This is a genomic window from uncultured Brachyspira sp. (assembly GCF_910588665.1).
Lineage (GTDB): Bacteria > Spirochaetota > Brachyspiria > Brachyspirales > Brachyspiraceae > Brachyspira.
Genome location: NZ_CAJUPR010000003.1, coordinates 139,542 through 197,212 on the forward strand (window position 1 = coordinate 139,542; position 57,671 = coordinate 197,212).

Sequence of the window (57,671 nt, forward strand, 5' to 3'; positions counted from 1 at the left end):
GAGATTGTACCTGCAGCCGAACCTCCTGTTTGTAAGATTATCAATTATGGCAAGTATAAATTTGATATTCAAAAGAAGAGTAAAGAAGCTAAGAAAAAGCAGAAATCTGTACAGCTTAAAGAAATTAAGATGCGCCCTCAAATAAGCATACATGATTATAATTTTAAAATGAAGCATATTCGGGAGTTCTTAGATGATGGTAATAAGGTTAAAATTACTATAATGTTTAGGGGCAGGGAAATGGCGCATACTGAATTTGGTTATGACCTCATCAATAAAATTATACAGGATTTGGAGAATGAAGCTGCTACGGAAAAACCTGCTAAATTGGAAGGTAAGAATCTGTCTGCAGTTCTTAATCCGATTAAAGTAAAAAAGACTGCTTCCGATTCTGAAAATGAAGTTTCAGATAGTTCAAAGCAGCAGTAGTTTTTATTAAAAACGCCTGATAAATTTGCATATAATAAAAATATAGGCACTTTATCGGTATGATATTCAGCCCACTAACTATATGTACTTATCATACATATAGATTGAGCATACAGTAAATATAATTTTTAAAGGATATTAGTTTATGAAACAAAAATTAAAAACAAAAAGCGGTGCAAAAAAGCGTTTTAGATTTTCTAAAACTGGTAAGGTAAAATTTGCTCATGCATTCGGCAGTCATAAATTTTTAAATAAAAGACCTGATACTAAAAGAAAGTATCGCAAAGCCAGAATTGCCGATGACACTAATATGGCTGAAATGCCTAGATTAATGCCTTACAGCAGATAATATAAGGAGATTAAAATGAGAGCAGTCAGCGGAACAGTAAGAAAGAATAAAGTAAAAAAAATATTAAAGATGGCTAAAGGCTACTATGGTTCTCATAGTAAGCAGATGAAACAGGCTAAAGAAGCCGTAATAAGAGGCTTAAAATATGCTTATCGTGACAGAAGACAGAAAAAAAGAATGATGAGAAGATTATGGACTTTGCGTATTAATGCAGCCTGCAGACCTTTGGGCATATCCTACAGTAAGTTCATTAACGGACTTAAAAAGGCTAATGTTATAATTGACAGAAAAGCTTTATCCAATTTGGCTATAGATGATTATAAAGCATTTGAAGCTGTTGTAGAGGTAGCTAAAAAATCGCTTGCTTAAATCAGACTGAAAAATATTTACTTATGTATAAAATTACCGTTAGTATTCTAACGGTTTTTTATTTTTAAATAACTATTCTTTACTATATATAAAAAATACTAAAGTTAATTTTTAAGCAGACGATAATATATTCAAGTTGATTGGACTACCCCCCAATAACTATATTTGTAATAAGCCGCTTTGTTCATCCCACAAAAGCGGTTTATTTTTTAACTAATTCTTTAATATTATAATTGCCGTTTTAAAAAATTAAAAAAATCTGCATATTAATATTTTATCAGCAATAATAAAAAATAATGATTTTTCATAAAAAATTATAGGGTTATTTAATATATGTTTGCAAAATTGCAATTTATGTATTAAAATATAAAAATATTAATTTTTTAAAGAGGTTTTTTTATGGCATCATTTATGGATAATTTAAGAGAAAAGTCTAAGTCTAATCCTAAAACTATTATATTAGCTGAAGGCTATGATGAAAGACATGTAAAAGCTGCTGTTATACTAAAAAAAGATCAGCTGGTTAAAGGCGTTATATTAGTTGGAGATACTTCTAAGATAGAGGCGTTGGCAAAAGAAAATTCATTGGAATTAGACGGTAATTTTGCTAAGATATTCGATCCTGCTAAAAATTCAAAAACAGAAGATTATATTGAAATGCTTTTTAAAGCGAGAGAAAAAAAAGGTATGACTAAAGATCAGGCTAAAGATCTGATTACAAATAATTCTGTATATACGGGTGCTGCTATGCTTGCCGCCAATGATGCTGATGGTATGGTAGGAGGAGCTGTATATGCTACAGGCGAAATGCTTAGAGCTGCTTTATTTTTAATAGGTCTTAAAAAAGGAATTAAAACTCTGTCTTCTACATTTTTTATTGAAAGCCCTGATAAGTTTTTATTTACAAATGGAATAGCTTGTTTTGCCGACAGTGCCGTTATACCAGATCCTACGCCTGAACAATTAGCTGATATTGCAGAATCTACTGCTGAATCCTATAAAAATATGACAGGATTTGAGCCTAAAGTTGCTTTGCTTTCCTTCTCTACTAAAGGTTCTGCTAAACATGGACTTGTTGATAAGGTTATAGAAGCTAAAAAAATATTGGATTTGCGTAATGTAAGTTTTGTTTATGATGGCGAAATGCAGCTTGATGCCGCTATAATGGAAAAAGTAGCCCTTCAAAAGGCTCCTGGTTCTCCTATAAAAGGCGATGCTAATGTATTGATATTCCCTGATTTAAATACTGGTAATATAGGATATAAAATAGCTCAAAGGGTTGGCAAATGTACTGCTATAGGTCCTATGCTTCAGGGTATAGCTAAGCCTGCCAATGATCTTTCAAGAGGATGTTCTGCTCAGGATATAGCCGATTTAGCTGTATTAACCTCTTTACAAGCTTAATATTATTTTATAGTGATTATTTAAAAGCTGTTAATAAATTAATTAACAGCTTTTATTTTGCAAATTAATAAATTTTTTATTTATGGATATTTAATATATTTTCAATTAAAATAAATTGTTTACAATCAAGCAATTAATTTTCTGTGTATTATTCAATATAAAACTGTTAACATATTGATTCATTTTATATTATTACATGTATAATTATAATACATAATATGTTGTATTTTGCGTATAAAAATAATACAATTGATTATGTTATTATTAATATGTATATTCTTATATCTGTAAATAATATATATTTATACTACATATAATACATATTTTGTTTTCTTAAATACAAATAATATTTTTATATTTGGCATATTTTTTGCATATATAAATGTATGTCAGTCTTATTATAGACATAAAAATATCCGTTGTTAAGGAGATTAAATGGAAGAAGAAATAAGGGAAGCGTCTGAGAATACTTATAAAGAGGAGAATATTTCAGAAGAATCAGACATAAGCGAAAATAAAGAAGATAACAGCACTTTGGAAGATGAAACCGTATCTTTGAAAAAAAGAATAGAAGAACTTGAAAATGAAGCCTCCGATATGAAAAATAAATATATGTATGCTATGGCTGAGGCTGAGAATGTTAGAAAGAGAGCGGCTAAAGAAAAAACGGATACAATAAGAAGAGCAAATAAAGAGCTGTTATTATCTCTTTTAAACTTTATGGATAATTTTGAGAGAGCGCTTAAAGCGGGAGAAAAAGAGGAAAATATACAAAGTTCAGAATATTATAAGGGCATAGAGTTAATACATAAGCAGTTTATAGATTTTATGCATGATAACGGAGTTTCTGAAATAGAGTCTTTAGGAGAAGAATTTGATCCTAATATTCATGAGGCATTAACTATGATAGAAGTTAATGATATTGATAAGGAGCAGGTTGTTGAAGTTTATGCTAAAGGGTATAAATTAAACGATGAACTTTTAAGAACAGCTAAGGTAGTGGTCGGTAAGCCTCCGGCTGCTTCTAAAGAATAAATTAATTTAGGAGATTTTTATGGCACATATTCAACTTTTTAGAGCTTATTACAATCCGAAGGCAGATAAACAGGAAAGCGTACAGCATATAAACAGCGTATTGCAGGATTTAACAGATGCAATAAATAATCATATTAAAGACAAAGAGGTAATTAATGTAGACCTTACCACTTCGCATTTGGGTAACGGTCATACTGAATATGTTGTTAGTGTTCTCACAAAAGACTAACGGCATATATATGATAAAAAATAATTAATAAAAAAGGAGATATCATAATGAGTAAAATAATTGGAATAGATTTAGGTACAACAAATTCATGTGTATCGGTAATGGAAGGCGGAAAACCTGTTGTAATAACAAACAGCGAGGGAAATAGAACAACTCCTTCCGTAGTAGCTTTTACAAATAAAGGCGAGGTATTAGTAGGTCAGCCTGCTAAAAACCAAATGGTAACCAATCCTGAAAATACAATATTCTCTATTAAACGCTTTATGGGAAATACTTATGCGGAAGTTACCGAAGAGCGTTCAAGAATGCCTTATACAGTTATAGAGGACGGAGGAAAAGTAAAAATTAAAACTTTGGATGGAAATTTTACTCCTCAGGAAATAAGCGCCAGAATACTTCAGAAAATGAAGCAGACAGCGGAAGAGTATTTAGGAGAAACCGTAACTGATGCTATCGTTACAGTTCCTGCGTACTTTAATGACAGTCAAAGACAGTCCACTAAGGATGCAGGACGAATTGCGGGGCTTAATGTATTGAGAATAATAAATGAACCTACTGCAGCCGCTTTGGCTTATGGCATGGAAAAAAAGAAAGATGAAAAAATAGCCGTTTACGACTTAGGCGGCGGTACCTTCGACATATCAATACTTGAATTAGCTGACGGAGTATTTGAGGTAAAAAGTACAAACGGAGACACTCATTTGGGCGGCGATGATTTTGACCAAGTTATTATTGATTGGCTTATAGATGAGTTCAAAAAAGATACAGGCATTGATTTGAATAATGATAAAATGGCTTTGCAGAGATTAAAGGAAGCTGCGGAGAAGGCTAAAAAAGAAGTTTCAAGCTCATTGCAGACAGATATTAATTTGCCTTATCTTACTGCGGATGCATCTGGTCCTAAGCACTTGAATGTGTCTTTATCAAGAGCTAAATTTGAGGATTTGGTAAGAGATTTAGTAGAAAAAACACGCATACCATGCGAAAAGGCATTGAAAGATGCTGGACTTTCCACAAGCGATATAGATGAGGTTATACTTGTAGGTGGATCTACAAGAATACCTTTAGTACAGGAAACTGTTAAAAATATATTCGGAAAAGAGCCGAATAGAAGCGTAAATCCTGATGAAGCTGTGGCAATGGGAGCTGCAGTACAGGGTGGTATCATTAAAGGTGATGTTAAAGATGTTCTTCTTCTTGATGTTACTCCGCTTTCTTTAGGTATTGAAACAGAAGGTCAGGTAATGACAGTTCTTATTAACAGAAACACCACTATACCTACAAATAAAAAACAGGTATTTTCTACAGCTATGGATAATCAGTCTTCTGTAACTATCAGAGTATTGCAAGGTGAGAGAAAAATGGCTAATGATAACAGAGAGCTTGGAAGATTCGATTTGGTAGGAATACCTCCTGCTCCAAGGGGAATACCTCAGATTGAAGTTTCATTTGATATTGATGCCAACGGCATAGTACATGTTACTGCTAAAGATTTGGGTACAGGCAAAGAGCAGAAAATAACTATAGCTTCTTCAAGCGGACTCAGCGAGGAAGAAATAAACAGAATGGTTCAGGACGCCGAAAAACATGCGGAAGAAGATAAAAAGAAAAAAGAAGAAGTTGAATCTAAAAACAATGCAGATCATATGATTTATCAGACAGAAAAGCTGTTAAAAGAAAACGGCGATAAACTTCCTGATTCCGATAAATCTGAGATAGAATCAAAAATGAATGCATTGAAATCTGCGGTAGAATCCAACAATACCGACAGTATTAAAAGAGCTACCGATGATTTGCAAAATGCATGGAGCAAAGCTTCTGAAGTATTGTATAAGCAGGCAGGACAAACACAGCAGCAGGAGCCTGAAAAAAAAGATGAAGGTGTAGTTGATGCCGATTACGAAGTAGTTGATGATAATAATAACAAATGATAAAAAGTAAAAGTTGAATATATAAAGTCGGGTGATTGGAAGTTAATTTTTGAAACCGTTGATTTTCAATCACCTATATTTTTATATTATAATATATTTGTAAATTATAATGTTTCTAAAAATATTTTTTTGTGTTATAATATTTGTCAATAAAATAGGGCAGAAAAGTGAACAATAGTTTTACAGCTTTTATAAAAAGAAAAAATGAATCTATGCATAGAACTGAAACTTTGTATATAGCCTCTATTTTGGCTATAATAGGCGGTTTTGCAGATTCGCATACTTATATTACAAGAGACGGAATATTTGCTTATGCTCAGACAGGCAATATTATATTTTTTGCTATGAGTTTAGCAGGCGGGCATTTTTTTAATGCTGTATATTATTTAATACCTATTTTAATTTTTGTTGCAGGTATATGCTTCGCTCTGTATATAAAGAAAATTTTAAATAAAAAAAATATAATTGAATTTGAATATGCTGTTATATTAATAAATTCTGTTATATTTTTTATTGTAGGATTATTGCCTGAATCATTTCCCAATGCCGCTGCTTCCGGCATAATGTCATTTATGTCGGCTGTTTTTATGATAACATTCAATAAAGTTGAGGGACTTTCATATATTACAAATATGTGCACAGGCAATTTGAGAAGTATTTCCGAGAATTTATTTAAATTTTTATTTAGTAAAGATAAATCGGGATTAAAAAATGCAATGATATATTTTACAATTCTTTTTTCTTTTACTTTAGGAGTTGTTTTAGGCGCTTTTTTTACTAATATATTCGGAATTAGATCTATATGGATTACTTCTGTTTTATTATTGATAGTTGAGAGTCTGATGTTTTTTGATAAATAAAATTATATTATAATTTTGAGGATATTTTTATGTATAAGGATTATTATAAAATACTTAATGTTAATATATTTTCCAGTAATGAAAAAATAAAAAAATCTTACAGAGAATTAGCAATGATATATCATCCTGACAGAAATTCTGATAATAATTTGGAGTATAGCCGTATATTTACAGATATAAACGAAGCTTATGAGGTTTTATCAAACAAAGAAAAGCGTATAGAATATAATATTCAGTATTTGATGAGTAATAAATATTTAATCGGAAGTTTGGCTGCAGCCGGGATTGGATTAGGCTTAATATTAGGTAAAAAAAGAAAATAATTTTATTAATAATAAATAATTTTCACATAAATTTTATGTAAGGATATAATAAATGGCAGAAAAAAGAGATTATTATGAAGTATTAGGAGTGGCAAAAACTGCTGCTAATGATGAAATAAAAAAAGCATATAGAAAACTTGCTATGCAGTATCACCCTGATAGAAATCCGGGTAATAAAGAGGCTGAGGAAAAGTTTAAAGAGGCGACGGAAGCTTATGAAATATTATCTGATGAAAAGAAGCGTTCTCAATATGATCAATTCGGCTTTCAGGGTGTTCATAGTGATTTTGCAGATGCTTACGGCAGAGGCGGTTTTGATTTTTCTTCAATGTTTGGAGGTTCTGGAGGGTTTGGCGATTTAGATGATATATTCAGCTCTTTTTTCGGAGGTTTCGGAAGAAATTCAAGATCTCAAAGACGGGGCAATGATATAAGGCATGACATTACTCTCTCTTTAGAAGATGCCGTATTCGGAAAGAAAATGGAAATTAAGCTTGATAAAAATGATATATGCGATGCATGCAATGGAACGGGAGCTGAACCAGGCACTAAAATGCAGACTTGTCCTACATGCGGCGGAAGCGGAGAGGTAAGAATGGCGCAGGGTTTTTTCAGTGTAAGAAAAACCTGTAGCAAATGTAATGGAAGCGGCTCTATAGTTACAACTCCTTGTAAAAAATGCAGAGGTGCAGGTACAGTTAAAAAATCTAAAACTATATCGGTTAATATTCCTAATGGTATTGAAGATAATACCCAGCTTAGAGTAAGCGGAGAGGGTGAGGCTATAGGTGGCGGTGTTGCAGGCGATTTGTATTTGTATATACATGTATCTCCGCATCAGTATTTTATAAGAGAGGGTATGAATTTAATAACCGAAGTAGGAATTAATATTGTTCAGGCTGCTCTTGGAGCAGATATTTATATAAAAACTTTAGATAAGAAGAAGGTAAAAATAAAAATACCTGCAGGAACTAACAGCGGTCAGGTATTCAAATTGAAAGGAAGCGGAGCTACTCATATTAGCAGGTCTGGAAGAGGGGATTTATTTGTAATAGTAAATATAGATGTTTCTTCTAAAATATCTTCCGAAGAAAAGAAATTATTTGCGGAACTTAAAAAAGTTATGCCGAATAATGATGAGCCTGTTTTAAGAAAGCCTAATAAAACTAATATGTAATATTGTTATAAAAGGGGATTTTTTATCTCCTTTTTTAATTATTATTAAAATTATTTATTAATTCTAATATTTCATTTGTATTTTGCATCTCATCAATAGAAGGCATAAAAGGTTGATATGATTTTTTATTTTCAGACATATTTTTTATCTTTGATATTAATGATATAGGATTTTGAGAATCATATATTAATGCATTTTTATTGTCATATGCTATTTCTGCAGACGGGCTTTTAGCATCTATTATAGGCAGTGTTTTATAATGCCATGCCGCTATCAATTGAGTATAAAAAGAATCTTTTATATTATGTATTATCATGGCATTTGCAGTTTTAATAATATTTGCTATATTTAAATTATTATCTTCTTCATCTATAAACTCTGCATATTCTTTTAAATCTAATTTGCTTATATTATCTTTTAAGTCCTTATCATATCCTATAATTTTTAATTTATATATATTAACGCTTTCTTTTAAATACTCTGCATAAGCTGCCGTGCATTTAAAAATGCTGTCTTCTTTATTGTAGAATATTACTATTGAATTATTTTTTTCATACGAATTATTATCTATGAATATATACGGAGAGAAGTACGGCTGTATAACTTTTATATTTTTTATATCTTTATGCAGGTATAATAATCTGTCTCTTATATTATTACTTGCGCATATTATTATATCAATATCTGAAACACTTTCATAATTCAGTTTTATTAATCTTTTATTTATTATATCGGTTTTATTATCTTTTTTTTCTTTAAAATACAAATAATTTTTAAAATTCAGCATATACCATACTATTATTGGTATTTTATTTAATCCTTTCTTAATTAAAATATTTCTGCTCATTGATGCTATTATATTCATAGGAAAATCTATAGCTATGATTGCATACGCATTTTCGGATATATCCGCTATATTTTCTGCAGATTTTTTAAAAAATAATTTTGATAAATGTTTTTTTGTTATATAAGCTGGAAAATTATTAGGAAACGATTTGGAAAATACCGTTATTCTTATGCTAGATTTATAGAAATATTCTATAATATTAAGCATAAATTGATTGGATTTATCTTTTAAATCTCCCGCATTATATATTAGTATGATAATTTCTTTCATTTTTTATCCGTTTAATTAAAATATAGCAAATCTCATTCCGATATTAGATAACGGTAAATAAGGACTTGTTATGAAATTAAATAAAATTTTATCTATAATCTTTACTTTATATATTTCGGCATATTCCAAAGATATTTTACAATATCATACAGTAATGAACGATAGAAATATTAATATTAAATTAGACAGCATATCGGTCAATACCAATAAAGTTGTTTTAGATGCCGACAGACAATTGTATTTAAATAGCAGTTTAAGTAAAGTTAAAAAGTTTATAGATGACGGATATTTTTTTGAAGCTATTAATTTATGTAATTCTTTAGAAAACAGCTATGCAGACTGCTATGAAATATATTATCTTAGAGGGCTTTCATATTTTAGAAGAGCCGATGTTTATTATGCTTCTTTAGATTTTAAAAGGCTTTTATCTTTATATATAGATGAGAAAGATTATGATACGGTTTACAGTTTAATATTTGAATTTTTTAATACTATTAATGAATATGAAGAAACTCTAAAAGCATGCATTAGCGCATATAATACTACAAATAATCCTTATTGGCTGTTTTTAGCTGGCAGCTGTGCTTTGAAAAACGGGGATATTAAAAGTGCAGATTATTATTTTAATGCCTGCTCAAAATCAAATATTTCTTATGCTAATGAAGGTTTAGGAGATATTCATATATTAAATAAAGAATACGATTCTGCCTTAAATAATTACAGAAATACAAAATATTCTAATCCTGAAGAAATAATCAGAGTTCAGAGTAAAATAAGCAATGCTGAAGTGAAAAGAGAAATATATAAATGGAATCAAAGCTTAATATCTGAGAATTATGTCAATGCACTTAATATACTTAATAATATTTCTTCTTATGCTTTAGATTTTCCTGAAATTACCGTTGCATTAGCTAAGACATATTATTCTATGGAAAACTATAATGATGCTAAAGATATATTAACAAAATTAATTTTATCGGTTAAAGATTTTGATGAGGCTTATGCCATATTAGCTCAAATATATTTGTATGAGAATAATGAAGCAGAGGCTATAAAAATACTGGAAAGCGGATTGGAATATTCATATAATAAGCCTAGATTATACGAAACATTTGCATCTATGCTTTATAATCAAGGCTACAGCTATTATCCAGATAGAATAATTTCTCAGATTATTAATTTTTATAATATATCCGATGAAAATAAAATAGATTATAGTATGAGTCTGATAAGAAAGAAAAAATATAATGAGGCTTCTGATATTTTAAAAGAAGTTGAATTATATACAGATACTGCAGATAAATTATTGAAAATTATAGAATATAAAAAAATATTGGATAAAGCTGAGGAATTAAGGCTTAAAAACTATTATGTGGCTTTAATGCAGTTTCTTTCGCTTTACAGATTTGAAGGACATGAAGAACAGATTAGAATAGGTTATATTGCCGAAGCTTATAATAATTTGGGCTCCATTGATAAGGCTATAGATATACTTAAAGAAGCTTTTAATGCAAATATTATAAGCGTTAATAATGTACTTTTGCTTAGAAAATTATTGAGTATAAGAGCGTCGGATAATGACACATCATACTATCAGAAGCAAAGAGATGCAGTAGATATAAGAGCTACAGAGTATTGGGAGGAAGAATTAAAGCTTAATTTGAATCTGGTAACGGATAGAATATTTGAGTTTATTAAGTTTAATCAATTTGATGAAGCTCTAGCCTATATATCCGATTTGAGAAATAAAAATTATGATGTAGCCTATATAAAGCAGATAGAATCGATTACTTACGGATTTTATGCCGAATATTTGTATGAAAATAAAAAATATGAAGAAGCCTATAAAACGGCATGTTTAGCTATTAGAAGAAATAGAAGCAATTATGACGCTGTTGCAATAAAAAATGAAATGGATATTGATTCATATTTAAGCTTTATCATACAGTATGATAATACAGACGCTTATGTCAGTTTATCTTCTATTATGAAAGAAGTTCTAAGGATTTCTCCCGCTTATATAGAAAACAGAATAAAATTAGCTGAGGCATATATAAGAGAATACAATATTGAAGGCTTTAATATAATCAATAAAATAGCGGAGTATATAAATGTTAATGGCGGAAGAGATTTATTATTGGGAAGAGAATATAATAAAGCATATTTGTATGATTATTCTTTATTATGTTATGAAAGGGCTTCTCAGTATCTTAAAGTAAATCCTATATATATAGCCGAAAGCTCCGTTAATATAGAAAATTATAATCCTTTATCTGAAGATATTTTAAAACTGTATGAAGAGAATATTAATAATCCTGATGGGCTTTATGCTGTTTCAAAACTTTATGCAAAAATGTCTGATTACAGAGAGGCTTTAAATATTATCAACAGAGCTTTATCGCTTGACGGAGAAAATATTAATTATCTTTATCAAAGAGCTTATATCAATGAACTTATGGGCGATACAAAAACTGCTTTATATGATTATGAGAATATAGTAAAAATGAACAAAAATTATGCCGCAGCTAATTACAGAGCCGCAATAGTTTCTTTGGATAATTTAAAAAATGATGTTAATGCTGAAACTTATGCTTTAAATTATCTTGCATTGATTCCAGACGATTACAGCGGTTATGAGCTTTTAGGAAGAATATATAAAAATAGAGCTGAAAAGTATATAGATAAAAATACTATTAAGCTTCTTAAAGAATCTTTAAATAGTTATCAGACTGCATTAAATAAAGCGGTATGGGGCAGAGATAAAAATGCAAGATACAGAATACAGAGAGAAATTGATTATATACAGAATAAAATTAATATTAAAGCATATTAAGTCTCTTTTCTATAGATATTCCGTATACTCTGTCATCATTATCTTTTACAGATGCTTCAATGCAGTTATATACAAATTTAGCGGCTTTTTCCAGAGCATTTTGAGTGCTGCAGCCTTTTAATATATATCCGAGCAATGAAGAAGAAAATGCATCTCCTGTACCTGGTATGCTTATATTTATTTTAGGATTGTATACTGTTATTATATTTTTATTTTGCCAGCATAAGCACCCGACATTATTTTCTCTAGAAACACTTGTAACTATTACTGTATCAGGTCCCATTTTTGAAATCTTTTCTGCCATATCTTTAACTTCATCTTCATTGTACTGAATAGATGGATCTTTATCTAAAAGAACAGCCAATTCGGTTATATTAGGAGTTATTATATCTGCATATTTTATTATATCTCTCATAGAGTTTACATTGCTGTCAGACATAGAAGGATATAATTTTCCATTGTCTCCTAATATAGGATCTATTAAAACAATATCAATATTAAAATGTTTTATTATATCTTTAACTATATTAGGCTGTTTTCCTAAGGCTATCCACCCTGCATAAAATGCATCAAAATGAGGATTTCTTAATTTTAATTCCTCTATAATTTTTTCAAGTTCATCTGTTAAATCGAAAGCGCAAAAAGATTCAAAAGCGGTATGATTTGAAAGTATAACGCTTACAAGAGGCGAAACCTTTATTCCAAGATAAGATAATATAGGAATATTTACAGTTAAAGAGGCTTTTCCGTATGAACATAAATCGTTTAGAAGAAGAACATTAAAATCTGTTTTGCTATTCATTTTCATAATTATTTAAATATAATAAGAGATTCATTATCAGCTAATACCTTATATCCTGAAATCTGAGCAAAATATGCAAATTCTTCTATGGTTATGTCGTATCTTCTGTCTATTTCTTCTTTTGTTACTTTCATTTTTCTATGTCCTCTTATAAAAGAATCTAATTCGAATCCGCCTGTTCCAAATCTCCGTTCAATTTCTCTTTGAAACGGATTTTTTCTGCCTCTTCTCATAAATTTCTCCGAAGTAATATTTACTCTGTATATCATTATTTATAACATATTATTACTTTTTTTTCAATTGGAAATTTTCTAAAAATTGTTTAAGATGATAATAGTATTGCAAGTTTTTTGTTATTGCTAATAATTTTTTTTGTATTATAATTAACAGGCTTTTTTATAAAGTATATAGGCATATCAAAATTGCAAAGCTTTTGCGTTCTTTAAGAAAAAAATGAAAAAAGGAATAAAACAATGAAAAAAATATTAGCTGTTTTAATTTTAATATCTTTTAATTTATATTCTCTAACTGAAAATGAAGCAAGCTTTATAGAAGCTTCAAAGAATGGAGATACTAAAAAAGTAAAAGAGCTCTTGTCTTTAGGAGCTGACATTAATATTCAAAATAATTACAGCAATACTGCTTTAATATATGCTGCAAGGGAAGGTCATACTGAAACAGTAAAGGAATTAATAAAAGCAGGGGCAGATATTAATATTCAAAGTAATGGCGACCGGACTGCTTTAATATTTGCTGCATGGGAAGGTCATACTGAAACAGTAAAGGAATTAATAAAGGCAGGAGCGGATATTAATATTCAAGATTATAACGGCTGGACTGCTTTAATGTTGGCAGCACGGTATGATTATATTGAAACAGTAAAGGAATTAATAAAGGCAGGAGCGGATATTAATATTCAAGATAATGACGGCCTTACTGTTTTAATGATGGCTGTAATTAATGGTCTTACTGAAATAGTGAAGGAATTAATAAAGGCAGGAGCAGATATTAATATTCAAGATAATGACGGCCTTACTGTTTTAATGTATGCTGCATATAAAGGTCATACTGAAACAGTAAAGGAATTAATAAAGGCAGGAGCGGATATTAATATTCAAAGTAATTACGGCTTTACTGCTTTAGATTATGCAGAAGAAATGAATGATTATGATATTATAAAGCTTTTGCGTTCTTTTAAGAAAAAAATGAAAAAGGAATAAAACAATGAAAAAAATATTAGCTGTTTTAATTTTAGTATCTTTTAATTTATATTCTCTGACACAAAATGAAGAAAACTTTCTAACAGCTTCAGAGAATGGAAATACTAAAAAAGTAAAAGAGCTCTTAGCTTTAGAAGTTAATATTAATATTCAAGATGATGGCGGCTGGACTGCTTTAATATATGCTGCATTTAGGGGTCATACTGAAACAGTAAAGGAATTAATAACAGCAGGAGCAGATATTAATATTCAAGATAATGACGGCTATACTGCTTTAATGTATGCGGCAAAGGAAGGTCATACTGAAACAGTAAAGGAATTAATAAAGGCAGGAGCAAATCTTAATATTCAAAGTAATGGCGGCTTTACTGCTTTAGATTATGCGGAAGGACGCGGATATAATGAAATTGCAAAGCTTTTGCGTTTTTATAAGAAATAATTATATAGTTAATCAAAATTATGAATGAATATGATATAAAAGATACAATTGTGGCTCTTTCTACTCCTTATTCAAAAAGCGCATTGGCATTAATAAGAATGTCAGGAAGCAGATCATTGGAGATAGCATCAAAAATATGTTTTTATGCCTTAAATGAAAATAAAAATATAAAAAAATTTGAGCATAGAAAAAGCTATTATGCCTTGATAAAAGATGAAAAAAATATTCCAATAGATGAACTTGTGGTTCTTTCTTCGCTTTCTCCTAATTCTTTTACTTCTGAGGATACTATAGAGTTCATTTCTCATGGAAGCATAGTTGTAATAGATTCTTTAATTAATCTTATAATAAGAAATGGAGCGAGAGCCGCATCTAAGGGCGAGTTTACATACAGAGCTTATATAAACGGAAAAATCTCAATAAGCGAGGCTGAAGCTATACATGATCTTATTGATTCCAATAATAAGCTTATGGCTGAAGCCAGCATATATAAAATGAGAGGAAGGCTTACAAGAGAAATAGATAAGCTTAGAGACAGTATTAAAAGCGCTTTAATGCTTGTATACGGAGAATTGGATTTTCCTGAAGACGATACCGAAATTTTTTCTTATGATAAGTTAATAGAAAATTTTGAGAATATAAAAAAGGATATAGAAAATATTTTATGCAATTCAAAAAGAGTTGAGAATCTTATAAACGGTATAAAGGTTGCTATACTAGGCAGAGTTAATGCTGGTAAAAGCAGCATATTTAATATGATATTAGGCAGAGAAAGAGCCATTGTTTCGGATACCGCAGGAACCACAAGAGATTTTTTAAGCGAGAATGTTTATATAGAAAATATACCTTTTTATTTAATGGATACTGCGGGCTTTCATAAAGAGGCTTATAATAATGTGGAGCTTGAAGGAATAGAGAGGGCTAAAAAATGCGCTTATGAAGCAAATATTATACTTGCAGTTTTTGACGGAAGCTGCAATGTAAATGAAGATGATATTAATTTAATAAAGTTTTTGGAAACTCTGAAAAATAAAAATATAATATTTATTTTAAATAAGAGCGATACCGAAAAGAAATTTGATTATAATATAGATTCAAAAAATATTATAAATATAAGCTCAAAAAACAGATTAGGAAAAGATAAATTAATAGAAGCTTTAAAAAATTATGTATCGGATTCTGATATAAATATTTTCAATAAAGAAAGTTATGTAAATAACAGAGAAAGAGGATATTTGGAAAGGGCAATTAAGCAGACTGATGTATGCATAGAAAAATTAAAGTTATCATTTTCATTAGATGAAGTTGCAGAAGAGATAAATGTATTAAATAATATACTTGGAAATGTAAGCGGTAAAATAGATGCTGAAGAGATAATAAATGAAATATTTGCAAACTTCTGCATAGGAAAATAATTTTAAAAATTATATTAAATAAATTATACCGATAAATAATTATATGCCGATATTAAAAACTTTTCTTAAATTAACTAAATTAAAAAAACAGCTGTTATATTATATAATCTTCTGCAATTTTTCTAAGTCTTTTATTTCCAAGTACATGAAAATGTCTTAGCTTTCTTAATGTCTCGCTTGAAAATGTGTTTAGAGGCATATAAACTATTTCAACCGAACTTTCTTTTGCAAATTCTTTTAATATATTTGAAGGAGGAGTTGGAGCAGCATAACCTAAATATTTATCAACGGAATATATTATTGCCGTGTAAAGAAGAAGATCTGCATAATTTCTGACAATGCCTTCTTTTTTTAAATCGTAAAACATGCTCCATACATCATGCGGAGCCTGAGGCGGCATTAAAGAAGCATATCCCCCAAAATAGCATTTTGATATTCCAGGTCCTACAAGCGTATTTCCGGGTTCGGTGGAATAAAGTATTAAATCGCTGTCGTCATGCGCTTCGCTGTACCAAACTATATTCCAATCATAATCTTCATCATTATCTTCATCAAAAATTACAACAATATGCCCTATATTTCCTTTTATTTTAGGAATCTCTTTTACATATATTTCATTTTTATAATAGTTTCTTATAGTTTCGCGCATATCTATACCGTCTTTTATGCTTACTGTGAAAGGCTCAATTTTAGCTTTGTCCTCAGTAAGTATATTTCTTATTTTATCTCTGAGTATGTTCATATGCTTTTCCATAAGTATATCTTCAGGTATATGCGAAAGCAGATTATTTCTCTTGTTCCAAACATCTTTCCATTCGCCTTCATATTTTTCTCTGGGACGAGTTGTTACATGAACTTTTTTAAAAGATGTTTTCCATACATTATCATATTTATAAAGCTTAATTTTTTTATCTTTAAGCATTCCTTCCATTCCGTTAGTGCTGGGGTCTCTGTTTAACTTTATAGTAGGGTAGTTTTCGTCTTCTTCATTATAGAAGGGATAATATTCCAAACCTTCCATCACTTCTAAAGCATAATCATTATTTATCATGCATTTGGCTGCGGTAAGCATATCTATATAATCAGGTATAATATAATTATCAAGAAGACATAAATTCCTTAAATATTTCATCATATTTTTCTGCTGAAGCATTGATATAGGAAGCTTATATCTTAATTTAGCTTCTCTGAATATTGTTTCTATTATATTTATTTTATCAAAGCTTTCCAATTCCCCTTTTATATACAGTTCATGCATATAAGTTGTAAAAGGAAACTCTCCAAGCATTTTATTTAGAGATTCTTTATGTACATTATATATTTTAGGTTCAGAATATTTATATTTTTCATCATCTTCTGATAATTTTTTATTTATAATATCTTCTTTTAATTTTTCATCATCTAGTTTTTTTAATATTGAAATTATATTTTCCAAATGGGACATCCCTATAACAAGAAGTATTTTATTATATTTTTTAGAGAGTTTATGCAGATTTTCAGCCATATATATTTCCCTCTCTTCATCTGTTTTGTCTTTATGGAATATATATTTAGATTTAATTTCCGCATAAAATTTCTCAAGTCCTATATTTTTCATAATATAATCATCTGGCATAAGATAATGAGAATTGGAATTGATTGAGGTAATATCTTTATCTATAGGGAAGAAAGGTATCTCTTCATCAATTGCAATACGAATAGCTTCTATTATAGAATCGCATGGATCTATTGGTATATAAACGGCTTCATTTTCAATTTCTCTTATTATTAAACTTATATATGGAAGTCTGCTTACAGCTTCTCTTAAAGAATCTGCAAAATCGGCAGGCTGCTCAATAGCCAGTACATCGGGTTTAAACTCTTCAAAGGCTTCTCTTACCGCTAAGGAAAAATATACTCTTGAATGTATGGAAGGAATTGCCAATATGTTTTTATATCTTATAATGTCTGAGTTTATATCTTTTATAATGTTTTTTTTCATTTTATATTTCTCTAATAATTAAGAAACGAATCTATTATATTATCTAATTCATTTGAATCTTCTAAATAATGTGAGCATATATTGCATATTTCTGTAGGAGTTTTATTTATTATAAATAAGTCTGTTTGAAAAGAATAGCATGAAGCACCCGGCAGTTTACCGCTTACAGCACATACTTTCATACTTATAACATTTTCAGGCTTCTTATACCAAGTGGGCTTAACTTCTTTAAGAGCCTCCACCATATATTTACCCCATATAGGAGCTGCAATTCTTCCGCCTACCTGATTATTTCCTAAAGAATATTTGAATGAATCAAAACCAATCCATATTCCTGTTGCAAGTTCAGGAGTATATCCGACAAACCAAGCATCTTTCCAGTCATTTGAAGTGCCTGTTTTTCCCGCTCCTCTTCTGGTGAATTTTGCTTCATACATAGCGCTTGTGGCTGTGCCTCCTCTTAATACTCCAGTCAGTATATCGCTTATCAGGTAAGCAGCCTCTTTGCTTACAACCTGTTTGGGACCTCCTCTTAAATTAATTTTTTTATTCAGTTCATCTTCAAAATTATCTATAACTATTCCGTATCTGTCGGTAACATATCTTATAAGTATGGGATTAACCTCTTTTCCCTCATTTGCAAATTCGGCAAATCCCATAGTAAGTTCAAGAGGAGTAAATAATCCCGTTCCAAGTCCCAAAGTCAGATCGGGGTTAAACATTCTTTTTGATCTTTCAGAATTAGGCTCGGCTTTAAATATAGGCTCAACATATCTTATAGTATTTGTAATTCCTACATAATTTAGAATATTAACCGTTGCAATATTTAAAGACGCTTCCAATGCATATCTTAAGCTTACATCTCCTTTAAAGCTTCCTGAATAATTTCTGGGTATCCAAACTTCTCCGTCTTCTCCTTCTTCAGGTATAAATCCTATTGGAGCATCGCTTACTATAGTAGAAGGACTGTAATTTGTAGCATCCATTGATGCAGCATACACAAAAGGCTTAAATGCGCTTCCCGCCTGTCTTCTTGCCTGAGTTGCTCTGTTAAACTGATTTCTTGCGGTAAATTTAGAACCTCCTACCATAGAAATTATATATCCGTTTCTAGGATCTATCGCTACTAATGCGCCTTCAATTTGTCTTGAAAGCTCCGCTTCATCAGCTTTCATTACTTCCATAGTTATATCATTAACTTCTTCCATACCGAATATATCCGACATCAATGCCAGCGGCAAAGCTGCATGTTTATTTATAGTGTCTCTTACTGCGATATTAAATTTATTATATGCGCTGTTTTCAGGAAGATTAAATAAAATAGATATCATTTTTATTTTATCTATAGTTTCTCTATTGTATAAGTTTATAATATCCATAGAGCCGCCTTCGTATTTGTTGTTATATTCCGTAAGTGCTTCGGTTAATAGCTTCTGTGCGGATTCCTGTTTTTCTATATCTATTGTAGTGTATATTTTAAGTCCGTCCTCTTTTAATGCTTTTTCTCCGTATCTGTCAACTAATTGTCTTCTCACATATTCCGTAACATAAGGCGCTCTGTCTATAGAAGCACTGTATGCAGTGGAGCCTCTTCTGCCTATTTTTTCAGTATATGTTGCCCAAAACTCTTTATGAGCCTGAGACGCTTCTTCGCTTGTTATGAATTTTAAATCGGTCATTCTCTTAAGTACAACTTTATGTCTTGCCATTGATATGTTAGGATTATTAATAGGCGAATATGCATTCGGTGCGGGCGGAAGTGTGGCAAGCATTGCACATTCTGCTAAATCTAAATTTTGAACATCTTTATTAAAGTAAAATCTGCTTGCAGCCTGTACTCCGTATACTGAATGTCCGAAATATATTTGATTAAAATATAAAGTTACTATTTCTTCTTTTGTAAGTCTTTTTTCTATCTGAAAAGTGACCCAAATTTCTTTTAATTTTCTGGTTATAGTTCTTTTGGTTGACTTCAATACTATATTTCTTGCCACCTGCTGGGTTAATGTGCTCGCTCCTCTTGCTCTTTTTCCAGTTAATATATTTCCTATGGTTCCTCTGAATATGCCGAATATATCTATTCCGAAATGAGACATAAAATTATTGTCTTCCATAGATATTATAGCCTCTATCAATTGAGGAGGCAGATATTTGTATTCAACTAGTGATCTTTGCTCTGTAAAAAATTCGGATATTACCTCTCCCTTTATATCATATATTTTTGTAGGTATTGTAGGCTTATATAATTCCACAGCCTGAACATCAGGCTGAATTATTATATCTGCAATTAAAATCGAAAAAACAATAGTAATCACTGAAAATATCAGTATCATTGCTGTTATATAAAACTTTTTGAATTGTTCTATATTTATGCTTTTATATTTATTCCATAACTTTTTCAAGAATTTCAATTTAATTATCCTAGTATATTTTTACTGTATTATACAGATAATTATTTAATTAATCAACATATTTTTTTATTATATTTTTTATAAAAAACACCCTATGAATAAAATTAATTTATATTCATAGAGTGAAAAGTAATGGGTTTGTATATATCTTAAGAGCGCAACAAATGACTTTTGCAACTATATTATATATAACATTAATAAATAGAAACCGTAAAATAATATTTCATAGTTTGAATTTTTTATGCATAAAATATTATTATATGCTGTCAAATTTAAAATATTTATGTGTATTTTAATATAAAAAATATATGTATTAATAAGATAATGGGCTTATGATATGAAAAATCATAAGCCCATTAATAATAGTGTTAGGAGTCTGATAATAATGAATAATTGCTTTGTTTTATATTTTTATTTTAATATTATAACCAAAATTAATATTTTTAGTAAAATTAACGGCAATGATTATTAAACATAATAATATGTGATTTTATTGAAATTTAATAAAAATAGTAAAAAACCATATAATTTTTATTGAAAAAAAAGAAAAATAAGTTATCATATTACAGTTTACATAATAAAATCCGATAACTAATATTGCAGGTTATGTTATTATGTGTAATATAAGAGAAGCTCATATAGAAGATGCAGAATATGTATTGAAGTATATTAAAAAAGTATCCGATGAAACCGATTTTATGATGTCGGATTCTTCAGAAAGAGAATTAAATATAGAAAAAGAGGAGGAGTTTTTACAAAATATACAAAAAAGTATAATAACTAAGATGTTCTTGTATGAGAAGGATAAAGAAATTATAGGAATATGTAATTTAAGAGGTATTGACAGGAAAAGAGTAAGGCATAGAGTTAATCTTGGTATAAGCGTATTGAAAAAATATTGGGGTAAAGGAACGGCTGTAAAACTGATTGATTATGCTGTTGATTATTGCAGAAACAATTGCATAAAAAAAATAGAATTAACTGTTAGAACTGATAATGAAAGAGCTTTAAGGCTTTATAAGTCTTCTGGCTTTTTTATAGAAGGAAAAATAAATGACTTTTTTTGTATTGATAATGTTTATTATGACTGCTATATAATGGGCTTATTTGTTTAATACTATATAAAAAAATTTATATACTGTATTGATACTGTATAAAAAATAGGTTTATTAAATTTTATTATTAATGAAATATAAATTAGTTAACATAATACTTGATTATTTTGTAATAATATGTTAAATTAATTGAAGTTTTAACATTGTCGTTTTTAAATTAAAAAAGATTAGAAAAAAATTATAGAATTGGAGTTCTCAAAATGCGAAAATTTCTTATGGTATTTTTAGCATTATACTTATTTATACCTGCGGAAGTTTATACTCAGAATAATATGCAGATACCTATACCTACAGTAGAGTTAAATGTTGCTCAAGCTCAAACTCCCCAGCAGGTTAGTTTAGGACTTCAAATATTATTTTTATTAACAATATTGTCATTATCTCCTTCTATAATAATAATGACTACAAGCTTTATAAGAGTTTCAATAGTGCTCAGTTTTGTTCAAAGGGCTCTGTCATTGCAGGAAACACCGCCAAGAGCTTTAATAATGGGATTATCTTTATTTTTAACATTTTTTATTATGATGCCTACTTTGATGCAGGTAAATAATACTGCCCTTCAGCCTTATTTAAATGGCACCATAGGTGTTAACGAATTGTACAGCAGAGGAATACAGCCTATAAGAATGTTTATGTTTAACTCTTTAAGGGGGGAAAACGGCATGAAAAGTCTGGATTTGTTTTTAAGCATAAGCGACACTAATATAAGGCTTAGGGAAATTCAGACTGCGGAAGATTTAGAAAGAATTCCAACAATAGTTGTCATACCTGCATTTATTATTAATGAACTTACAATAGCTTTCAAAATGGGTATATATTTATTTATACCGTTTATAGTTATAGATTTAGTGGTTGCCTCTATACTTATGGCTATGGGTATGATAATGCTTCCTCCTATTATGATATCATTGCCGCTTAAAATAATTTTATTTGTAGCAGTTGACGGATGGAAGCTTTTGATACTCCAAATAGTGCAGAGTTTCAGGTAATTTAATATTTATTTTGACTCTTATATATATTGAATATATTTTAAGGATATTTTATGAGTGATACTTCAATTATTGTTTTGGTACAGGAAACTTTATGGGTGTTTATGATGCTTGCGGCACCAGTTTTGGGGGTATCAATTATTGTAGGTTTGGTAATTTCAATACTTCAGGCTACTACAAGTATTCAGGAGCAAACTTTAACATTTGTTCCTAAAATGATAGCTATGCTGGCTGTTATATATATTCTGGCTTCTTGGATGCTTAATTATACAAGTGCTTTTACTGTCAGATTGTTCAGCATACTTCCTAATATAGCCAGATGAAATTTGAAATGGTAGAAAATATTTTGGGGAAAATAAATGGATAATTTTGTGAATTTCTTTCAAATTTACCTGCTTATTATGGTAAGATTTGCCGCTATACTTATGATAGCTCCGTTATTTTCTTCTAATGTTATTCCAAATACTATAAAAATAGCTCTTGCATTTATTGCTACAGCTGTAATATTTCCTCTGGTTGCAAATACTGATGTTCAGGCAGCTTCTGCTTTTGCAGAATATTTTTTAACTCTTGTAAACGAAGTTCTTATTGGAATATTAATAGGTTTTTTGATGTCGATTATATTTGCGGCATATCAGGTTATGGCAAACTTTTTTGAAATACAAATGGGATTTGGCATATCCGAAACTGTTGACCCTATATCTCAAGTTACAGTTCCCGTATTAGGACAATTACAGTCTTTGATAGTTATATTAATTTTTATAGCAGTTGATGGTCCAAGCTGGGTTATAAGAACATTGCTTTACAGTTTTAAGACTATGCCTGTATTAAGCGATGCTTCAAAAGCTGTATTTATGTCTTCATTTAACGGAATTATAGACAGAATGATTTATTATATGAGTTCTTTATTTTCTGTTGCTCTTTCTCTGGCTTTGCCTATAATGCTTACTTTATTTTTATTATCATTAAGTTTAGGTTTATTGGCTAAGGCGGCTCCTCAGATGAATGTTTTAATGCTCGGTTTTCCAATGCAGATAGCTGTAGGAATTATATCATATTATATTTTAATACCTGTACTTGTTTCCAATTTTATGAAAATATTAGAATCCACTATAGCTGATGTTAATAATATAATTACTTTTTTATCAGGAGGTATCGTATGAAAAATATGACATCTTCCATACTTGAGGTATTTGTTATAATCAGAGCTAGGCTTTACAGAAAATATCTTTATATTACAGGAAAGGGCTATGTATTAACTTTATTTGCATCTCCTGAGGATGAAGGCAGAACAGAGCTTCCTACTGAAAGAAAGAAAAGAAAGGCAAGAGAGGAAGAAGGACGCGTTGTAAACTCTGCTGAAATAAATCAAACTCTTGTTTTGGCGGTTACAATAGCAGTAGTGGCTCTTTTAACTTCATATTTTACTCATACAGTATCGCAGTTTTTTATTACTATATTAAATAAAATTTCTAATGCTGATGCTTCAATTAATAATTCAGCTTTTACTGATATGTTTTTAGAAATATTAATGCTTATTGCAAAAACGGCAGGCATAGTTATGGCTGTTGCCTTAATTGTCGGTGTGAGTGTTAATTTAGCTCAGACTCAGTTCTTATTTACAACTAAAAAATTAAAGCCTAATTTTAAGAAAATTGCCCCCACTTGGTCTAACTTTAAAGAAAGGGTATTTATTTCAGGTCAGAATTTAATGAATTTGTCAAAGATACTTTTTAAAATGATTGTAATATCCATTCTTACTTTTACAACAATATACGGCAAACATAATCAGCTTTTTAGCATGATTGATATGGAATTATCTCAGGCTATGAGTTTATTTTTCTTTATAGTTTTAGAGATGCTTTCTAAAGTAATAATATTTATGATAATAGTTTCCGCTTTTGATTATTTCTTTCAAAAAAGGCAGTATATTAACAGCTTAAAAATGACAAAGCATGAGATGAAAGAAGAGTTTAAAGAAATGGAGGGAGATCCTTTGGTAAAAAGTCAATTGCAGGATATGGCAAGAAAAATAGTAAGCAGAACGATGCTTAAATCCGTTCCGGAGGCAGATGTGGTCATTACAAACCCGACTCATTTTGCTGTTGTATTAAAATATGAAAACGGAGACTATGCCCCTATAGTAACGGCTAAAGGAGCGGATCATATAGCATTAAGAATAAAAGAAATAGCTAAAGAAAATGATGTTCATATAGTGGAAAATAAGCCTTTAGCCCGTGAATTATATTACAATGTTGAAATAGGGCAGTATATACCTGAAAAGCTGTTTCATGTTGTATCAAGAATACTCGGCGAAGTATATAGAATAAGAAATGAAAAAATGGCAAGGGCTGTATAGGAGGAATAAAAAGTGGCAACAATGAATGGCGCTAAATCAATATTAGATTCGGTAAAACTGCCTGCCAATATAAGCAGACATAGTGATATAATGTTCGCAGTCGGAGCGGTTATGGTAATAATGATGCTTATTATACCTCTGCCCGCTTTAGTTTTAGATTTTCTGCTTATAGTAAATATTATAGTATCTTTATTAATATTGCTTATGGTTCTCAGTATAAAAAGTGCCAATGATTTTAATGTGTTTCCTTCAGTGCTGCTTGTTATGACAGCTTTCAGACTTGCTTTGAATGTATCTACCACAAGGGCTATTCTTACAGATGGTTCAAATTTTAATGGTAAAGTTATTACATCTTTTGCTGATTTTGTGGTAGGCGGCAATATAGTTGTGGGAGTTGTAATATTTATCATACTTATAATAGTACAGTTTGTAGTTATTACCAAAGGCGCTACAAGAGTATCAGAAGTGGCGGCAAGATTTGCATTGGACAGCATGCCTTCAAAGATGATGGCTGTTGAAAGCGAACTTCAGGCAGGTGCCATTACCGATAAGGAAGCCGAAGAGAAAAGAAAAAAGATAAGAGGAGAGAGCGATTTCTATGGTACTATGGACGGAGCCTCAAAGTTTGTGCAAGGCGATGTTATAGCAGGCATTATAATTACGGTTATAAATATAGTCGGAGGACTTATAATTGGAATGACAATGAGAGGAGAGCCTTTTACACAGGCGGTTAATGCTTATACACGCTTTACAGTAGGAGATGGTTTAGTAAGTCAGATACCTTCTTTTTTTATGAGTTTTGCTACAGGCCTGCTTGTAACCAGAAGCAGCAGCGAGGATAATTTATCTACTCAGATTGCGGTGCAGATTTTTGCTAAGCCTAAAAACTTATTTATAGGCGCAGGTTTTGCTTTCTTTTTAATGTTTTTACCAGGTTTTCCAAAAGTAGCATTATTTGTTATATCATTGGTATTGTTTTTAGCGGGATATGCTTTGAGAAAGGAACAGCAGGAGCTTGGAATCAATGAAGATGGAAGCAAAGCAGATACGGGAGAGCAGGCGCATCAAGGTCCTTTAGATGTTACTCCTTTCTTAAAGGTTGAGAAGATAGAACTTTCAGTAGGCGCTTCTCTTATTCCTTTAGCGCTTGAATCTGAGGGAGGAGATTTAATTAACAGAATAAGTCAGATTAGAAGAGAGCTTGCCTTAGAAGTGGGATTAGTTGTTCCTCCTGTGCGCATTGTGGATAACAGTATAATAGAACCTGATGAATATATGGTTAGCATTAATGGTACGGAGATGGCTAAAGGCTTTGTACGCCCTAATATGCTTCTTGCTTTGAATGCCAATTCTCCAGAAGGTCCTTCTCCAGATTGCGAGAAAGTAAAAGAACCTGCATTCGGACTTCCTGCCTATTGGATTAAAGTTGATGAAAAAGATATGGCTGAGAAAAAAGGATTTATGTTGTTTCAGCCGACCTCAGTTATTGCCACTCATTTCAGTGAAACTATTAAAAGAAATGCTAATCTTCTTATCGGACGCGAAGAAGTGCAGAATATGCTTGATCTTATTAAAGATGATCATAAGGCTCTTGTGTCTGAAGTTCTTGCTGCTAAGCCTCATAATGAGAGTCCTCTAGGATATATACAGAAAGTGCTTCAAAATCTTCTTCAGGAGGAGGTTCCTATAAGAAACAGCGTTGCAATATTAGAGGGGGTTGCAGATGCTATAGCTGTTATGGGAAGCGAACAGGCTACCGAACTTGTAAGAAGCAGGCTTGCATCGCAAATATCTCAAATGGTTTCGGATCAGGACAGAAATATAAGAGTTATTACTTTAAGCCAGCAGCTGCAGAATAATATTGCTCAGAACTTGGCTAATACAGGTAATTTGCAGGGTTCTCAGATGATTGCTATGAGTTTTGAGAGTATGCAGAACTTAATTAAAAATATAAAAGATGCAGTTAAGCTTGTAAGCGATTCAGGAGCTGATGACATAGTATTTTTAACTTCTCCTCTTATAAGAAGACCTTTGTATCAATTTATAGCTAAAAATATCGGAAAATATAAGGTTATAGCTACTACTGAAATAGCTCAGGGTTATAATGTTCAGGGTATTGCCAGTATAAAATAGTGTAAGATATTATGCCTAAATAGGCAGTTAGATATAAATATAATATTTGGAGTTGCAAAATGAAAACTATTAAAATTTTTGGAAAAAACAGAGAAGAGATTGAAAAGCAGGCTAGAGATAAGTACGGCGAGAGTTATTTTATAATTAGTGTCAGGGAGAATAAGAGGAAAAATATATTCGGAATAATTAAGAAAGAGTTTGAAGTTTCTATAGGTATATTGGAACAATATTGATTTGCTGAGTTAGGAGTTTTAAGATGATTATAGGAGTTAGAAAATGGTAGATATACGAACTATAAGGGGCAAAGATAAAACGGATGCATTTGCCAAAGCCAGAGTTGAATACGGCGGTAATTTTGTTATTTTAACCAGTAAAGATGTAAAAGTCGGCGGTTTTTTAGGCTTGGGAATGAAAACCGAACATGAGCTTAGAATAATGCTTAATAATTCCATATATGACAGAAAAAATAATTCTCTTAACAGTGAAGATAAAAATTCTGATGACAATGAAATGCATAAAAGCAAGCTTTTAAGTGATAGAATAGAAATGAAAAAACATTCGGCGGATACCATAGATGCAAGCGAAATGGCGGATAGAATAGTTTCTATAACTAAAGCCTTAAAAGAAAAGAGTGCAGGAAGAAATAATAACTCTTCTAATAACAATGCCGACATTAAAAAAAATACTTACAATAATGAAAACTATAATATTGAGAAGGAACTTTTAACTGAAAATAATAATAAGGAAACTCATGAAAGAATTGAAGATAATATGAAATATAGAAATACTGATAATTTTACTCCTCTGCCTCATTTTAATAATAATCAGTATTCGAATTTTTCACCTTCCGAATTTGGTATATTATCGGACTATTCTTTAAGCAATAGTTTTAATAACGGCAATATTTTATATAATCATACTAACTCTTTAAATAATAATAAAAATAATATAAATAATTCTGTAGATGATAATGTAAAAAAATTAGTTCAGCAGCAGATAAGAGATATAGTAAAAGAGTATTTAGAAAACAGCATACCAAATATAAACTTGAATAAAAATATTTCCAGAAATTCAAATAAATCAGATATTAGCGAAGAAGAAGAAATAAAAAATGCCATAGAAGAAATAAAAGAATCCAGAAGAGAATACAGAGAACGCAGGAATCATAGAGAATATGCAGATGAAAATAATATAAGAGAAAATAAAGGCGGTATCAGAGATTGTTTTGAAGATGATAGTAAATATACTTGCTACAATGATTCTGATACTGCAGTTTCAGATACAATGGAGGAGAGCTTTAATTATTTAAGAGACAGGGAATTTCCTGAAGAAATGTTATTGAATTTAAGAGAATATCTGCTGACTTCCAGTAATGCAAGATTTTTTCAATCTAAAGATGTTATAAGAGAGGAAATTGAAAAATATTTTTCGGATAGATTAATGCTTTCTAACGGTATAGAAATAGGGGCAAAAAAGAAGATTGTAGTATTTGTAGGTCCTACGGGAGTTGGAAAAACCACAACTATACCGAAAATAGCGGCGCAGTATATGAAGTCAGGTAAAAAAGTTTCATTTGTTACTATAGACAATTATAGAATAGCGGCGGTTGATCAGCTTCAAAGATATGCAAGTATAATGAAAGTTCCTTTTACAAGCGCAAGCACTTCGGAAGCTTTAAGAGCTGAGATTAGAAAAATGGATAATTCTTCTCTTCTGTTTATAGATACAATGGGACGTTCACCTAAAGGGGCTGAAGATATAATGGCTATGTCAAAATATTTTACCGCTATCGGAAGATTTGACATGGATATTCAGCTTGTTATGAGCGCTACAGCTAAGTATAAGGATGCATTAAAAATACTTAAAGGTTTTAAACCTACAAATTATAAAGGCGTAATACTCACTAAAGTTGATGAGACGGATTATTTAGCTTCTTCAATTTGCGCCGTTATTAAAAATAAACTTCCTATTACCTATATAACGCATGGACAGGGCGTACCTAAGGATATATCTGCCGCTAAAAAATATGGCTATAAGATAATAGAAGGATTATTCGGAGAATTAAAATAAAGTTTTTAAAAATAAAAAATAATTTAGGAAATTTATAATATATTATGAAAGATCAAGCTGATGAATTAAGAAAGATGATGGGGGTAAAAGATAAACGCCCTCAAAGAATAATAAGCATAGCCAGCGGAAAAGGCGGCGTAGGTAAAACTAATATAGCTATCAATTTGTCTATAGCATTGCAGCAATTGGGACAGAATGTACTTTTAATAGATGCCGATTTAGGGCTTGGAAATGTTAATGTTATACTTGGAAATATGCCAGAATATAATTTATATCATGTTATTAAAGGCATAAAAAAAATACATGAAGTTGTACTTGAAACCGATTACGGCATAAGATATATTGCAGGTGCATCTGGTTTTTCCTCTTTGGCTAATCTTTCGGGAAGAGCTTTAACTAAATTGGTTAATAGTATGGATTCTTTAAATGATGCTGATATAATAATAGTAGATACTGGTGCAGGAATTTCCGATACGGTTTTATATTTTTTACTGTCTTCAGATGAAAGTATTGTAGTTACAACTCCCGAACTTACGGCTATATTAGATGCTTACGGCGTAATAAAATCAATAGCCCCCGAAAATTCAAATGCCGATATAAAAATATTGGTTAATAGAGTTATTAAAGCTTCCGAAGGAAAGGAAGTAGGCGATAAAATTATTATGACTAGTAAAAAATACTTAGATATGGATGTAAAATATTTGGGGCATGTTATGGAAGATAAAACTATTCCTTATTCGGTATCTCAGCAGCTTCCCTTTTATCAATATGATAATAAGTGTCAGGCATCTATGTCCATATATAATATTGCTAAAAGAATAATTGATATGGAGTATGATGAAAACACAGATGTTAAAGGTTTGGGAGGATTTATAGAATCTTTATTATCTTTTGTAAACAGAAAATAACAGCAGATGAGTAATTAAGTATTTTCAGAGGTAAGTTATGAATAATATATCAGATAAAGTTAAACAGTATTTTTCATCAAATTTTGGAAAATTAGCGGGCATTATAGTAGTTTTATCATTTATAATAACGCTTATATTATCCGCTTCATATAAAAATAGAATAGATATATCTTTATTAAAGGCTCTGATGTCATGCATTATAACCGGAGCTATTTTATTTATGCTTGGAGCTGTAATAAAAAAATATTTAGGAGATGTTATAGATGACAGTTCTTCATATTCGAATATGGATATAGATTATTCCGCCATAGATGATAATGCTTCGGAAAAGTCTTTTAATGATGCGGATTCTGATAAAAAAAATACAGACAGTTTTGATCCTGATAGTATCAGCATATCGGTTAATTCTATAAAGAATGATGATAAAAAAAATAAATCTGATTATCATAGTTCTAGAGACGATATAGGAGATATAGTATTTGGAAATGGAAGTTCTTCTAATGCTTCAGATTACAGCACAGGCAGTATGTTTTCAGACAAAAAAATTACAGGTGATCAGATGATGAGGGAAGTACAGGAGGATCCTGAAAAAGTTGCTAAGGCGGTTAGAACTATGATGGCTAAAGATGAAAAAGACAGTAAATAAAAATTTATATAGAAAAAATTTTAATAGTCAGAGTGAATACTATGAAGATGAATAAAAAATACAAAGATAAAATACCGAATATTACTAATGAGAATGAGCATGAATATTGGATAGAGTTTAAAAAGACTCTTTCCCCTTATATAAGAGAAGCCCTAATTATTAAATATTCTCCTTTAGTAAAATATGTTGCAAGTAAAATATCTGTTAATATGGGCTCTCATAAACATATTGAATTTCAGGATTTAGTCGGCTTCGGTTCTTTCGGCTTAATGGATGCTATTGATAAGTATAATCCTAATAGAGATATTAAGTTTAAAACCTATGCCGTTACCAGAATCAGAGGAGCTATATATGATGAACTTAGAAAATTAGATTATCTTCCTAGATCTATAAGAAAAGATGTAAAAGAAATAGAAAAAGCAAGAGAAATATTGGAGGCAAGATTAAGCAGAAATATTAAGCCTCAGGAAATAGCAGATATGCTTGGAATACCTATAAGCAAATATAATGAAACTATGAAAAGATATATAGAAGCCTCTCCCACATCTCTAAGCGATATTTGGTATGTAGGAGATGATTCCGATGAAATATCAGTAATAGATACTCTGAAATCCAATGATAAAACTAATCCTGAATATTTAGCTGAAAGAGAAGATGTTAAAAATAAAATTATAGCTGCTTTGAAAAAACTTCCTGAAAAAGAACAGCAGGTTCTTATATTATATTATTATGATGATCTTACTTTAAAAGAAATAGGCAAAGTATTGGAAGTTTCGGAAAGCAGAATATCTCAGCTGCATACTAAGGCAATACAGCAGTTAAGATATAGTCTTTCTGAAATAAAAAAACAATTATTATAGCAAATAGGTGATTTGTATGAATGAATTAAAAAGAAAAATATTACAAAGTGATTTTTATAAAAAAGTTTATAATAATAAAAATATGCGTTCAGTAGAATTATCAGTTATATCTTTAGAGCGAGGTATGCAGGAAGCCGCTGCTATATTTCAATGTCCTATTTATGAATTGAGTTATAAAATATTGGAAGAAGGCAGCAAAGGATTTTTTAATATAGGTGCTAAGCCTTTTTTAGTAAGATATACGCATATTACTTATGACAGATCCGATATAGGAATTGCTCAGTCTGATGATTATGGCGAAGGATATTTGGAAGGAAATATTCATGAAAAGGTAATATTAAATAAAGATACCGAAATAATAGTAAGAGTAAAAAGAGACGGAGTATTTTTAAAAATTAATCCTCCTATTGCCGAAGGAAAAAGAATAGAAGATATTATTATATTGGAGGAAAAATTAATAGATGCAGGCATAAAAGAATATGATTCTCATTTAGCTAAAAAAATGCTTCAAGAACAGACAGGAGTATATGAAAAAATAGCGGAATGGGATATTTCTAAATCTGGCAACAATGCCAAAATTAATTATACGATAAGCGATGACAAAATGAGAGTTTATGTTACTGTAAGCAAACCTTCTAAAGGCGGAAGGGAAATGGATTTGCATGATGTTAAAGAACTTCTTGAAAACAGCGGAGTAACTTTTGGATTTCAAGATGAAAATGTAACTAAATGTCTGGAAGAAGGTACTTTTAATGTGCCTATACTTGCAGCGGAAGGACTTCAGGCTATAAATGGTCAGAATGCTAAAATAGAATATTTAGTTAATGTAAATAAAAAGGTTATTCCTAAGTTTATAGGAGAGGATCAAAGCATAGATTATAAAGATTTAACTATAGTGGAGAATGTGGAGCAGGGGCAGAAACTTGCCAGAAAAACACCTGCTACAGACGGAGAATCAGGAAGAACCGTTTTAGGAGTAAAGATAGAAACTAAAAGCGGGAAGGATATGGACATTAAAGAAATATTGGGTGATAATGTGGAGATGTCTGATGACGGAGAATATGTTGTTGCATCCATAAGCGGACAGGTTGTTTTAAGAGGAAAATTATTGAATGTCGATCCTATATTTGAAGTTGCGGGAGATGTAGGACCTGAAACGGGAAATATTAATTTTATAGGAAGCGTTTTAGTTAAGGGAAGCGTAAATGATAATTACTCTATTAAGGCTGAAGGAAATATAGATGTCCATGGAACTGTTGGAAAATGCAATCTTGAATCTAAGGGTGATATTATGGTTAAGCTTGGTATTCAAGGCAATGATGAAAGTTATGTAAAAGCAGGCGGAGATGTTATAGCTAAGTTCATACAGTTCTCAAATGTAGAGGCTGGAAATAATGTCATTGTTACTGAGGCTATATTAAACTCAAATATAGATGCGGATAATAGAATAATACTTATCGGCAAGAGAGCTTCTGCAAGCGGAGGAAGATTAAGAGCTTTGAGAGAGGTCAATGGCAAAGTATTAGGTTCTCAGGCTGGAGCTAAAACAATAATAGAAACAGGAATAAGTCCTGCCAAAAGAAGAGCTGTAGACAATTTAGACAAAGAAAAAGAGGAATTAGATAATTCTATAGAAGAAACCGAAAGAAATATAAAATCTCTTGAGCAGGCTGCAAAACTTAAGAAGCTTGATGATGAAAAAAAGGAGCAGCTTCAAAGTTATAAGGAGCAATTGGAACAGGCTAATACCAGAAGAGAAGAGGTTGTATTAAACAGAGAGGGACTTCTTCAGGAAATGGAAGTGGAAAAAGTTGAATCTACAGTAAGTGCAGGAAAAGAGATGCTTTCAGGCGTGCATCTTACCATAGGAAGCGCTGAATTTGATATAAGGCAGAGTTATAAAGCTATTACATTTTTTGAAGAAGATGGTATGATTCAGACTGAAAAATACAGGGGGGAGCCTAAAGATGAAAGAAAGAAAGATGATGAAGAATGATATCGGAGATTATACATGGCTTTAAAAATAAATGATTTCTATAAAGCAGCTGTTGAATGTGCAATTGAAAGAGATCCGAGAGGAATAGAGGCTGTAGAGCAAGAACTTCAATATATAAAAAAGGAATATGATAAATTAGATGATAAAAAAAAAGAATATTTTGATAAAGATACTATTTTTAATCCCTACTCCGATACCAGAATTTTAAATATTGCAGAAGACAGAGATATAAAAAAAATTTTATGCGGTATAGATATGCAGACAGCTGAGCTTTTACTTGCCGATAGGCTTAATGAAAAAAATACCGCTATAGATTTAGTAATTACGCATCATCCTAACGGATACGGTTTTGTAAATTTTTATGATGTTATATCGATGCAGGCTGAGAAAAATGCTTTGCATAATGTATCTATAAATGTTGCAGAAGCTTTAGCGAATAAAAGACTTAATGAAGTAAGCCGTTCGGTATTTTCTGCAAATCACTACAGAGATACGGATTGCGCCAGACTTCTTAAATTAAATTACATGTGTATGCATACCGTAGCCGATAATTTTGTTGAAAGTTTTTTAACAGAAAAAATAAAAAAAGAGAATCCTCATACATTATCTGATATTATAGACATGCTTTTTACAATAGAAGAATATAAAATATCCGCTAAAAGATATAATCCTCCGAAAATATTTAACGGATCCTTAAAATCTAAAGTCGGAAAGTCTGCAGTTGATATGACAGGGGGAGTTTCTTTTGATGCGGGTATGATAGAAGCTTTATCAAAATCAGGTATTTCTACTATTGTTATGATGAATATATCCGATAAACTTTTAGATGAATGTAAAAAATATTATATTAATGTTGTATGCGCAGGGCATATATCAAGTGATAGTTTGGGAATAAATTTATTATTTAAAGCTGTAAAAGATAGAACCAAAGAAGATTTTGAAATAATACCTGCTTCAGGATATATTTTTGTAGATAGATAATATTATTAATAATTATATAAAATTTCATCTAATACTTTTCTGCTTTTTATATTTCTGCTTATATGATTATATAAAGATTTATTCATTATATCTTTTGATGTATTTACTGAATTAATATATATATATATTAGTTTTTCATTGTTTACAGTTTCTATTAATGTACTATGTTTTATTATTTTCATAAAAGCTTTATCATCTTCTGTTATTTCTGATGAATCTTTAATAATATTTCTGCATTTAGAGCATATCAAGCCACCCTCCGATATTGAATAGTATAATGTATTATTTAAATTACCGCATATTATACATTTATCTAAATGAGGAGATATTCCTGCTATATGCAAAGTTTTCATTTCGAATGCTCTCATTAAAATATCTATATAGATTTTTTTTATTTTATCATCTTTAATGTTTTTTTCTAATATTTCCAAAGCGTCCAGTATTTTTTCCATTAAAGTAAAGTATCTGCCGTCAAAATCTTTTGCACAGTATAATAAAACTTCTCTGATATAAAATACAGCTAATGACGAATATACAGACTTTTCTAATATTTTATAATTTCTTATGATAGAGGATTCTTTTAATATTGAAAGCTGACTATCTTTTTTTTCGTATATATTTATATTTAATTTTGATATGCTTTCTAAATCCGAGCCAAACACTTTTGAGTTTTTTTTAGCACTGTAGCATACTGTCTGTATTACGGAATTATCTGTAAGAAATGACGCTATTATAGAAGATGTTTTATATTTATTGTATGATAGAATGAATGCATCGGTGTTTTTTATCAATATTATTTCCTTGTCATAATAAATATAAAAAATAGGTCAGACTTTAATATTATTAAAACCTGACCTGATATGCCGTTAAAGGCAATTAAGATTAATGTATAGCATTGCTTGGACAAACAGATTCGCAGGCAGCGCAATCGGTGCATTTGTCAGGATCAATCACATAGATATCTCCCTCACTAATAGCATCGAATGCACATTCAGGAACGCATGCACCGCAGGCTACACAATCGTTATTTATAACACGTGGCATAATTGACCTCCATCAATATTAAATTGTAAGCCTATTATATTATAAATAAATAATAAAATCAATATCTATTATGCATTATACTGCATACTTTTTTAAAATATGTCATGGAGCCATACTTATTGGACTTTTTGTAGTATAAAAAAGCAGTATAATTGTTATAATATTGTTGCTTAAAATAAAATCATAAGGATACTGCTATGAAGCAAAAGTATAGTATAGAATTTAAATTATTCATAGTTCTGAAAGTATTAAAAGAGAAAAATATTTATATCTTTTTAATTAAATATTCTTAAATCTCAAAACTTCTATGAACAAATTTAATAAGCAGAAATTATCTGATTACATTAATTTTTATAATAACAAGAGATTTATTTCATTATTAGTATATATTACAATCAGAGAGAGAATCAAAAATATTATGTCAGAAAAAAGTACAATATCGGCAGCTCCATGACATTTATTTTTAATTAAATACTTGATATTATATGTAAATTATGATAAAATATAACAATTGTAAAATGAAATTTATTTATAATATTTAATAGAGTAAAATCAAGGAGAAGGCAAATGGAAGTTATCTTAAAAAAAGATTTCATATCATTAGGTTATGAAGGCGATATATGCAAAGTAAAAGACGGCTATGCAAGAAATTACCTTATTCCAAGAAATATAGCAGTGGTGAAAAATGCAGCTAATTTAAAAACTTTAGCCCAAATGCAAAAAAGCTTAGATAAAAAAAGAGCTAAAAGAAAAATGGAAGCAGAGATTTTAAAAGGAAAAATTTCAGATATTACGGTAGTTATACCTATGAAAGTTGCCGAAAACGGTAAATTATACGGATCTGTAAGCCAGCAGACTATAGTTGATGCTTTAAAAGAAAAAGAAATTGACATTAATAAAAGAGATGTGCATATGGAAAAACATATCAAAGAACTTGGGGAATTTGAGGTGGAAATCAAATTATACCATAATGTTAATTCCAATGCTAAAATTAAAGTTATTAATTTAGACGAAGAATCTAAAAAAGAAGAAAACGAGTCAGAATTCTGATATAGGCAATTATAAATAGGCATAAATTAATGAAAAATACACCATGCTCAATAGAAACTGAAGAGTCTTTATTGGGCGCAATGCTTCAGAACTCTCAGGCTATATCTGTTGCTTTATCTAAAATAAAGTCCACCGATTTTTACAGTGAAAGAAATCGTATGCTATATGAAGTTATAATAGAAATGTATAACAGAAGCATAGCTGTAAATCAGGAAACCGCTTTAAGATATTTGAAAGAAAACGGATTATTTGAAAAAATTATACAAAATGATGAGGCATATTTAATACGCATTATAGACGGTACACCTTTTTATCAGAATGCAAAGTATTATGCAGAAATTATAGCGGAGAAATCTTTACTTAGAGATTTAATAACCGTATCTCAGGATATACAGAAATCTGCGTATGATGCAAAGGATGCGGAAACTAAAGAAATTGCAGATTTTGCAGAAAGAAAGATATTTGAAGTTACTCAAAGAAGATTAGACAATAATTTTATTCATATACGGGATTTGCTTTATGAAGTTTTAACCACTATAGAGAACAGGAAAAAACATAAAAGTACGGTTACAGGCGTTCCTTCAGGATTTATAGGTTTGGATAAGGTTACGCATGGTTTTCAGCCTTCCGATTTAATTATACTTGCGGCAAGACCTTCTGTAGGTAAAACCAGTTTTGCTCTTAATATAGTTGAACATGTAATGACAAATATTGAAACTGCAGGATTCGGAATAGGATTCTTTTCTCTTGAAATGAGCAGAATACAGCTTGCGGAAAGATTAATTTCAAGTAAAGCCAGAATAAGCCTGTCAAAAATAAGATCCGGAGATTTAGAAAAACAAGAATGGGGAAAATTGGGACAGGCTTTTAACAGTATATCTCAATCTAATCTTGTAATAGAAGATTCCAGTCAATTAACTATTATGGAAATAAGAGGAATAGCTAGGCAGATGAAATATAAGTTTGCCGAAATGAGTAAAACTTCAGGAAAAGAAATAGATTTAAAATTAATAATTGTGGATTATCTGCAGTTAATTCATTCAGGGGCACAGAGCAGAAGAAACGGCACCAGAGAACAGGAAATAGCCGATATATCAAGGGGACTTAAGGCTTTGGCAAAAGAGCTTAATGTACCTGTTATAGCATTAGCGCAGCTTTCAAGGGCTGTTGAACAGAGGCAGGATAAACCCAGACTTTCAGATTTGAGAGAATCAGGATCCATAGAGCAGGATGCGGATATTGTAATGTTTCTGCATAGACAAAAACCAAGCAAAGATGAAAAAGATGATGAAGTTATAGATGAAAGAACTAATCAAGTTGAAGTAATACTTGCAAAACATAGAAACGGTGCTATACTTGACGGATTACCGCTTAATTTTGTAGCAGAGCAGACTAGATTTGAAAACATATATAACAATAGCGGAATTTAATTTTGGAGTAATTTTACATGGAATTATTTGATGTAAAGATAGAATTACGGAAAGGCATAAAAAATAAGGCAGCATATCTGCTCGCGACTTTGGGAGAATTTGCTTTTCTTATAATAGAAATTTTTAAATATACTTTCAGATCTTCATTTTCTTTTAAGCTGTTAAAAGAGCAGATAGTAAGAATGGGAGTAGATTCTTTTATTGTGGCATCTGTTACGGTGCTTTGTACTGGTATGGTTATGTCTTTGCAGATTGCAGTTGTGCTTGACAGCGTATTAAAAGGCATATCTCAATTTGTAGGATCTATGGTAGGCAAAGCTATGGTTAAAGAGCTTTCTCCTATGCTTTTAGCTTTGATATTTGCAGGAAGGGTTGGAAGTTCCGTTACGGCTGAAATAGGTACTATGCAGGTAAGCGAACAACTGGACGCTTTAAAAACTTTGTATACAAACCCTATAGAATATGTTGCCGTACCGCGTTTTTGGGCAGCTGTTATATCTCTTCCTATGCTTACAGTTTCCGCTGATGTTATAGGTGTTCTGGGCGGGGCTGTGGTAACAGTATTTGTACTTCGCAGCGATCCTATACATTATTTCGACAGTGCTATTTCAGTTATCAGTATAGGTGATTTTATAGGAAGTTTAATTAAGTCTACAATATTCGGTGCCGAAGTAATGATTATATCATGTTTTTACGGCTTTAGAACTTCTGGAGGAGCTGAAGGAGTAGGCAAAGCCACTACTATAAGCGTTGTTTACAGCTTTATGGCGATACTTATAACCGATTATATCTTGGTTTCTATATTCGGTATGTTCGGAATGTAATTTATATTATAAAACATTATATATTTTTATAAAATACTTTTAATGCTTCTCTGACAATTTCTCTGTCATCAAAATGTATTGTTTTATCAGGAAATATCTGATATGTTTCATGTCCTTTTCCCGCTATTATAACTATATCATTTTCCTTTGCTTCTTTCACAGCTTCAAATATAGCTTCTCTTCTATCTATTATTTTTCTATAGTTTTTATTTTTAAAGCCTTTTTCAATATCTTTCATTATTTGATTAATATCTTCAGTTCTTTGATTGTCCGTTGTAAGTATTGAGATATCCGAATATTTTTCAGCTATTTCAGCCATTATAGGACGCTTCTTTCTGTCTCTGTCTCCTCCGCATCCGAAAACAACTATTACTCTGGAAGGATTTAATTTTCTAGCCTCAGATAATATATTTTCTAAACTATCGGGAGTATGAGAGTAGTCAACTGCAGCAATAAACGGATGTTTTTCTTTAGTAACTATTTCAAATCTTCCTGCAACCTGAACTTTTCTCATAGCTTTAATTGATTTTTCTATATCCAATTTATATTCGCAGGCATAAGCTAGTACCGATAATGAATTTAAAATATTAAATCTTCCAAGCATAGATAATTTTACTTTTGATATAAACTTTCCTTTTGCATAAAATTCATATTCTGTATTTTTTGAGTTCAGAGAAATTATTTTTCCGTAATAGTCGGCTTTCTCATTAAGTCCGTAGGTAACCATATTTAAATCAGATTTTTTTATATAGTTTGATATTTGTCTGAAATTATCCGTATCTATATTAATTATTGCCAATTTTTTTTTCTTAGCGCTTTCTTTTAAAAGTGAAAATAATTTCAATTTTGCTTTAAGATAATTCTGCATATCTCCATGATAATCAAGATGATCTTCGGTTATATTGCTAAAAATAGCAGTGTCATACTGTAAATAATCGCATCTGTTCATAGCAAGAGCCTGAGAAGAAGCTTCCATTACTATATAAGATACATCTTTTTTTAATGCCTTATAAAATATATTTTCCAAATCAATAGATTCTGGCGTGGTAAGATTAGTTTTTAATTCTGTTTTTCCTATCATATTTTTTATTGTTCCTATTAAAGCTGTTTTATTTTTATTTGCTTCAAGTACGGATTTTAATAAATATGTTGTGGTTGTTTTTCCGTTTGTTCCTGTAATTGCTATTGTATTAATTTTTTTTGTAGGCTCATCAAATAGTTTTGAAGAAATATAGGCTAAGCATTCTCTGGTATTTTTTACCGCCACAAAATATACTTTATCATACTTTTTTTTAAGTTCATCTATATAGTTTTTATCGGCGGCATTATCATATATTATGATGCATGCTTTATTATTAATAGCGCTTTCTATATATTTATGACCGTCATCTTTTAATCCTTTTATAGCTGCAAAAATATAATTATTTTTTACTGATTTTGAATTGTATGCTATTGATTTTATTTTTGTATTTAAGCATTCTTTTGTTAATTGCTTTTCTTTTGATACTTTATAATTCTCAATAATTTCTTTAAATAATTTCATGCATAATCCTATCTCTATAAAAATAAAGCAATATTATATATTTTATAATAAAAAATATATGCTTGATTTTTAAGTTTAAAAGATATATAAATATAACATATAAAAATATTTTATGGAAGTAAATTTATGAATATATTTATGGTATCAAGTGAAGCATACCCATTTTCTAAAACAGGAGGACTTGGAGATATTGCAGGAAGTCTTCCTTTAGAATTGTCTTCCGTTAAATTAAGATATACAAAGATTAATATTTCTTTAGTGATACCTTTATATAAGCACAATTATAAACTTATAAATAAAAAAAATATATTTGCAAAGTTTAAGATAGAACATGGAAGCGAATTAATTGAAGCTGAAATATATAAAATAAAACATTTTGAAAATAATAATACAGATGTTTATTTCATAAGGCAGGATAACTTCTTCAAAAGAAAAGGAATTTACTCGGAAAACGGAATCGATTATGAAGACAATGCAAGCAGATTTATATTATTTTCAAAGGCTGTTGTTAAACTTATTATATATTTATATGAAAAGAAAAATTTTACATTAGATATAATTCATATTCATGATTGGCAAACTGCTTTAATTGCTCTTTATATAAAAGAAGTCTGTAATGATAAAAAAGCTTTAAAAAAATTAAAGATAATATTTACTATTCATAATTTGGCGTATCAGGGAAATTTTTCAGCGGATATATACAGCCTTCTTAATATTTCTTGGAAATTTTTTGTTCACAGCAGATTAGAATTCTACGGACAAGTTAGTTTCATAAAGGCGGGAATTATACTATCAGATATAGTTACAACCGTAAGTCCTTCATATTCTATGGAAATTCAAAATGAAGAGTTCGGATGCGGAATGAATAATTTGCTCATTGATATATCTGATAAATTATACGGAGTTCTTAACGGAGTGCATGATAATTCTTGGGATCCTAAAACAGATAAATTTATAAAGAAAAATTATGATATAAATACAATATCAAATAAAAAACTGATAAGAAACTCCATATACAGAGAATTTAATCTTATAAATAAAAACTATCCTTTGGTAGCTATGATATCAAGATTTGATCCTCAAAAAGGTCTTGATTTAATATATTCCTCATTTTTTGAACTTTCATCTTATAATGCAAATTTTATTTTTATTTTCAGCAAAAATAATTATTTTATTGATTTTGAAAATGAGTTCATTGAAAGAGCTGCAAGATCTAAAAATATAAAAGTATTATTTACATTTGATGAAGCATTGGCGCATAGGCTTACGGCGGCAAGCGATATGTATTTGATGCCCAGCCGTTTTGAACCATGCGGACTTAATCAAATATACAGCATGAAATACGGAAGTATTCCTATAGTTCATTCCGTAGGCGGACTAAAAGATACAGTTATTAATTATAAGGGAAATAAAAGCCTTAATAAGGCTACAGGTTTTAGTTTTGACGATTATTCTGTAAAAAGTTTCGTTCATGCTATGGACTTAGCCTTTGATTTATATTATAATAAAAAAGAGGTATGGAATAAATTAATATTTAATGCTATGAGTAAAGATTATTCTCTTCATAAAACGGTTTTGGAATATATTAAACTTTATAAAAAATTATTAGACAATTAATGGCAGTATTATCCTATTATAGAATATTGCCGAAATTTAATATAAGGAGTATTATTATGGCAAAAGATCCGAGTTTTGATATAGTTTCTGAGGTTGATATGCAGGTTATTGATGACTGCGTTAATGTTGCTGTTAAGGAAATAGATAACAGATTTGACTTTAAGGGTCAGAATATACAAATTGAATTAAATAAGGGTGAAAAAACAATTATTATATTAGCGCCTGCCGATTTTGTTCTTAATCAGGTAAAAGATATATTATTTCAAAAGTTTATCAAAAGAGGATTAAATCAAAAATGTATTAGAGAGAAGAAAAAAGAAAAAGCCGCAGGTGATGCTGTAAGAGAGATTAATGAAATAGTTCATGGCATAGATAAAGATTTAGCTAAACAAATAGTAAAAGATATTAAAGATATGAAATTAAAAGTTCAGGCAAGCATACAAGATGAACAGGTGAGGGTATCAGGAGCTAAAAAAGATGATTTACAGTCTGTCATTACTATGATTAAGTCAAAAGATTATCCCATACCGCTGCAGTTTACAAATTACAGATAATATTTAAAAGAGGGAGCTTTTTACAGCTCCTTCTTAATTTTATAAAATTAGATTTTTAATCTTATAAGTCCTATGACTTTTCCAACTATTGATACGCTGTCTTTAATTATAGGCGGATATTCTATATTTTCAGATACTAATTTTATACAATCTTTTTCTCTGAAAAATCTTTTTACAGTTATTTCTTCGTTTCCGTTATCGTATATTTTTGCCACTATAATATCTCCGTTATCAGCTTGGCTGGACGGCTGTACTAATATCATATCTCCTTCTTTTATATGGGCATTTATCATAGAATCACCTGTTACTTTCATAAGAAAATTATTTTCATTTTGCACTATAGATTTAGGCAGAGAGTAAGTTTCCTCAACAGCTTCATCTGCAGCATCCATTAAAAGACCTGCTTTAACTTCATTTGCAAGCAATGGTATTTTTATCATATAATGATTTCCGCTGCTTGATGCATCTATAGGCACGCTTCCTCTGGCTCTTTTTCCTGTTTTTTTTACATATCCTTTCTTTTCTAAAGCGGTTAAATGCGTTGTTACTGCAGTCGGAGAGGCAAATTGAAAATGAACCATAATTTCTTTAACGGTTGGAGGATATCCGTTTTCATTGGTGAATTTCTGCAGAAAATTAAAAATATCTCTTTGTTTATCTGTTAATTCAGTCATATTTATGCCTAATTCGTACTATTCGTACTATTCGTACTATTCGTACTATTCGTACTATTCGTACTATTCGTACTATTTTAGTATACTATATAAAAAGTATTATGTCAATCTTTATTAATATAAAAAAATCTGCCTATTAAAAAATTTGCTGCTATTATTTATATATTTACAATATTATCAAATCTACAGGAGTATCATTCATAGAAACTCCTCCGTTTTTAGTTACTATTACCATATTTTCTATTCTGACACCGCCTAAGTTAGGAACATATATTCCTGGCTCAACTGTAACTATACAGCCTCCCTCAAGTATATGGTTGGCAAGAGGCGAAAGTCTGGGAGATTCATGTATTTCAAGCCCTACGCTATGTCCCAAACTATGTCCGAAATATTGCCCGTATCCGTTATTTTTAATAATTTCTCTTGCGGAATTATCTGCTTCCTTTCCTGATATTCCTGAATGTATTGCTCTTATGCCTTTATTATGAGCATCTTTAACTATGTTGTATATTTTACTCATCTCTTCAAAATTTTTTCCCTTACCGAAAAAGAATGTTCTGGTTATATCGCTTTTATATCCGTCTTTTGATAATCCGAAATCCATAAGTATATTATCTCCCAGCTTTAATTTTCTGTCAGAAGGAATACCATGAGGCAGAGATGTTCTGTCTCCGAAAAGTAAAATTGTATCAAATGCTGTTTTATCTCCGCCTTCCTTTCGCATTTGATACTCTAATTCGGCGGCAATATCGCATTCGCTTGATCCTTCTTTTACAAATGCAAGCGTTTTTATCATAGCTTTTTCTGCTCTATTTAAATTATCTTTTATTATTTTTATTTCTTCTTTTTCTTTTACGGTTCTTATAATATCAACATTAATTTTACTTATACTTATTTTTATAGAATTATTAACCATTGCAGAAACTATAGTCTCATACTCGCTTAAATAAAGTCCGTCTTTAGCCACGCTTATTTCATTAATTGAGTTTTCTCTGCAGAACTCTGCAGCAGCATCGGAATATGCCCCTGCCACAAGTATAACAGTAGTTTTATGAGTAACTTTAGAAGCATATTCTGCATATCTTGAATCTACAAATAAATATTTTTTTCCGCTGCTTATAAGAAGCCAGCCAGCAGTGCCTTTAAAACCAGTAAGATAAAATATATTTTCATTTTTAATAATAAGCAGATTTTCATTTGTTAATTTCAATAATTTTTCAAGTCTCGCATCATAATTAAATTTTTTATTTTCTCCGCTTTCAGTTAATGTTAATTTACACATTTTTTAACTCCGTAACATATTTTAATTATTTCTTTTTTATTTTAAATATGCATAAAAATAAAATTGGCTCAAAATCTAATGCTTATATTATACCCATTAAAAATTATGCTTTATCTTTTATTTCAGTAAATATAATATTTAAAAAACTTAGTATTATATTCTATATAATATAAAAAATATAGAAAAAATCAAATATACATTTTATATTATATATGCTTTTTTATTATGAAATTAGCATTACAGAATCAAATATTTATGAATTTATATTTATTATTTTTTTCTATACTCTTTTCTATAACAGCCAGCAAATTATTTTTATTATCTGCCAATACTAAGTATTTATTTTTAATATGAATTTTTTCTATTATTTTTGTATTTCCGCATAATATCTGATTTATATCATTAGGATTTGATATATTTATTTTATCAAAGTTTTTAAACATATCAAAAAATGATAATATTTTATATGAATTTATATCTTCAATACTGCATGCATCATTAATATTATAACTGCCTATAGATACTCTTATTAATTTTTCAGTATAAGCAAGATTTCCTGTAATTTCTCCTATATCTCTTATTATTGATCTTATATATGTGCCCTTGCTTACAGATACTTTTATTTTGAAATAAGGATAATCATATTCTAATAATTCAATATTATTTATATATACATCAGTTTCTTTCAATTCAAAGCTTTTATTAGCCCTTGCCAAATCATAAGCTCTTTTACCGTTTATTTTTTTTGCACTGTATATCGGAGGTTTTTGTTTTATTTTTCCGTAAAAATTTGTCTTTATAATATTTTCTAGATCTTCAAAACTTAATTTATTATTGTTCTCAGATATGTTTATAGTTCTGCCTTCTATATCGTCTGTATCTCTGCTTTCACCGAATATTCCAGATGCGGTATATATTTTATCTAAGTCATCAAATAAAAAAAATAATTTTGTGTATCTTCCGAATGCCAGTATTAATATGCCTTCAGCAAACGGATCTAATGTACCTGCATGACCTATTTTATTTTTTGTTATATTTTCTTTTTCTCTTAATATTTTTTTTGCTTTTTTTACAACATCAAAAGAAGTTATACCTGCTGTTTTACTTATAATACAAAAACCTTTCATTTTAAAACTATTCCTTATTATTTTATTATACAAGTATTATCTGAAGCGAATTAAAATATATGCTGAGAATATTTTCTGATATATTGGATAAACTGCTGTATTTTTTAGAAAATAAATCATTTCCTATAGATTTTACTAAATTATCTATTGCTTCTATATTATGTTTTAATGTGCCTAATTGCTGCTGAGATAAATTCAGCAAATGCAGATTACATTTATCAAATTCTGATATAGTTGTTTTTACTGCATTATTAAGAAGATAATATACATACATTAATTTTTCTTCTTCTTTTGATGTAAGCACAGTATTAGAACCTGAATATATTTTTGAAAGTTCTACCATTTTATATGATATTTTATATATTGAGTTTAAATTATCAAAAAACCAATTTATATTATTTCTTTTTCTTAAATCAGATAATACATATTTAATATCATGCAGTATTGAATATCCTGCTCCTTCATCTTCTCCGATTGATATATAATAATGTGAGCGTATTAATATATCCTGCAAAGAATCGAAATCGGTTTTCCATTGAGTATCCTCTTTATTGGCATTATAATATTTTTTTTTAAACTCATTCCATGTTATAATAAATCTTTCTATTGCTTCTTCTCTGTTTTTATTATTAACATCTTTTATTATAAGAAGCATATGCATATATGATTTATCTAATGATGCCATATCTTCAAGAAAATTATCTTCTTTTTTTTGGCATGATGCTGTAATAATAACTATAAAAAATAAAAAATATTTTTTTGTATTCAATATAAAATCTCCGAATCTTATTTTACATTATTAATTTAATAAAGTTAAAGTAAATGATAATTATTAAAAGGATAATTTATTATAAATTATGGAAAAAAACAAGCTTTATTTTATCATTATTTTTTTATTATTTTGCTTAGTTTCATGTTCAAAAAATAATATAAAACATGGCATGATGTATTCAAAACAGTATACGGATATAAGTTTTGATGCAAGCAGGCTAAAGGCAATTGATAATATATATTACAATATAGCCGAAGAAACTTCATATATTATTAACAGAAGTGATTTTAATATAATTGCCGTATCTTTAAAAGACTCAGATCTAATAGATTTCAATAATAAAAATAATGTCAGTATAAAAGAATATAAAAAAGATGATAATTTTTATGTTGAAATATATGTAAAAGATGAGAGCTTATATAGTAGAACATTATACATATTAAATACATTAAAAAAAGAGGGCAGTATAGACGATAAAACTTTCAGAGCCAATGCATCTATAGAAATACCTGATAGTACAAAATTAAATCCTTATACAAAACAGCTGCTCACCAGGAATGCTTTAAAAAGAGCTTATGAATCATTATTTAAAATACTGAGAAGCAACGATATAGAAATAAATAGGGCTGTAAATATGACAAATAATGCCTATATATTAGAAGAGAGCTATAATTCCAATGAATATAATGTCGTTGTTGAGGCTGTTTTGGATTAAAAATTATTTTTATAAAATACAATAAATTAATGCAGTTAAATATTATATTTTTACCGCTTAATACTTTTATTTTTATTATATTTTTTATTTAAAATTCTGGAAAAACAATCTAAGCTATAATCTGCATATTCCTGTTTATCCTTCATATAGTAAGCAAGACCTGCAGTCATTGCCGCATTATCGGTTGTATATTTAATATCTGGAAGAAAGCATTCAAAATCTTTAGAATTTCCAAATCTTTCTCTCAGATAGCTGTTGCATGCAACACCTCCTGATAATGTAACTCTTTTAATACCGCTTTTTTCAATATATTTCAATGTTTTAATATATAAAGGCTCTATGGCGCTTATCTGAAAAGCCGCCGCTATATTTTCATTTGTAGCCTCATAGCCTTCTTTAAGATATTTCTTTGTTGAATAAACACATGCAGTTTTAAGTCCGCTGTATGAAAAATTAAATTCGTCTTTTCCGCTTAAAAGCACAATAGGATATTTTATTGCATCTTTATTTCCTTCCTTTGCCATTTTATCTATTATAGGACCTCCTGGATAGCCTAGATTAAGAAATTTAGCGACTTTATCGTATGCCTCTCCTACGGCATCGTCCAATGTAGTGCCTATTACTTTATATTCTCCGTAACTGCATACTTCAGTTATTATAGTATGACCGCCCGATACCACTAATGCTATATAGGGAAACTCTATATTATTTGTAAGATGTGGAGAATAAATATGAGCTGCTATATGATCCAATGCCAATAAAGGCTTATCTAAAGAAAAAGCTAATGCCTTTGCACTGCTTACACCTACTAAAAGAGAACCCAAAAGCCCTGGTCTGTTTGTAACGGCAAATAAATCTATATCATTTAAAGATAATTCTGCATCTTTTAATGCCTTATCTATCACATAAAGCATAGCCTCTAAATGTTTTCTTGCGGCAATTTCAGGAACCACACCCTGAAAATCTTTATGCGCATCTATTGATGAACTTAATACAGAAGATAGCACATTATTTCCATTTTCAACTACGGCGGCTGATGTATCATCACAGGAAGTATCTATACCCAGTATCTTCATAATGTTCTCCAAACTTATAATAAAATATTTCTATAATATATATTTTATTATAATATTTGTAAATAGCTTTTAATATTTTATAATTTTTGTTATTTATATAAACAGTGATGAAACTGATAATAAATTTACATAATATTTTTACGATTATATGTTGATAATAATTATTTATTATGTATACTATTATTATAAAATAAATCGGATTTTAATTATATGTCAAATATAGGTATTATAGGTGCAGGCGGCTGGGGATTGGCGCTTGCTAATATTTTTTCAGAGAAACATAATATTAATGTATGGGTTCACAGCGAGGAGAGTTATATATTATTAAGCTCGGTTCATAGAAATGATAATTATTTAAAAAATATAGAATTAAATAAATCAATAAATTTTACTACGGATATAGGAGAAGCCGTAAATGATAATGAAATAATCATAATAGCCACTCCCTCTTTTGCATTTGCTGAAGCCTGTACAAATATAGAGCCTTATATAAGCAATGAGCAAATACTAGTGTCTGCAACAAAAGGTCTTGATAGAAAAACAGGCAAAACTATGAGTGAAGTTGCAAGAAGCATAATATCCGGAGATTTATCTATATTGACATTATCGGGACCTTCTCATGCTGAAGAAACGGCTAAAGGAGTTCCAACCGCCATTGTTGTAGGAGGAGAAAAAGGCATTTCCGAATATGTAAGAGATACTTTAACTATACCGCCTAAATTCAGAATATATAATTCAACAGATCAAAAAGGTGTTGAAATAGGAGGGGCTTTGAAAAATATTATAGCCATTGCAGGAGGCATAGTAGACGGACTTAAACTTGGAGATAATACAAAAGCTGCTCTTATAACAAGAGGACTTCATGAGATAGTGAGATTTGCCTTAAGTAAAGGTGCCAGAATAGATACTATGTACGGACTTTCTGGAATAGGCGATTTAATAGTTACATGTTCAAGCAATCTAAGCAGAAATAACAGACTTGGACGGGCTTTAGCTGAAGGGAAAAAATATGAGCAGGTAATATCTGAAAATCATGGTCAGGTTGCTGAAGGAGTATATGCAGCTACTGCCGCTTATGAGTATGCTGAAAAAAATAATATTTATATGCCTATAACAGAGGCAATATATAATATACTATTCAATAATGCCGATATACAAAATACATTGACAGAACTTATGAGTAAAGACGCTAAAAGCGAGGGCTTTTTTTAATTATAATTTTTAGGAAATTAAGTTTTATTCATATTAAGAACCTGCTGAACTACGCCTTTTAATACAACAGAAGCTTTGGCATTATTTAAATCTTTAAACTCTAATATTACATAAGTTATATTGTCTATATCCAGTCTGAATTTTTTATCTTCAGAATTAGGATCTCCTATTTTCACCGTTCCTTTATATACCATCCAGCCTTTTAATATTACATAAGCGTATCCGTTTTGTTTTAAATCTATATTAAATGTAAAATATGGGCTCGTGCTTTTATAATATCCTGCTCTGTCTTTTAATGTAATTACTTTAGTGGAAGAGATATTTTTTTTAATTTCAGATTTTTGCGATGCTGTTTTATGAGCGGATATATTTCTGCATGAAGAAAAAGTTAATATTATAATAAAAATTACTGTAAAAGCGCCGCCGATTTTCATATTATATAATATATAATTTTTTTTTACAAATTCAAGTTTTTTTTATACTTGAAAGAATAGTATATTTAATATATTATATATAAACTCTAATAATAAAATTAAGGATATGTATGAATAAAAAATTAGATGAAAATAGAATTAAAGAAGGAGTAGGAGGTCAGGCGGTAATAGAAGGAATAATGCTTAGAAATAGAAGTCATTATGTGGTTGCCGTAAGAAAGCCCGATAAGCAAATAGATTTTATAAAATATGCTATTTGTGAAAATAAAAATAAATTATCTAAAATGCCTTTCATAAGAGGCGTAGTTAATTTCGTTGATATGATGAAATTAGGATATAAAACTTTAGTATTTTCTGCAAATACTGCTGGCATTGAAGAAGAAAATAATAATACAAATATTAAGAAGAATGATAGTATAGCTATGACTTTGAGCATGCTTATATCTTTGGCTTTTGCTGTAGGGCTTTTTATAGCTTTGCCTTATTTTATCACTACTCTTATAGGAATAAATGAAAGAGAGCATTTTGTTATATTTAATTTGGCAAGAGGAGCTATAAAATTATCCATATTTGTATTATACCTGCTTGTTATATCATTTTTTAAAGATATAAAAAGAGTATTTGAATATCATGGAGCAGAGCATATGGTTGTTAATGCCTATGAACATGGACTTGACCCGAATACTGGAAATATAAGAGACTATACTACAATACATCCAAGATGCGGAACTACATTTATGTTTTTAGTATTAACAGTATCTATTTTGCTTTACATGTTTACAAGCTACTTTGTATATACATATATATATGCCTCCTATACTCCTCCTAAAATTATAGGAAATCTTACAGTTCTTGCCATTAATATAATGCTTCTTCCTATTGTATCAGGAATATCTTATGAAATACTCAAATTAGGATTTAGATTTTATAATTTTCCTCTTATGAGGCTTGCAATACTGCCCGGACTTTTGCTTCAGAAAATTACAACTAGAAGACCAAAAGATGATGAAATAGAAGTAGCATTATTTGCATTAGATAAATTATTGGATACATCTGTAGAAAATAGAACGGAAGAGGAAGTACAGACTGATATTAATAAAAATTTAGAAATTAATAAATAATAACAGAAAAATTATGCGTATAAAGAAGCGTCTTGTATCAAATGATGATTATTATGAATATTCTTCCGACTATATAAAAAAATATATTATTATAGGTTTGATAATTATTTCTATTTTATTCTTTATATCTGTATTCATTTATTTTAATTATATATCTGTTCCAAGCAAATCGTATATGAAAAATGATACTCCTGTATTGGAAGATAATATAAACTGTATAGTTAATAATAACGGCATATATTATACAGGTGATTTTTCTAGTATTCCTAAATCTATACAGATAAATGATGATATGTATGAGAATCTGTATTTATATTTATTTCATGATAATAATATAATATTTTGGAAGTTTTATAAGTATGGCATAAAAAGATATTTTTCTTATTATGCTTTTAATATACTTGACGGAGATACTCAGTCATTTATTATAAAAGAAAATAAAAAAGATTTTTTAGATTTTTATGATAATTTTATAAGAGCTCAATTTAAAAAGAGTGTAGGGGAGTTCAGCATAGAAATTCCAAATTTTTATAATACTAAAATTAATCTTAAATCCTCAATACATAATTTGATAAATACTGAGTTTTCATTTAAACTTATTAATTTTACGGCATCAATGGTAAATTGGAAACATAACAGAGCATTATATACGGCATTTTATTACGGTTTGCCGAACGGGTATTTAATAGTGCCCGGAAGCGAAAATGCAGTAACGGACACAAGCTCGGTTTTAGCTGTAAATACTGCAGGAAAAAATCCCTCCAGATATAATCATAATATTATAACGGCATTAGTCTATACATCATACACTACAGAACCGATACCCGTTTTTATTTATGAAGCAAAACCTAAATCTCAGAATTCTAAAATGATTAAATTTTTATTTAATAATAAATGGCATATATATAAAGAATTTGAATCTCATAAATATAAAGATATTATAGATCATTATTCTAAAGAAGAAGGATTTAGCTTTGTGTTTACCGTTTCAGGTAATTATATGTACGATTCTTTCGGCAATTTCAGTAAAATAGACACAGAAATAGTAAAAGGAATTTTAGACGGATATTTTACTATAAACGGAGAACAATTTAATATTAACGGAAATGCAGTAAAAGAATTTGTGCATAGCGTATTTTAAACTGTAAAATAAGCATGCTTTATGATAAGCTATAGAGCATATCTCCGTAAGTGGGAAGCTTCCAATATTTCTTAGACACAGTTCTTTCTAATTCATCTATTGTAACCCTCATATCTTCCAGACAGAAGAATATTTTATCTCTTGAAAACTTTGCAGACTTATATATATCTTTAATTTTTTTAGATTCTGAAATATATCCTTCAAGCAGCGTTAATTTATCATCGAGTTCTTTAATTAAATCATTTAGTTTATTAATTAATTTTTTTTCAACATCAAATTTTAATTTTAAATTTCTTTTTTTATCTGCAGTATCCGCAAGTTCTCTGGAATATTCTATGGAATACGGAATTATCTGCTTATGCACCATATCTATTAATGTAAGGGCTTCTATATTAATCTCTTTAATATATTCTTCCATACTTATTTCATATCTTGAATGTATTTCAGCCTCAGTTAAGACTTTATGTTTTGTAAGAACATATATATTCTTTTCTGATATGAAATGAGGCAATGCTTCAGGAGTAGTTTTAAGATTAAATAAGCCTCTTTTATCAGCTTCTTTAACCCATTCTTCGCAGTAGTTATTTCCATTGTATATTATTCTTTTATGCTTTTTAAAAGTTTCTCTGATAAGCCCGTCAATATCTTTCTCCAAATCATCAGATTTTTCCAATGCATCGGCAAATTGAGATAATGCCTCAGCTACTATAGTATTCATTATTATATTAGGACCTGATACGGAAAGACTAGATCCAACCATTCTAAATTCAAATTTATTTCCTGTAAATGCTAAAGGGGAAGTTCTATTTCTATCGGTTGAATCTTTTGTAAGTCTTGCTAAAGAATTAACTCCCATTTCCATTTCAACTTTTTCTTTACTCTTATATTTTTTAGAGTTCTCCATAGACTCAAGTATATCCGTAAGCTCATCTCCAAGAAATATTGATATTATAGAAGGAGGCGCCTCTGCAGCTCCCAGCCTATGATCATTGCTTGCATTTGATGTTGTAATTCTAAGCAAGTCCTGATATTCATCAACGGCTTTTATAATAGCTACCAAAAACAGCAGGAACTGTTTATTTTTTGAAGGATTATCGCTCGGATCTAGAAGATTTAAGCCCGTATCTGTGGCTATAGACCAATTATTATGCTTTCCGCTTCCATTAACTCCTGTAAAAGGCTTTTCATGAAGTATGCATGCCAAATTATGTTTTTCTGCTATTACTTTCATAAGCTCCATAGTAATCTGATTTTGATCCGTAGCCATATTTGTAATTGTAAACTCTGGAGCTAATTCATATTGACCTGGTGCAGCTTCATTATGCTCAGTTTTAGCAACTATGCCGAGCTTCCAAAGTTCGTTATCAAGCTCTTTCATAAATGCAAGAACCCTAGGCTTAATGGCCCCAAAATAATGATCCTCAAGCTCCTGACCTTTAGGAGGACATGCTCCGAATAATGTTCTTTTGCAATATCTCAAATCAGGTCTTTTTAAATACAAATCTCTGTCTATCAAAAAATATTCCTGCTCGGCTCCGACTGTTGTAAATACTCTGTTAATATTATTATGTCCAAATAATTTTAATATTCTTTTAGCTTCTTTTTCTATTACTTCCATAGATCTAAGCAAGGGAGTTTTTTTATCAAGCGATTCTCCGCTGTAAGAACAAAAAGCACTTGGTATGCATAATGTATCATCTTTTATAAAAGCATAGGAAGTGGGATCCCAAGCAGTATATCCTCTAGCCTCAAAAGTTGCTCTTAATCCTCCTGAAGGAAAACTGGAGGCATCAGGTTCTCCCTGAACTAACTCCTTGCCTGTAAACTCCATACGTATAGAGCCGTCATCTGTCTGAGTAATAAAGCTGGTATGCTTCTCAGCTGTTATTCCCGTCATAGGCTGAAACCAATGAGTAAAATGTGTAGCTCCTTTTTCTATAGCCCATTCTTTCATAGCATGAGCCACAACATTAGCTACCTCTAAATTTAAACGTTCTCCGTTTTTTATAGTTTTTATTAATTTTTTATAAATATCTTTTGGAAGTTTATCTCTCATTACATTATCATTAAAAACCATACTGCCGAAAATTTCAGGTATTTTTTTCATTTCTATTGCTCCTACTTTCCTAGAAAAATTATATAATAAGTTTGAATTAATTCAATATTGATTGTCGGAAGCTAAAAAATCAGCTATTTTATATTAAACTTATTTTTTAATTTTAGAGTTAAAAAACTAAAAATATTTGTCAGAATAATTTTATTAAATTAATAAAGCTTTCTTTAATATATAAAATAATAAAATATTTATGCAATAAGACTTTTTAGATTTTATAAAAACGGGTAAACGCATTTGCCGTCTGCCCGTTTTGTATATTAAAATAAGTATATATATTTTTATGCTTTTTTCAAAGCGGCTGCAAGAATCCTATCCAAAGGCAAAACTTCATCAACAGCCCCTCTTGCAATAGCCTCTCTAGGCATTCCGAAAACGGTACAGGTTTCTTCATTTTGAGCTATATTATAAGAGCCCGCATCTTTCATCTCTTTCATTCCGTTTGCCCCGTCATCGCCCATACCAGTAAGTATTATACCTATAGCTTTATTTTTTGCATAAACGGCTCCACTTCTGAAAAGAACATCTACAGAAGGCTTATGTCTAGTAACAGGTTCTCCGTCTCTTACCTCTATAAAATATTTACCGCCTCTTACTTTTATCATTGTATGTTTAGCGCCTCTTGCAAGCACAGCCTGACCTCTTCCGATACTCATGCCGTCTTCAGATTCAAATACATCTATTTTTAAGATGCTATTTAGTCTTTTAGCGAATGAAGTTGTAAAATGTTCGGGCATATGCTGAGCTATTACTATAGGAGGAGCTGAAGGCGTAACATTTTTAAGACATTCTATTAAAGCCTCTGTTCCGCCTGTAGATGATCCTATAAGTATAATTTTATCCATAGGGGTTTCTCTTGAAGGTGTGAGAGGAAGAATAATATCTGCTGAATTTTTTTGATGAACTTTAAATCCTGCTGTTTTAGGGGCTTCCAAACTAATAGGTGTTTTTTCAGGAGCAGCTGCAGAATCTGCAGGCATAGAAACGCCATGTTTTTTATAGAATTTAGCTCTGTTAGCATAAGCATTTTTTATTTTTTCCACTAAATCGGTAGCCAATTCCTCAACACCGTCTCTTACATTAGCAGAAGGTTTTATTACATAATCAAAAGCTCCTATATTTAGGGCATCTAAAGCCAGCTCTCTATGTTTATCTAATAGAGAACTGAACATTATTACAGGAATAGGGTTGTTAAGCATTAATTTTTTAAGATAAGTGATGCCGTCCATTTCAGGCATTTCAATATCTAAAGTAATAATATCAGGTTTAAGATTTTTAACCTTATTTTCAGCCAAAATTGGATTTGTAGCTGTTCCCACCATTTCCAAAGCAGGATCCGAATTAACAATTTTAGTAAGTAATTGTCTAATTAATGCGCTATCATCAATAGCTAATACTTTAATTTTTGTAGCCATAAAAAATCCTTAATTATTAATATATTAAAATAATGTGATGTCTGATTTCTCTTCAAGTTTATGCTGAATATTTTTAGAGTATTTAATTTCTTGTTCAGCAGAGAATTCTTTTGTCTTACCTTCAAGCTTTTTCATCAAAACTCTGTTTTCAGTATTGAAAAAGAATACTTTTCTAGGCCATGAACCGCCGATATCTTCGCTTATAATAGGTATTTTTTCATCAGCTAAAAATTTCTTAGCAAATTGTATATTTTTATCAGGAACCCTAAGAATATTACTAGTCATACCTGATAATACATGTCCGCCTCCGAATATTTTAGCTGTAAGATTTTCTTTTTTGCCGCCTAATTTGATTATTTCATTTATAAGTACTTCCATAGCAAAAGATCCGTATCTGGTATTATTATAATCATCTTCAGGGTTTTCCCATTCCCTCATTTCAGGTAGCATAAAATGATTCATACCTCCGAATTTTAAATTATTTTCAAATAAACAAACCGATATACAACTTCCTAAAACAGTTTTTATTACAGCGGGTTCTTTCGATGCATAATAACCACCTATATATATAGTAATTCTTTTAAAATTGCTGTTAGCCGCCGCTGGAAAGTCAATCATTGTTATTACTCCACTAATTAAATCTTTTTATAAATATTGCTGGCAACATATTTAAATTTATCAGACACTCCAAATAATGTTTCCGAATGCCCTATAAATACTAAACTGTCTTCTTTTAAATATCTATAAAATTTATTAAATAATTCCTTTTGGAACTCCTTATCAAAATAAATAATAACATTCCTGCAAAATATAAGGTCAAATTGAGTATGAATATCAAAATCTTCATCTTTAAAATTTAACTGCCTAAAATAAAGATTTTTTTTCAAAATATCTTTTACTCTGTATAGTCCCTCTTTATCTCCTGCTCCTCTAAGAAAATACTTTCTAAGTATATTATCTTCTATAGGATCAACAGTTTCTTTTTTATATATGCCTATACGTGCCTGAGATAGAACATTAGTATCTATATCGCTTGCCAAAACTTTTATATCATATTTGTCATATCTGCTTCCGAAATATTCATGCAAAGTCATTTGAATAGTGTAGGGCTCTTCGCCTGTGGAACAAGCCGCCGACCATATTCTAAGATTTTTAACTTTTCCAGATTTATAATTTTTCTCCCATTCTGGCAAAAAAGCAGTTTTCATATATTCAAAATGCTTATTCTCTCTAAAGAAATCGGTTTTATTAGTAGTAACTGCATTTACAAAATTGGTAAGTTCTTCATCTCTAGCAGTTTTTACGAAATCTATATACTCCCTAAAAGAATTCATATGTAAAGCTCTAAGTCTTTTACTAATTCTAGAAGTTACTAATGCTCTTTTATGATTTGACATCTGTATTCTTGTTTTATCATATATAATTTTTACAAGTTCTGCAAATTCAGAATCGCTTAGAGCCATCATATGCTCATTTAATTCTTCCATAATTACCTCAATGATATTTTATACTGTTTGACTGGAACTATCATTAGATTTTATTATTTCTTCAATAGGAAGAACCATAATAATTTTATTCTCTAGTCTAATAACATTAGAAATCTGAAGTCCTCTCATATTATCAATAGGTGTTTCCGTCATTTGACTTTCATAAACCGTAATAACATCGCTTACCATATCTGCCAATATGCCGAATTTTCTATTTGTAGTTGCTATTACAATAATAACATCATCTTCAATAGAATGATCATCTCTTCTGGCTAATCCGAATCTTATTCTTATATCAACAATATGGAGAATGTTGCCTCTTAAATTCATTAAGCCTCTCATATATTTAGGACTTCCAGGTACTGGGGTAATATTAGTAACTCCTACTATACCATCAATACTTAAAACATCAAGTGCATATTCTTCATTATCAATTTTAAATACTAAAAATTGCTGACTGGGTTCTGTTGAAAGATTCTCCTCATTATCTAAAGAAGCACCTCCGACCTGAGGTATACTGGCAGCATTTATTTTTTGATTATCTAACATATTACAATCCTTTATTTTACGCCGTTATTTATTTTACCTTGTAAAGACATATTAACAAGTCCTTGTATATCTATAATAAGAGCTATTTTTCCATCTCCTAGTATAGTACC

The 57,671-nt window shown here is 29.9% G+C and carries 56 protein-coding genes (2 of these 56 cut by a window edge); 36 read left to right on the forward strand and 20 right to left on the reverse strand.

Going from position 1 to position 57,671, the window contains the following annotated elements; genetic code table 11:
- The 10 genes from infC to dnaJ form a co-directional block, all read left to right on the forward strand.
- Positions 1 to 429 carry the 3' portion of a translation initiation factor IF-3 gene (infC, locus tag QZ306_RS03180; RefSeq protein ID WP_295160946.1) on the forward strand. The gene continues 150 nt to the left of window position 1, outside the view, so only the last 429 of its 579 coding nucleotides appear in the window; the start codon falls outside the window, past its left edge; the stop codon is at positions 427 to 429.
- A 145-nt stretch (positions 430 to 574) separates the two neighbouring features.
- Positions 575 to 778, forward strand: coding sequence for a 50S ribosomal protein L35 (gene rpmI, locus QZ306_RS03185; RefSeq protein ID WP_295160948.1), 204 nt, complete (start codon positions 575 to 577; stop codon positions 776 to 778).
- Positions 779 to 793: 15 nt separating this feature from the next.
- A complete protein-coding gene (gene rplT, locus QZ306_RS03190) occupies positions 794 to 1,147 on the forward strand; it encodes a 50S ribosomal protein L20 (RefSeq protein ID WP_295160950.1) in 354 nt (117 codons plus the stop codon).
- Between the two features lie 399 nt (positions 1,148 to 1,546).
- Positions 1,547 to 2,551 (forward strand): phosphate acetyltransferase, encoded by a 1,005-nt coding sequence (gene pta, locus QZ306_RS03195; RefSeq protein ID WP_295160952.1) that lies wholly within the window; start codon positions 1,547 to 1,549, stop codon positions 2,549 to 2,551.
- Between the two features lie 435 nt (positions 2,552 to 2,986).
- A complete protein-coding gene (locus QZ306_RS03200) occupies positions 2,987 to 3,586 on the forward strand; it encodes a nucleotide exchange factor GrpE (RefSeq protein ID WP_295160955.1) in 600 nt (199 codons plus the stop codon).
- A gap of 19 nt (positions 3,587 to 3,605) precedes the next feature.
- Positions 3,606 to 3,815, forward strand: coding sequence for a hypothetical protein (locus tag QZ306_RS03205; RefSeq protein ID WP_295160958.1), 210 nt, complete (start codon positions 3,606 to 3,608; stop codon positions 3,813 to 3,815).
- Positions 3,816 to 3,862: 47 nt separating this feature from the next.
- The gene (gene dnaK, locus QZ306_RS03210; RefSeq protein WP_295160960.1) at positions 3,863 to 5,746 is read left to right on the forward strand and encodes a molecular chaperone DnaK; all 1,884 of its coding nucleotides are present in this window, start codon (positions 3,863 to 3,865) and stop codon (positions 5,744 to 5,746) included.
- Between the two features lie 167 nt (positions 5,747 to 5,913).
- Positions 5,914 to 6,606: a YoaK family protein gene (locus tag QZ306_RS03215; RefSeq protein WP_295160963.1), complete on the forward strand. Its 693-nt coding sequence runs from the start codon at positions 5,914 to 5,916 to the stop codon at positions 6,604 to 6,606.
- A gap of 29 nt (positions 6,607 to 6,635) precedes the next feature.
- A complete protein-coding gene (locus QZ306_RS03220; protein ID WP_295160966.1) occupies positions 6,636 to 6,929 on the forward strand; it encodes a DnaJ domain-containing protein in 294 nt (97 codons plus the stop codon).
- Between the two features lie 52 nt (positions 6,930 to 6,981).
- Positions 6,982 to 8,106, forward strand: a complete 1,125-nt coding sequence (gene dnaJ, locus QZ306_RS03225) for a molecular chaperone DnaJ (RefSeq protein WP_295160969.1) — start codon at positions 6,982 to 6,984, stop codon at positions 8,104 to 8,106.
- 34 nt (positions 8,107 to 8,140) lie between these two features.
- Here the strand turns inward: dnaJ and QZ306_RS03230 are convergent, their stop codons facing one another.
- Positions 8,141 to 9,223, reverse strand: a complete 1,083-nt coding sequence (locus tag QZ306_RS03230) for a glycosyltransferase (RefSeq protein WP_295160972.1) — start codon at positions 9,221 to 9,223, stop codon at positions 8,141 to 8,143.
- 70 nt (positions 9,224 to 9,293) lie between these two features.
- Between QZ306_RS03230 and QZ306_RS03235 the strand changes: the two genes are divergently transcribed.
- Positions 9,294 to 12,056, forward strand: coding sequence for a tetratricopeptide repeat protein (locus QZ306_RS03235; protein WP_295160974.1), 2,763 nt, complete (start codon positions 9,294 to 9,296; stop codon positions 12,054 to 12,056).
- Here the strand turns inward: QZ306_RS03235 and QZ306_RS03240 are convergent.
- Both QZ306_RS03240 and QZ306_RS03245 read right to left on the reverse strand, forming a co-directional pair.
- Positions 12,043 to 12,858 (reverse strand): pyridoxamine kinase, encoded by an 816-nt coding sequence (locus QZ306_RS03240; RefSeq protein ID WP_295160977.1) that lies wholly within the window; start codon positions 12,856 to 12,858, stop codon positions 12,043 to 12,045. The two genes, QZ306_RS03235 and QZ306_RS03240, sit on opposite strands and share 14 nt — an antisense overlap.
- An 8-nt stretch (positions 12,859 to 12,866) precedes the next feature.
- Entirely contained in the window at positions 12,867 to 13,091 is a 225-nt protein-coding gene (locus tag QZ306_RS03245) for a hypothetical protein (RefSeq protein WP_295160980.1), read from the reverse strand.
- 240 nt (positions 13,092 to 13,331) lie between these two features.
- On the opposite strand from QZ306_RS03245, the gene QZ306_RS03250 reads away from it, so the two are divergent.
- From QZ306_RS03250 to mnmE, 3 genes are read left to right on the forward strand one after another with little or no spacing between them, the layout of a single operon-like run.
- Entirely contained in the window at positions 13,332 to 14,078 is a 747-nt protein-coding gene (locus QZ306_RS03250) for an ankyrin repeat domain-containing protein (RefSeq protein WP_295160982.1), read from the forward strand.
- Positions 14,079 to 14,082: 4 nt separating this feature from the next.
- Positions 14,083 to 14,517: an ankyrin repeat domain-containing protein gene (locus QZ306_RS03255; RefSeq protein WP_295160985.1), complete on the forward strand. Its 435-nt coding sequence runs from the start codon at positions 14,083 to 14,085 to the stop codon at positions 14,515 to 14,517.
- 20 nt (positions 14,518 to 14,537) lie between these two features.
- A complete protein-coding gene (gene mnmE / locus QZ306_RS03260; RefSeq protein ID WP_295160988.1) occupies positions 14,538 to 15,932 on the forward strand; it encodes a tRNA uridine-5-carboxymethylaminomethyl(34) synthesis GTPase MnmE in 1,395 nt (464 codons plus the stop codon).
- A gap of 94 nt (positions 15,933 to 16,026) precedes the next feature.
- On the opposite strand, the gene QZ306_RS03265 is transcribed toward mnmE, so the two are convergent.
- The gene (locus tag QZ306_RS03265) at positions 16,027 to 17,913 is read right to left on the reverse strand and encodes a conjugal transfer protein TraB (RefSeq protein ID WP_295160991.1); all 1,887 of its coding nucleotides are present in this window, start codon (positions 17,911 to 17,913) and stop codon (positions 16,027 to 16,029) included.
- An 11-nt stretch (positions 17,914 to 17,924) separates the two neighbouring features.
- The gene (locus QZ306_RS03270) at positions 17,925 to 20,246 is read right to left on the reverse strand and encodes a PBP1A family penicillin-binding protein (protein ID WP_363322650.1); all 2,322 of its coding nucleotides are present in this window, start codon (positions 20,244 to 20,246) and stop codon (positions 17,925 to 17,927) included.
- A 692-nt stretch (positions 20,247 to 20,938) separates the two neighbouring features.
- Between QZ306_RS03270 and QZ306_RS03275 the strand changes: the two genes are divergently transcribed.
- From QZ306_RS03275 to QZ306_RS03335, 13 genes are all read left to right on the forward strand, one after another.
- The gene (locus QZ306_RS03275; protein ID WP_295160996.1) at positions 20,939 to 21,439 is read left to right on the forward strand and encodes a GNAT family protein; all 501 of its coding nucleotides are present in this window, start codon (positions 20,939 to 20,941) and stop codon (positions 21,437 to 21,439) included.
- A gap of 200 nt (positions 21,440 to 21,639) precedes the next feature.
- On the forward strand, positions 21,640 to 22,428 hold the full coding sequence (gene fliP, locus QZ306_RS03280; protein ID WP_295160999.1) for a flagellar type III secretion system pore protein FliP: 789 nt from the start codon (positions 21,640 to 21,642) through the stop codon (positions 22,426 to 22,428).
- A gap of 53 nt (positions 22,429 to 22,481) precedes the next feature.
- Positions 22,482 to 22,751: a flagellar biosynthesis protein FliQ gene (fliQ, locus tag QZ306_RS03285; protein ID WP_295161002.1), complete on the forward strand. Its 270-nt coding sequence runs from the start codon at positions 22,482 to 22,484 to the stop codon at positions 22,749 to 22,751.
- 36 nt (positions 22,752 to 22,787) lie between these two features.
- Entirely contained in the window at positions 22,788 to 23,591 is an 804-nt protein-coding gene (gene fliR, locus QZ306_RS03290; RefSeq protein WP_295161005.1) for a flagellar biosynthetic protein FliR, read from the forward strand.
- The gene (gene flhB, locus QZ306_RS03295) at positions 23,588 to 24,787 is read left to right on the forward strand and encodes a flagellar biosynthesis protein FlhB (RefSeq protein ID WP_295161008.1); all 1,200 of its coding nucleotides are present in this window, start codon (positions 23,588 to 23,590) and stop codon (positions 24,785 to 24,787) included. Before fliR ends, flhB begins: the two co-directional genes overlap by 4 nt.
- Before the next feature lie 21 nt (positions 24,788 to 24,808).
- Positions 24,809 to 26,920 (forward strand): flagellar biosynthesis protein FlhA, encoded by a 2,112-nt coding sequence (locus QZ306_RS03300; protein WP_295161190.1) that lies wholly within the window; start codon positions 24,809 to 24,811, stop codon positions 26,918 to 26,920.
- A 59-nt stretch (positions 26,921 to 26,979) separates the two neighbouring features.
- On the forward strand, positions 26,980 to 27,153 hold the full coding sequence (locus QZ306_RS03305; RefSeq protein ID WP_295161010.1) for a hypothetical protein: 174 nt from the start codon (positions 26,980 to 26,982) through the stop codon (positions 27,151 to 27,153).
- 43 nt (positions 27,154 to 27,196) lie between these two features.
- On the forward strand, positions 27,197 to 28,990 hold the full coding sequence (locus tag QZ306_RS03310) for a DEAD/DEAH box helicase family protein (RefSeq protein WP_295161012.1): 1,794 nt from the start codon (positions 27,197 to 27,199) through the stop codon (positions 28,988 to 28,990).
- Between the two features lie 44 nt (positions 28,991 to 29,034).
- Positions 29,035 to 29,898 carry a MinD/ParA family protein gene (locus QZ306_RS03315; protein WP_295161015.1) on the forward strand — a complete coding sequence of 288 codons (864 nt, stop codon included), beginning with the start codon at positions 29,035 to 29,037 and terminating at the stop codon, positions 29,896 to 29,898.
- A gap of 37 nt (positions 29,899 to 29,935) precedes the next feature.
- Entirely contained in the window at positions 29,936 to 30,544 is a 609-nt protein-coding gene (locus tag QZ306_RS03320) for a hypothetical protein (protein WP_295161017.1), read from the forward strand.
- A gap of 41 nt (positions 30,545 to 30,585) precedes the next feature.
- On the forward strand, positions 30,586 to 31,404 hold the full coding sequence (whiG, locus tag QZ306_RS03325) for an RNA polymerase sigma factor WhiG (RefSeq protein WP_295161020.1): 819 nt from the start codon (positions 30,586 to 30,588) through the stop codon (positions 31,402 to 31,404).
- A gap of 16 nt (positions 31,405 to 31,420) precedes the next feature.
- A complete protein-coding gene (locus QZ306_RS03330) occupies positions 31,421 to 33,400 on the forward strand; it encodes a FapA family protein (RefSeq protein WP_295161023.1) in 1,980 nt (659 codons plus the stop codon).
- 15 nt (positions 33,401 to 33,415) lie between these two features.
- Positions 33,416 to 34,381, forward strand: coding sequence for a hypothetical protein (locus tag QZ306_RS03335; protein ID WP_295161027.1), 966 nt, complete (start codon positions 33,416 to 33,418; stop codon positions 34,379 to 34,381).
- Between the two features lie 5 nt (positions 34,382 to 34,386).
- Here the strand turns inward: QZ306_RS03335 and recO are convergent, their stop codons facing one another.
- Together recO and QZ306_RS03345 are read right to left on the reverse strand one after the other, a co-directional pair.
- Positions 34,387 to 35,172, reverse strand: coding sequence for a DNA repair protein RecO (recO, locus tag QZ306_RS03340; protein WP_295161030.1), 786 nt, complete (start codon positions 35,170 to 35,172; stop codon positions 34,387 to 34,389).
- 91 nt (positions 35,173 to 35,263) lie between these two features.
- On the reverse strand, positions 35,264 to 35,425 hold the full coding sequence (locus QZ306_RS03345) for a 4Fe-4S binding protein (RefSeq protein ID WP_295161033.1): 162 nt from the start codon (positions 35,423 to 35,425) through the stop codon (positions 35,264 to 35,266).
- A 567-nt stretch (positions 35,426 to 35,992) separates the two neighbouring features.
- On the opposite strand from QZ306_RS03345, the gene rplI reads away from it, so the two are divergent.
- From rplI to QZ306_RS03360, 3 genes are read left to right on the forward strand one after another with little or no spacing between them, the layout of a single operon-like run.
- The gene (gene rplI, locus QZ306_RS03350) at positions 35,993 to 36,475 is read left to right on the forward strand and encodes a 50S ribosomal protein L9 (protein ID WP_295161036.1); all 483 of its coding nucleotides are present in this window, start codon (positions 35,993 to 35,995) and stop codon (positions 36,473 to 36,475) included.
- Between the two features lie 29 nt (positions 36,476 to 36,504).
- The gene (gene dnaB / locus QZ306_RS03355) at positions 36,505 to 37,905 is read left to right on the forward strand and encodes a replicative DNA helicase (protein WP_295161039.1); all 1,401 of its coding nucleotides are present in this window, start codon (positions 36,505 to 36,507) and stop codon (positions 37,903 to 37,905) included.
- 17 nt (positions 37,906 to 37,922) lie between these two features.
- Positions 37,923 to 38,729, forward strand: a complete 807-nt coding sequence (locus tag QZ306_RS03360) for an ABC transporter permease (protein ID WP_295161042.1) — start codon at positions 37,923 to 37,925, stop codon at positions 38,727 to 38,729.
- Positions 38,730 to 38,745: 16 nt separating this feature from the next.
- Here QZ306_RS03360 and QZ306_RS03365 read toward each other — a convergent pair whose 3' ends face one another.
- On the reverse strand, positions 38,746 to 40,272 hold the full coding sequence (locus QZ306_RS03365; protein WP_295161044.1) for a UDP-N-acetylmuramoyl-L-alanyl-D-glutamate--2,6-diaminopimelate ligase: 1,527 nt from the start codon (positions 40,270 to 40,272) through the stop codon (positions 38,746 to 38,748).
- 126 nt (positions 40,273 to 40,398) lie between these two features.
- On the opposite strand from QZ306_RS03365, the gene QZ306_RS03370 reads away from it, so the two are divergent.
- On the forward strand, positions 40,399 to 41,889 hold the full coding sequence (locus tag QZ306_RS03370; RefSeq protein ID WP_295161047.1) for a glycogen synthase: 1,491 nt from the start codon (positions 40,399 to 40,401) through the stop codon (positions 41,887 to 41,889).
- A 56-nt stretch (positions 41,890 to 41,945) separates the two neighbouring features.
- Positions 41,946 to 42,443: a YajQ family cyclic di-GMP-binding protein gene (locus QZ306_RS03375; RefSeq protein ID WP_295161049.1), complete on the forward strand. Its 498-nt coding sequence runs from the start codon at positions 41,946 to 41,948 to the stop codon at positions 42,441 to 42,443.
- A gap of 47 nt (positions 42,444 to 42,490) precedes the next feature.
- Here the strand turns inward: QZ306_RS03375 and lexA are convergent, their stop codons facing one another.
- The 4 genes from lexA to QZ306_RS03395 all read right to left on the reverse strand — a co-directional run bounded on the left by lexA (position 42,491) and on the right by QZ306_RS03395 (position 46,211).
- Positions 42,491 to 43,117, reverse strand: coding sequence for a transcriptional repressor LexA (lexA, locus tag QZ306_RS03380; protein WP_295161052.1), 627 nt, complete (start codon positions 43,115 to 43,117; stop codon positions 42,491 to 42,493).
- Positions 43,118 to 43,283: 166 nt separating this feature from the next.
- A complete protein-coding gene (locus QZ306_RS03385) occupies positions 43,284 to 44,399 on the reverse strand; it encodes an aminopeptidase P family protein (protein ID WP_295161055.1) in 1,116 nt (371 codons plus the stop codon).
- 245 nt (positions 44,400 to 44,644) lie between these two features.
- Positions 44,645 to 45,526 carry a tRNA pseudouridine(55) synthase TruB gene (gene truB, locus QZ306_RS03390; protein ID WP_295161057.1) on the reverse strand — a complete coding sequence of 294 codons (882 nt, stop codon included), beginning with the start codon at positions 45,524 to 45,526 and terminating at the stop codon, positions 44,645 to 44,647.
- Positions 45,527 to 45,551: 25 nt separating this feature from the next.
- On the reverse strand, positions 45,552 to 46,211 hold the full coding sequence (locus QZ306_RS03395) for a hypothetical protein (protein WP_363322657.1): 660 nt from the start codon (positions 46,209 to 46,211) through the stop codon (positions 45,552 to 45,554).
- 172 nt (positions 46,212 to 46,383) lie between these two features.
- Between QZ306_RS03395 and QZ306_RS03400 the strand changes: the two genes are divergently transcribed.
- Positions 46,384 to 47,013, forward strand: coding sequence for a hypothetical protein (locus QZ306_RS03400; protein ID WP_295161063.1), 630 nt, complete (start codon positions 46,384 to 46,386; stop codon positions 47,011 to 47,013).
- 50 nt (positions 47,014 to 47,063) lie between these two features.
- On the opposite strand, the gene tsaD is transcribed toward QZ306_RS03400, so the two are convergent.
- Complete coding sequence (gene tsaD, locus QZ306_RS03405) at positions 47,064 to 48,089, reverse strand: tRNA (adenosine(37)-N6)-threonylcarbamoyltransferase complex transferase subunit TsaD (protein WP_295161066.1); 1,026 nt, start codon at positions 48,087 to 48,089, stop codon at positions 47,064 to 47,066.
- A gap of 210 nt (positions 48,090 to 48,299) precedes the next feature.
- Between tsaD and QZ306_RS03410 the strand changes: the two genes are divergently transcribed.
- Positions 48,300 to 49,301 (forward strand): NAD(P)H-dependent glycerol-3-phosphate dehydrogenase, encoded by a 1,002-nt coding sequence (locus QZ306_RS03410; RefSeq protein ID WP_295161068.1) that lies wholly within the window; start codon positions 48,300 to 48,302, stop codon positions 49,299 to 49,301.
- 17 nt (positions 49,302 to 49,318) lie between these two features.
- Here the strand turns inward: QZ306_RS03410 and QZ306_RS03415 are convergent, their stop codons facing one another.
- On the reverse strand, positions 49,319 to 49,735 hold the full coding sequence (locus QZ306_RS03415; RefSeq protein WP_295161071.1) for a hypothetical protein: 417 nt from the start codon (positions 49,733 to 49,735) through the stop codon (positions 49,319 to 49,321).
- A gap of 110 nt (positions 49,736 to 49,845) precedes the next feature.
- Here QZ306_RS03415 and QZ306_RS03420 point away from each other — a divergent pair, with 110 nt between their 5' ends.
- Together QZ306_RS03420 and QZ306_RS03425 are read left to right on the forward strand one after the other, a co-directional pair.
- Entirely contained in the window at positions 49,846 to 50,856 is a 1,011-nt protein-coding gene (locus QZ306_RS03420; protein ID WP_295161074.1) for a DUF1385 domain-containing protein, read from the forward strand.
- Between the two features lie 13 nt (positions 50,857 to 50,869).
- Positions 50,870 to 51,997 carry a hypothetical protein gene (locus QZ306_RS03425; RefSeq protein WP_295161076.1) on the forward strand — a complete coding sequence of 376 codons (1,128 nt, stop codon included), beginning with the start codon at positions 50,870 to 50,872 and terminating at the stop codon, positions 51,995 to 51,997.
- Positions 51,998 to 52,016: 19 nt separating this feature from the next.
- On the opposite strand, the gene QZ306_RS03430 is transcribed toward QZ306_RS03425, so the two are convergent.
- From QZ306_RS03430 to QZ306_RS03455, 6 genes are all read right to left on the reverse strand, one after another.
- Positions 52,017 to 54,104, reverse strand: a complete 2,088-nt coding sequence (locus tag QZ306_RS03430) for a glutamine synthetase III (protein ID WP_295161079.1) — start codon at positions 54,102 to 54,104, stop codon at positions 52,017 to 52,019.
- Positions 54,105 to 54,391: 287 nt separating this feature from the next.
- A complete protein-coding gene (locus QZ306_RS03435) occupies positions 54,392 to 55,525 on the reverse strand; it encodes a chemotaxis response regulator protein-glutamate methylesterase (protein WP_295161082.1) in 1,134 nt (377 codons plus the stop codon).
- Positions 55,526 to 55,549: 24 nt separating this feature from the next.
- Positions 55,550 to 56,143, reverse strand: a complete 594-nt coding sequence (locus QZ306_RS03440; RefSeq protein ID WP_295161085.1) for a chemotaxis protein CheD — start codon at positions 56,141 to 56,143, stop codon at positions 55,550 to 55,552.
- A gap of 17 nt (positions 56,144 to 56,160) precedes the next feature.
- The gene (locus QZ306_RS03445; RefSeq protein WP_295161087.1) at positions 56,161 to 57,012 is read right to left on the reverse strand and encodes a CheR family methyltransferase; all 852 of its coding nucleotides are present in this window, start codon (positions 57,010 to 57,012) and stop codon (positions 56,161 to 56,163) included.
- Between the two features lie 18 nt (positions 57,013 to 57,030).
- Complete coding sequence (locus QZ306_RS03450) at positions 57,031 to 57,561, reverse strand: chemotaxis protein CheW (RefSeq protein WP_295161089.1); 531 nt, start codon at positions 57,559 to 57,561, stop codon at positions 57,031 to 57,033.
- An 11-nt stretch (positions 57,562 to 57,572) separates the two neighbouring features.
- Positions 57,573 to 57,671, reverse strand: the 3' end of a protein-coding gene (locus QZ306_RS03455) for a chemotaxis protein CheA (RefSeq protein WP_295161091.1). It continues 2,007 nt past the right edge of the window; the window shows 99 of its 2,106 coding nt (coding positions 2,008–2,106); its start codon lies beyond the right edge, outside the window; the stop codon is at positions 57,573 to 57,575.

Excerpts from the sequence above, each read along its gene's own strand:
- rpmI (WP_295160948.1), top strand. The coding sequence starts at position 575 with ATGAAACAAAAATTAAAAACAAAAAGCGGTGCAAAAAAGCGTTTTAGA.
- rplT (WP_295160950.1), top strand. The coding sequence starts at position 794 with ATGAGAGCAGTCAGCGGAACAGTAAGAAAGAATAAAGTAAAAAAAATA.
- pta (WP_295160952.1), top strand. The coding sequence starts at position 1,547 with ATGGCATCATTTATGGATAATTTAAGAGAAAAGTCTAAGTCTAATCCT.
- QZ306_RS03200 (WP_295160955.1), top strand. The coding sequence starts at position 2,987 with ATGGAAGAAGAAATAAGGGAAGCGTCTGAGAATACTTATAAAGAGGAG.
- QZ306_RS03205 (WP_295160958.1), top strand. The coding sequence starts at position 3,606 with ATGGCACATATTCAACTTTTTAGAGCTTATTACAATCCGAAGGCAGAT.
- dnaK (WP_295160960.1), top strand. The coding sequence starts at position 3,863 with ATGAGTAAAATAATTGGAATAGATTTAGGTACAACAAATTCATGTGTA.
- QZ306_RS03220 (WP_295160966.1), top strand. The coding sequence starts at position 6,636 with ATGTATAAGGATTATTATAAAATACTTAATGTTAATATATTTTCCAGT.
- dnaJ (WP_295160969.1), top strand. The coding sequence starts at position 6,982 with ATGGCAGAAAAAAGAGATTATTATGAAGTATTAGGAGTGGCAAAAACT.
- QZ306_RS03230 (WP_295160972.1), bottom strand. The coding sequence starts at position 9,223 with ATGAAAGAAATTATCATACTAATATATAATGCGGGAGATTTAAAAGAT.
- QZ306_RS03235 (WP_295160974.1), top strand. The coding sequence starts at position 9,294 with ATGAAATTAAATAAAATTTTATCTATAATCTTTACTTTATATATTTCG.
- QZ306_RS03240 (WP_295160977.1), bottom strand. The coding sequence starts at position 12,858 with ATGAATAGCAAAACAGATTTTAATGTTCTTCTTCTAAACGATTTATGT.
- QZ306_RS03245 (WP_295160980.1), bottom strand. The coding sequence starts at position 13,091 with ATGAGAAGAGGCAGAAAAAATCCGTTTCAAAGAGAAATTGAACGGAGA.
- QZ306_RS03250 (WP_295160982.1), top strand. The coding sequence starts at position 13,332 with ATGAAAAAAATATTAGCTGTTTTAATTTTAATATCTTTTAATTTATAT.
- QZ306_RS03255 (WP_295160985.1), top strand. The coding sequence starts at position 14,083 with ATGAAAAAAATATTAGCTGTTTTAATTTTAGTATCTTTTAATTTATAT.
- mnmE (WP_295160988.1), top strand. The coding sequence starts at position 14,538 with ATGAATGAATATGATATAAAAGATACAATTGTGGCTCTTTCTACTCCT.
- QZ306_RS03265 (WP_295160991.1), bottom strand. The coding sequence starts at position 17,913 with ATGAAAAAAAACATTATAAAAGATATAAACTCAGACATTATAAGATAT.
- QZ306_RS03270 (WP_363322650.1), bottom strand. The coding sequence starts at position 20,246 with ATGATACTGATATTTTCAGTGATTACTATTGTTTTTTCGATTTTAATT.
- QZ306_RS03275 (WP_295160996.1), top strand. The coding sequence starts at position 20,939 with ATGTGTAATATAAGAGAAGCTCATATAGAAGATGCAGAATATGTATTG.
- fliP (WP_295160999.1), top strand. The coding sequence starts at position 21,640 with ATGCGAAAATTTCTTATGGTATTTTTAGCATTATACTTATTTATACCT.
- fliQ (WP_295161002.1), top strand. The coding sequence starts at position 22,482 with ATGAGTGATACTTCAATTATTGTTTTGGTACAGGAAACTTTATGGGTG.
- fliR (WP_295161005.1), top strand. The coding sequence starts at position 22,788 with ATGGATAATTTTGTGAATTTCTTTCAAATTTACCTGCTTATTATGGTA.
- flhB (WP_295161008.1), top strand. The coding sequence starts at position 23,588 with ATGAAAAATATGACATCTTCCATACTTGAGGTATTTGTTATAATCAGA.
- QZ306_RS03300 (WP_295161190.1), top strand. The coding sequence starts at position 24,809 with ATGAATGGCGCTAAATCAATATTAGATTCGGTAAAACTGCCTGCCAAT.
- QZ306_RS03305 (WP_295161010.1), top strand. The coding sequence starts at position 26,980 with ATGAAAACTATTAAAATTTTTGGAAAAAACAGAGAAGAGATTGAAAAG.
- QZ306_RS03310 (WP_295161012.1), top strand. The coding sequence starts at position 27,197 with ATGGTAGATATACGAACTATAAGGGGCAAAGATAAAACGGATGCATTT.
- QZ306_RS03315 (WP_295161015.1), top strand. The coding sequence starts at position 29,035 with ATGAAAGATCAAGCTGATGAATTAAGAAAGATGATGGGGGTAAAAGAT.
- QZ306_RS03320 (WP_295161017.1), top strand. The coding sequence starts at position 29,936 with ATGAATAATATATCAGATAAAGTTAAACAGTATTTTTCATCAAATTTT.
- whiG (WP_295161020.1), top strand. The coding sequence starts at position 30,586 with ATGAAGATGAATAAAAAATACAAAGATAAAATACCGAATATTACTAAT.
- QZ306_RS03330 (WP_295161023.1), top strand. The coding sequence starts at position 31,421 with ATGAATGAATTAAAAAGAAAAATATTACAAAGTGATTTTTATAAAAAA.
- QZ306_RS03335 (WP_295161027.1), top strand. The coding sequence starts at position 33,416 with ATGGCTTTAAAAATAAATGATTTCTATAAAGCAGCTGTTGAATGTGCA.
- QZ306_RS03345 (WP_295161033.1), bottom strand. The coding sequence starts at position 35,425 with ATGCCACGTGTTATAAATAACGATTGTGTAGCCTGCGGTGCATGCGTT.
- rplI (WP_295161036.1), top strand. The coding sequence starts at position 35,993 with ATGGAAGTTATCTTAAAAAAAGATTTCATATCATTAGGTTATGAAGGC.
- dnaB (WP_295161039.1), top strand. The coding sequence starts at position 36,505 with ATGAAAAATACACCATGCTCAATAGAAACTGAAGAGTCTTTATTGGGC.
- QZ306_RS03360 (WP_295161042.1), top strand. The coding sequence starts at position 37,923 with ATGGAATTATTTGATGTAAAGATAGAATTACGGAAAGGCATAAAAAAT.
- QZ306_RS03365 (WP_295161044.1), bottom strand. The coding sequence starts at position 40,272 with ATGAAATTATTTAAAGAAATTATTGAGAATTATAAAGTATCAAAAGAA.
- QZ306_RS03370 (WP_295161047.1), top strand. The coding sequence starts at position 40,399 with ATGAATATATTTATGGTATCAAGTGAAGCATACCCATTTTCTAAAACA.
- QZ306_RS03375 (WP_295161049.1), top strand. The coding sequence starts at position 41,946 with ATGGCAAAAGATCCGAGTTTTGATATAGTTTCTGAGGTTGATATGCAG.
- lexA (WP_295161052.1), bottom strand. The coding sequence starts at position 43,117 with ATGACTGAATTAACAGATAAACAAAGAGATATTTTTAATTTTCTGCAG.
- QZ306_RS03385 (WP_295161055.1), bottom strand. The coding sequence starts at position 44,399 with ATGTGTAAATTAACATTAACTGAAAGCGGAGAAAATAAAAAATTTAAT.
- truB (WP_295161057.1), bottom strand. The coding sequence starts at position 45,526 with ATGAAAGGTTTTTGTATTATAAGTAAAACAGCAGGTATAACTTCTTTT.
- QZ306_RS03395 (WP_363322657.1), bottom strand. The coding sequence starts at position 46,211 with ATGGCATCATTAGATAAATCATATATGCATATGCTTCTTATAATAAAA.
- QZ306_RS03400 (WP_295161063.1), top strand. The coding sequence starts at position 46,384 with ATGGAAAAAAACAAGCTTTATTTTATCATTATTTTTTTATTATTTTGC.
- tsaD (WP_295161066.1), bottom strand. The coding sequence starts at position 48,089 with ATGAAGATACTGGGTATAGATACTTCCTGTGATGATACATCAGCCGCC.
- QZ306_RS03410 (WP_295161068.1), top strand. The coding sequence starts at position 48,300 with ATGTCAAATATAGGTATTATAGGTGCAGGCGGCTGGGGATTGGCGCTT.
- QZ306_RS03415 (WP_295161071.1), bottom strand. The coding sequence starts at position 49,735 with ATGAAAATCGGCGGCGCTTTTACAGTAATTTTTATTATAATATTAACT.
- QZ306_RS03420 (WP_295161074.1), top strand. The coding sequence starts at position 49,846 with ATGAATAAAAAATTAGATGAAAATAGAATTAAAGAAGGAGTAGGAGGT.
- QZ306_RS03425 (WP_295161076.1), top strand. The coding sequence starts at position 50,870 with ATGCGTATAAAGAAGCGTCTTGTATCAAATGATGATTATTATGAATAT.
- QZ306_RS03430 (WP_295161079.1), bottom strand. The coding sequence starts at position 54,104 with ATGAAAAAAATACCTGAAATTTTCGGCAGTATGGTTTTTAATGATAAT.
- QZ306_RS03435 (WP_295161082.1), bottom strand. The coding sequence starts at position 55,525 with ATGGCTACAAAAATTAAAGTATTAGCTATTGATGATAGCGCATTAATT.
- QZ306_RS03440 (WP_295161085.1), bottom strand. The coding sequence starts at position 56,143 with ATGATTGACTTTCCAGCGGCGGCTAACAGCAATTTTAAAAGAATTACT.
- QZ306_RS03445 (WP_295161087.1), bottom strand. The coding sequence starts at position 57,012 with ATGGAAGAATTAAATGAGCATATGATGGCTCTAAGCGATTCTGAATTT.
- QZ306_RS03450 (WP_295161089.1), bottom strand. The coding sequence starts at position 57,561 with ATGTTAGATAATCAAAAAATAAATGCTGCCAGTATACCTCAGGTCGGA.